Genomic DNA, 50386 nt, shown 5'->3' on the forward strand with positions numbered 1-50386 from the left:
ACCGCCGACTTCTCCACGGACTCCTGCTCGACAACGGACTCGGTCATCTCTGGCGTCTCCTTGATCATCAGATCCGCCGTTGATTAGACACTCCCACTACGAGGAGAAGTTCCCCACCGCAGGCCCCCTGCTGACGAAGAAGGCCAACCTCGACCTGGTGGCCGCCCACTGGGACGACCTGCTGCGGCTGGCCGGGTCGCTCAAGTACGGGCATGCCACCGCCTCCCTGATCGTCGGCAAACTCTCCGCGTCCTCCCGGCAGAACGCCCTGGCCGCCGCGCTCAAGGAGTACGGGGCCATTCGGCGAACGATCTACGCCGCGATTCTGTGGAATCTGATTTGTCAACGTCATGCCTGTTTGAGCAGTTCCATCGTCCACTCTCGCTGCTCGGTGGTGTCTGGGACGGCGAGCCCGCGAGCTCGTTCGATCTGGTGCCAGGAGGTGTCGGGATCGACGCCGTTGAGGATGAGGAGTGCGGCGGCAAGGAGGGATGAGCGTCCGATGCCGGCTCGGCAGTGGGTGACGACGTGTGCGCCTTCGTGTAGCTGTTCGGCGAGCCTGTGCAGGGTGGGCAGGATCGTGGTGAGGTCGGGGACGGTGCGGTCGGGGATGGGTATGTCGACGAACTGCAGCCCGGCTGTGACGGCTGTCCGGGGTTCGTCTACGAGGCCGAGCTCGTCGAGTTCGGGTGCGGTGAGCGCGCAGACCAGGATGTCGACGCCGCAGTTCTTCAGCGCGTTCATCTCGTCTTCGAGCCAGTCATTGCCACGGGGTCTGGCCATCGTGCTCAGTCGTCCCGGGCCGGGGAGGTCGATGGTGAAGAGGGTGGGTCGCATGTCAGCAGCACTTTCGTTCGGTGGCGTCAGGTGATGATCGGACGGTCAGTGGCAGGGGTCGGCCGGGTTCGGCGCGGAGCTCGTTCGGGGTCGGGCCGGCTGGGGTGGCCACCTCGGCGAGGCGCTCGATCAGGCGGTCGAGGGCGCTCTGGCCGTCGTCAACGGCAGCGCGTTCCTCTTCGGTGAGTGGAATGCTCACGAGCATGCGCTGCAAGTTGGCCTTGGCTTCGACGAGTTGGGATCTCGTCGATTCCTTGGGGGTGTAGAAGTCGCAGCGGGCGCAGGCCATCCGGTGCTGGCACTGTTCGAAGAACGAGTAGGAACACAGCCCGTGACCGAGATCGTAGTACTGCCATGGTTCACCGTTTGACGCGGCCCCGGAGGTGATGGCGTCGCGATCGAGAAGGACCTCGATGGTGCGGACGTTGCGGGCGAAGTAGCCGGCCTCGGTGTATGCCTTCGTGAGGGTGTTGGGGGTGATCTTGGCGTAGTGCTGGGTGGACTCCGGACTCCGGTGACCAAGCCAAGCTTGCAGCTCGAAGAGCGTCATCGGCTCCTTGGCGTTGTAGAGCTGGCTGGCGATCGTGGAGCGGGCCCGGTGGCTGGTGATGTTGCCCCGGACATCGGCGGTCGGGACGCCGGCCTTGCGGCAGAGCGAGGAGATGACCGCGGTGTTGATGTAGGTGTTCGCGAGGCGTTTGGCCCGGTGGGCGAACAGGAAGTCCACCTGCTCGCCGGTCTTGCGGTCCAACATCTTCGGCTGCTGTGGCCGGGCATGCTGCCATGCCTCGATCGCCTTGCCCAGCAGAGGATCGACGGGCTTGGTGAACGAGGTGCCGGTCTTGTGGGTGGGGACGTCCAGCAGGCAGACGGCGTCTCGCGCCAGCACCTCGTCGGAGTCGCCGGGAATGGGGAAGCCGCCGTGTTGCCAGCGGATGCAGCCCATGCGGAGGCGGGCTATCTCGTCGCTGCGCAGGCCGCTGAACAGCCAGGTCAGGGTGACGGCCCGGATGAGTTTGATCGGATAGCACAGCCCGTAGGTGTTGGTCGGGAAGTCCTCGTGATCGACGTTGAGTCCGGCCCACAGCAGCTTCGCCCATATGTCGTCGGCGATCACCCGGGGGTTGGGGCCGATCAGCGCCGCGACGCTCCTGGGGGTGGCCAGCGCGCGAACGGGGTCGAACCGGCGGGGAATCCACTCCCACTCCTGACAGTCCCGGAAGAACGTTCTGGTCGCCGTGAGATAACCGGCCTTCGTGCGAGCAGACAGCGGTTCGCCGCCGCGCTTGTCGAGTCCCGCCCGGCGCTGCACGTGCTCGCCGACGGTCATCCGGTCCAGCGCCGCGACCCAGGCTGCGCAGGTCTCGCGCGTCCACTGGGCGGGTTCGACGATCTCGGGGTGCTCGGCGGCCAGCCACCGGCCCGCCTTGGCCACGATGGACCGGAACCCGCCTCTGACCTTCGGCGTGAGCGTCGAGGTGTCGTGCCACCGCTCCACCATCGCAGCCCAGGGCTCGGGAACGCCTCCGAGACCGGGCATCACGGCGTGGATGGGCTTGGGCGGTGGGCTGGCGTGTCCGAGGGCGGCGATCGCCCGGTGAACACCATGGAGGCTTCCGCGCCGGGCCCCGGATGGGAGTGCAGGGCTCTCGCGAGCCCGTTGCAAAGCGTCGGTGGTCATGTCCTGCAGTAGCGGGCTGCGGTTGATGAGCATGATCTGGACCAGCACGGTGCGGAACTGGCCAAAGGCGCCGTTCGACGGGTGGTAGCCCCAGCCCTGGAGGGTGGCCGCCACCTGCGCGATCGTCTCCTCGACCGGTTCCTGGCCGAAGACCCGCCAGGCCAGCGAGCGGCGGATGAACCCTCCGATGCGGTGGAAGTCGGTGAAGTCGCCGAGCAGGTAGGCGAACGCGGCCACGTAGGGCCGGACCGTGCCGTCGATCCAGCCGGGCCAGGCGGCCTCGAACTCCTTGTGACCAGGGGCGATGAGGCGGACCCAGTCGTCTGCCGACCACGCCCAGAACGCCGTGCCGTCCTCCAGGCAGCGCCGCAGGATCAGGCCGATGGCGTCGGTGACCGCGCGGCGATGGGCGGGCGTGTCCGGGCACCACCGAAGCGCGGCTCGTGCATCGTCGAGCGGGCGGAGCAGTCGGGAGATCGCCCGCCACTCGACCCGGTCCGGGTCGTAGCCGCGGCGTCGGCGAACCTGCCAGCCCAGACTGGCCAGCGCCGTGCTCTCGCGTTCGCCGAGGTCGGGTCGACGGTCGTATCGGGTCAGGTCGATCGGCCATGGCCAGGAGGGGGCCGCGGCCGTCTCGGTAGCAGCCGCCGATATCGCCGTGGTCACAGCGCGACCGTCCCGGTCGCCTGCTCGCCCAGGCGGCCCAGCATCTGCACCCGCCAGCCGTGGATCTGTTCCATGCCGCGGTTGAGCTTGTCGGCCAGGTCCCGGCCTGAGAGGTGGATGTAGGTGAGGGTGGAGTCGGTGTGCCGGTGGCCGGCGAAGGTGGCGATGGCGTGCAGTTCCCAGCCCATCCGGGCCAGGTCGGTCAAGCACAGATGCCGCGTGGTGTGGGTGGAGAACCGCGGGACGTCGGCGGCCAGCGCGATCCGGCGGACCACCTTCGACCAGGTCCACAGGCTCAGCGGCTGGGCGTGGTTGCGCCGGGATTCCGACAGGAACAACGGCCCGCGAGCCCGGCTGACCGTCGCCCGGTGCGCGAGGTAGCCCTACAGCAGGACGCCGGTCGGTGCGGAGTACGGGACGACGCGCTCCAGCCGGTTCTTGGTCGTCTCAGCCCGAACCCGCAAGGTCCGGTGAGCCGGATCGAGGTCGTCGGTCCGCAGCGAGCACAGCTCCTCGCGACGCAGCGCGGCGTCGTAGGCGAGCGCGAGCATCACGCGGTTGCGGACCGGCTCCTAGGCGGCGACCGCGAGGATGTCCATCCACTGCTGCTCAGTGGGTATCCACGGCAGCTTCGTCAGCCTTGGCACGAGGCCACGCTCGTGCCCGCCGCGACGGCAGCCGGGCGTGTAGCGGCCCCGGCCGACCGGGTTGGAGTCGTGCTGCCCGTCCTCCATGAGGAAGTCGTAGAACAGCCGGACCGGCACAAGGCGCTGCTGAATAGTGGCGTTGGCCAGGCCCGAGCCCGAGTCGATCGAGACCACGTTCGCGCCCCGGCGGCTCGGCCGCGAGGTCAATTCCCGTACGTAGACGGCGATGTGCGCTCGGTTGGCGGTCAGCGGGTCGACGTTCGCCCGCTCGCACATCTCCAGGTACTCGGCCAGCCCCCGGGCGTAGGCGTCGATGGTCCGGGGCGCCCGTCCCAGGTCGCTCCACACCTGCAGCCACCCGGCCGCCTGCTCGTGTCAGCCGAGCACCGGCCACTTCTCCTCCAGCACCACCGTGCCCAACACATCTCCTCAGTCCGTGGTCGTACCGCAGGGAGATGATCTCCGCTGCGGTCAGATTCCACGTAACTGATAAGTATCTGTCCGATCCGGCCTACCGCCGCAAGATCGCCCGGCAGCTGAACAAGGGCGAGTCCCTGCACGCGCTGCGCCGCCAGCTGCACTACGCGCGCGAGGGCAAGGTCATCCGGCGCCGGCCTGAGCAGCAGAACGAGCAGGCGTGGTGCCTGACGGTGGTGACGAACGCGGTCGTGTGCTGGCACACCGAGTACATGGGCCTGGCTGTGGACGAACTGCGAGGTGCCGGCCGCGAAGTGGACGCCGAGGTGCTCTCCCACATCTCCCCGGCCCGCAGCTCGGCGGTCAACTTCTACGGCTCGATCACCGTCGACTACGACCGCGAACTCGCCCAGCTCGACGACCAGGGCCACCGGCCGCTTCGGACCGTGAACGTGGACGAGCCCGGAGCCGGGCTGTAGACGGCGGCCGGCCCCGGTGCCGTCCCACGGGGGAGGGCGGCACCGGGGCCGACGGTTCAATCACCCTAGCCGGATTGCTCACCGGTCCTGGGAGAGTTTGTACAGCTCGGCGAAGATTCCGCCCGCGTCCAGGAGCGCCTCGAACTAAGCCTTGATTGGTGCGGCCGACCTGGCGGCCTGCTCGATCTTCGCGCAGTAGGCTGCACGGGCTTCCTCGTCGATCTGCTGCTCGTTTTCGGCGCGCACCCCGGTCCGGCCGCCGAGGCCCTCGCGCAGGATATCGGCGTGCCCGGCATGCCGGATGGACTCGCCGAGGACATGGACCATGATGGCGAACAGGTTCGTGTTGGGATGAGGCTCCGGCCACCACGGCACGTGGCCGGGGGCGTCGAGGGGAAGCTCGTTGATCGTCGCGTCCGAGTGTTCCCACGTGCGCCGGTAGAACCCGATGATCTGATCGCGGGTCTCGTCCTCGGTCGCCCACTGATCGCTGCTGTCGGAGTCCTGCCACCGGGGCAGCGGTTCCGGGGAAGGGCGGTCGAAGACCTCGCCGAAGTACCTGGCCTCGACGGTGGCCACGTGTTTGACCAGGCCGAGGAGGTTGGTCCCGGTCGCTGTCAAAGGTCGGCGGGCGTCGTATTCGGACAAGCCGTCGAGTTTCCAGAGCAGCGCCTCGCGGTCCCGCCGCAGTCTCCCGTGCAGGTTGTCCTTCGCAAATTTATCGATCATGCGGCATGAACCTTCCATGGGCTGTTCGTGGTCTCAAGATCCCGTACGTGGTCCGCAACGGCGGGCAGAGCCGAGGCTTAGGACTCCTTACACAATGAGCTACCGGGAATGACTGTCTGTCAGAGAGACGTGGGGGTGGGGTGCGTGACGGCACGCGGCCGACCCGACCTGCGACGGTTACTGCGCAGGAGAACTACACGCATGCTGTTCGGTGCCGTTCTCTGATCCCGTTGAGTAGTTCGGGACGGGGACCGGGGATGTGGGCAGGTGCCAGGTGAGAATCCAGCCGGCGGTAAGCGCCGCCGCGCCGCCTGCCAGGGCGATTGCGCCGCCTGTTCCGATGCCTGCGGCCACCGAGCCGAAGCAGACCGGCCCGACGCCCTGAAGCGTCATGCTGCCGGAGCCGAGCAGACCGAAGGCCTGGCCCTGGCCATCCTGCGGCAGGGCGTCCAGGAACGGCCGTTGCAGGCCGAGACCGTAGGCGAATCCGAAGCCGCAGAGCAGCAGCAGACAGGACGAGACGCCCACTCCGGGCTCGGCAGCGAAGCCGACCAGCGGCAGTCCCATCAGCGCAATCAACGGGACTACCAGTCGCTCCCGGGTGGGCGGCCGTAGCAGTCGCCCCACCAGCAGGTCACCGACAAGCATGCCGACCGGCAGACAGCCCATCAGCACCGCGTACCAGCCGGGCGCGAAGTGGCGTCCTCCCGCGTAGGCGACGATCAGACCTTCCGCGCCCGCTACGAACGCGGGCGGTAGCCACTGGGCCAGCATCAGTCGTCGTACCGTGTGTCCGCGCAGCAGCAGGCCGGCACCGTGCAGGCTTGCCCGGACGGCCCCGCCATCGCCCCGAGCGCTGCCAGGTGTGCCGCCGAACTCTCCCGGCTGCAGCCGGGGTAGCCGGATGTGGATAGCGAGCGCGCAGCCGAGGTAGAGGGCTGCGCTTACCGCGAGCGCCCGGTGCGGGCCGAGTACCGCGACGACCGCACCTCCCAGTGCCAGACCGAACAATTGCGCGCCGGAGGCAGCGATGTTGTTCAGTGAACGGCCAAGTACATAGGCGTCGCCCTCCAGCGACTGCGCGACCAGCCGACTCGACGCGCCGTGAAACACCGGTGTGGCGAGGGCGACCAGCGCCACGACACCGAGGCTTGCTGCGACCGGCATCCGCACCAGGGCGAGCAGCAGGGCGGCGGCGCACGTCAAGGCGTAGCCGCCGGTGATGAGCGCGCGGGGCGGCAGTCGGTCGGCCAGTGAGCCCAGCAGCAGCGAGCCGAACAGCTGCGGGATGAAGCCGATGCCGAAGGCCAGTGCGCTCAGCAGCGCGGAGCCGGTGGCCGAGAAGACCAGCACCGAGAACGTGGTGATCCGCAGCGCGTCCGCAGTGATCGCGACGGTGCGGGTTGAGAAGAGCAGCCGGAATCGTGGCTCGGCCAGCACCTCCCGGTAGGTGGCACGGTGGTTGCCCTGCGCGGGTTCGGCGGTTGGAGTCATGACGCGCAGCCTCGCCGTGCGCCCACGCCACTCACCAATGATTCGTCGCTGGACGAATCGGAACAGACGTCCTTCGGTAGCATGGCGCGGTGCTCCGCTTCGAAGTCTCCGTCGAGGACCTGCTGCGCAGCCGCTTCGCACTGTCGCCCGCGATGGACCTGTGCTTCCTGCTACGCTCGCTCGCCGGCCAAGACAGGCCGCTGCCGCGAGCCTGGGCCACCCGGCTCCTGCCGGCCTTTGAACGGCTTCGCCGCGAGAGCGAACTGAACGCCGCCCTCGCCCTGCACACCCCGCAATCCGGACCGAACTTCGTCGCCCCGCCCCCGCGCGGCCTCAACCAGACCTGGGCAGACGACCTCGCCATTATCCGGGCCACACCGCTGGAAGCGGCCCGCCACGAAATCGCCACCAGCGCGACCGGCCCGTCCGCCCGTGATCCCCGCGTACGCGCAGTGCTGGACTCGACGGACGCCGTCTCCAGGATCGCCGAGGCGATGGACCAGGCGTGGCACGAGCTGCTCGCCACGGACTGGCCGCAACTGCGCGCGATCTGTGAGCGCGACGTCGTGCACCGGGTGGGTGTGATCGGCAAACACGGCTGGGTCACGACCATCGAGAGCCTGCACCCGAGCATCGCCTGGCAAGCCGGCGGTATCGAGATCGGCCACTTCCCCCAAGTCGGAACAGTTCGCCTCGCCGGCGACGGGCTACTGCTGATCCCTTCGGTCTTCGTCGCGAATATCGCCGCCCACCTGGAAGACCCCTGGCCCAGGACCTTGATCTATCGTGCCCGCGGCACCGCCGCCCTGTGGGGCGAACAGGAGAGCGTCCCCCGACCGGACGCGCTGACCGCTCTGGTCGGCCGGTCCCGAGCCCGGCTGCTGTTGGCGCTGGACGCCCCGGCCAGTACCAGCCACCTCGCCCGAAGCCTCGCCATGGCACCCGGCGCGGTGGGAGACCACCTCGCCATCCTGCGAGGCGCGGGGCTGCTCGTCCGCGCCCGGTCCGGACGGTCGGTGCTCTACCGGCGCACCCCGCTCGGCGAGGCGCTGGTCGCCGGTTCGGGCTGAGGGCTCAGATCAGCACTCGCCCCGGCGGTCCCGGCTCAGCACAAAGCCCGCCGCAAGTACGAGAACCGCGGCACCACGCTCGTACCGCCCGGACCATGATCAATCTCACCGATAGCCGCTGTACCGAGGCCGGCGCCGTCGCCGGCCTCTGGCGGCCGCGAGGGCGTAGGGCCGAACGGGGTGGTGGGAAGCGGGCAGGCTGGACACCCTCACCAGGGTTCAACCCTGCGACCGAGGATCGAAGCCTGCTCGCCTGTCGTTAAACGATCGTTTAACGACAGGCATGGCGAGCGTCCAATGAACCCGGACTTTTCGGAGCCTGCCGACGGCTCGGATCCAATCAGATCCGATGACTGCTGATGACAGGGTTTGCTGACAGCTAGGGTCGGATGCGACCACCACAACGGGGAGCGGCATGGCCAACCTGGTCTACAAGCGGGTGTCGACCGACCAGCAGTCGACCGACCGTCAGAACCTCGTCCTGGACGAGGCCGGGATCGACGAGCCGTTGATGTTCGAGGAGGAGGCCGGGACCTCCAGCCGCCTCCATCCGCTGGAGCGGCCGAAGTTCGGCGAGCTCCTCACGTACGCGCGGCCGGGCGACACCGTGCACATCTCCGAGATGTTCCGCCTCGTGCGCGGCACCGGGCACATCCTCGACGTGCTCGACGTCCTCCACCGCGACCGTCTCGCCCTGCGCATCCACGACGGAGCGTTCTCCGCCATGGACCTCACCGCCCGCCACCCGCGCACAGGCGAGCTGCTGTCCACCGTGAAGTTCATGGTGCAGACCCTCGCCGCCGCCGGCGAACTCCAGCGCGATCTCCAGCGCGAGCTGACCTACGACGGGCTGCGGGCCGCCGAGGCGAAGGGCAACAAGGGCGGGCGCCGGCCCGCCGTCCCGACCGACAAGACCGACGCCGTGCGCACCGCGTACCTGGAAGGCCGGTCCATCGCCGCCCTCGCTCGCGATCACGACGTCAGCCGCGGCGCCATCCGCACCGCCGTCGCGGACCTGCTGCCCGAGTACACGGCCGTCGACGCGGGCACCCCTGCGGAGCTGCTGGTGGTCCTCGACATGCCGGGCAAGGTCGCCGACTTCCTCCGCGCCGCCGATCTGGCGCCCGTCGAGCGCACCGCGCTCGACCAGGGCGTGACCGTACGGCGCGGCCAGGGCTACACGCTGTGCGTCAGCGCCACCCCCACGGTCCACCGCCAACTCCTCGCCCGCTGCCAGCCGCTCGACGGCGCCCCGGGGACCTCAGCCATCCCAGCACAGCGCAAGGCCCGGCGCGAGTACGCGAACCGCGTCAACGACCTCGGCGAGTGACCCGCCCCAGCTGCCGAGCCTCCTGAGCTGGGGCGCAGCCGCTTAGCGTTGTTTTCTCCGCGAGAACTACTGGGATCCCTGTAAGCCTCGGCGAGGGCGGCGGACCGCTGATCCCTCACCTCCTGGGCGGTGCCGAAGTGGACCGAGGCGGGGTGTGCAGGCCGATCCCGGAGTGCCGGTGCTCGTGGTTGTAGTAGCTGGTGAACGCGTCCAGCCCCTCCCTGGCGTGGGGCCAGGGAGTCGAGGCATTCGGGGTAGTCGGGTGCGTACTTGGTGGTGCGGAACTGGCTTTCGCTGAAAGTGTTGTCGTTGCTGACCCTGGGACGGGAATGGCTCCTGGTGACACCGAGGTCGATCAGCAGCTGGGAGACCTTCTTGCTGGTCATGGAGGTACCGCGGTCCGCGTGGACGGTATGGGGCACGATGCCGTTGCTTTCGACGGTCGGCTTCACGTCGTCGTTCTTGGCGCTGATGATGCGTCCGCCGCTGCAGACGGCGATGCCTTCCCAGCACTCGATGGGCTGGAGCCCGTCGGGGTCGCTCTTGGTGATCGGGTTGTTGTTGGCGTAGGCGTAGCCGTTGATCTGGAGCGGGTCCGCGAAGTCGACCACGGGGTCGCCGAGGATGCCGGCGCCGGTCGACTGGTCGCAGCGCGGGTCCCGACTCCGTGGAGCCGACCCGCTCACCACAGTCAGCCGGCCAGCCAGAACCCGAGCCGCCAGGGACTGACGCGCCGTCAGTAAAGTCAGCATTGGGTCAGCATCAGGTCTACCAAAGCTGCTTACGCACGACCACACCTTGGAATCCTGGGCGCGTGCGGCAAAAGTCTCCACCGCGACGAGGGACCGATTCCGCTTGCGCGTACGGGACCCAGCTGCCGCAGCCACGGAGCACACTGGACCCAACCCGCAACAATGGAGCTCAGCGCACCCTTCCCCGCGGTTTCAGCGCCACAGGCGGCAGTTGGGGAGCGGGCAGCCGACCCCCCTCATAGCCCTCCACTTCCCCGAACCGGGCACTAGTCATCCAGTCCGCACGAGCCTGTGCGATATCCTCATGAGACCGGCCGATGAAGTTCCACCACATGACGATCTCCTCCTCGAAGGGCTCGCCACCGAGGAGCATCAGGCCCGCGTCGGTGTCCGCGCGCAAGGGGAGTTCGGCGCGGCCGCAGCCGAGGTAGAGCATGGAACCGGGCAGCACGGGTACGCCGTCGACCTCGGCCTGGCCGGACATCGAGAGCACCGCGTACTCGAAGTCCGGATCGAGTGGCAAGCGAGTCTCGGCGCCGGCGGACAGGGCCAGGTCGGCGCCGACGATCGGGGTGTACGCGGTGCCGGGCGAAGTGGCGCCGTCGAGTTCGCCCAGGATCAGGGTGGCGGTGAGGCCGGGGGTGGTGACGATGGGCAGCTCGGTGTGGTGCTGGAAGTGCGGCTCGACATGGCGGTGGGCATCCGGCAGGGCGACCCAGAGCTGGGCGCCGTGCAGAAACCTCGCATGCGACTTCGGGCTCTCCTCGGAGTGACTGATGGCCCGGCCGGAGGTCATCAGTCCCAGCTCGCGCGGGCGGATCGTGCGGAGACTGCCGAGGCTGTCCCGGTGCAGGACCTCGCCGTCGTGCAGCCAGCTGACCGTCTGCAGGCCCATGTGAGGGTGGGGCGGTACTTGCATCCCTGGTTCGCCGGCGATGTCGTCGGGGCCGTAATGATCGACAAAGGCCCATGCACCGACCATCCGACGGCCCAGATTGGGCAGCAGTCTGCGGACCTCGGTGGACTCACCCAGCCGGACATGGCGCGGGGTGAGGAGTTCACGTACAGGCTCGGCGACGACGAAGCCCCGTCCTCCACAGACGGAGAGTGTGGCCTGGCGATCGAGATTGCTCATGGCGCTCAACCTATTCCCGTGCGGGCCCGGGGTGCCGGTACCCACGCCGATAATTTAGTGGAATATTCAACCAGCGTGCCATGTTCGGGTGACTGGAGCACGGCTGAGCATCTGGCCGGGCCAGTGGCTGGACAGGGCCGGGAGCGATCCCGGGACGGTCCGTGAACGAGGAGTTCAAGTGAGCGACACCTATTTCGAGTTCGGTACGCCCGCCGACCGCTGGGACCGTGCGCAGATGTTCTTCGAAGCGAAGGAGTACATGACTGCGGCCCGGATTCTGGAAGGTCTGGTCGAGGAGGCGCCGGAGCAGGTCTCCCCGCGTCTGCTGCTGGCCCGGGCCTACTACCACTCGGCTCGGCTCGGCAGGGCCGAGACGGAGCTGCGGGCGGTTCTGGAGCGCGACCCGGTGGAGCACTACGCGCGGCTGATGCTCGGCCGCACGCTTGAGCGCCAGGGGCGAAGCGCGGAGGCGACCGGTCATCTGCGGATGGCGGCTGCGTTCTCCGGGGACTTCGACGCGGACCGGGCAGGGCTCTAGCGGTCGCGTGGAGCGTTCGACAGGCGGTTCAGCCATTCCGTCAGGAGGGCACCCTCGGCCGCGCTGAGTGCCGGATCCGGCGACTGCCGCAGCAGTGCGTTCAGCCGGGCCGCGGTGGACGGCACGTGGGCCTCGGACACGGCGGCCCCCGTGTCGTCCGCGTCTGCGGAAGCGCCGGACACATCCGGGGTGAAGACCGCGGCATGCACGGCGTCGCGTACCCGCCGTGACACGTTCGCGTCGCCGAAGGTCGCGGGGCGGGCGACGAGCATCAGCGCCACGCCCACATTGGCCGACATCACCATCTGCGCGGCCAGTTCGGGGGTAAGGCGCAGCCTGCCCACAGCCGCGGCCCGCTCCAGGTCCCTGGTGAGGATCTGATGGGACTCGAGGGCCGCGGCCGGTGGCGTATGCATGGCCGGTGAATTCATCAGCCGGTACAGATTGGGGTTCTGCAGGGCGAACTCGACGTGGCTGTCCCAGCCGTTGCGCAGATCCTCGATGGGGTCTGCGCTCTCGCCACGCTGTCGCTTCGTCGCCAAGTATGTGTCGAAGCCGTGGTCCACCACCGCGGACAACAGGCCTTCCTTGTCGCCGAAATGGCGGTAGAGCGCCGGGGCGCCCACCTGCGCGGCCTCACACACGGCCCGGGTGGAGATGTCCCCGTTCGGGGATTCCGCGACCAGGCGCGCCGCCACTTCCAGGATTCGTGCTCGTGTGCTCATCGCACGGACGCTATCAAGTGCGCCCTGACGGGTGTCAGACGACGGCATGAGGGGTGAGCAGGTCGTCGAGGCCGATCCGGGTGAGGAACTCGGCACGGATACGGTCGGCGACGGCGCTGACCGCCTCACTGCCGTCGTCCGCCGGGTCGACATGGACGCGAAAGGGCCGCTTGCCGTGCTCGGTCTCGACAACGGCCACGATCGCGTCCGCCACCTGGGACACATCGGCATCGGCCGGCGCCAGGGCGGCCAGACGCTGGGACACCTGGTCCATCAGGCCCTCGTAGTGCTCCTCGTAGTCTGCGACGATCGTTTCGTCGGAGGGGTGCCCGCCGGTGACGAAATGGTTGGTCCCCGTGGTGAAGGAGCCGGGCACGACGATACTGGTCTCGATGTTGAAGCGGGCGAGCTCGGCCGCGTACGAGACGGCGAGAGCGTCCATGGCGGCCTTGGCGGCGAAGTAGGGGGCGAGGCAGGGCGGGGTGCCGCCCTTGGTGGAGGTGGAGCCGATCCACAGGACCAGGCCGTTCTCCTGGGCCCGCAGGTGCGGCAGGGCCGCGCGGTTGACGCGTTGGGTGCCGAGAACATTGGTGTCGTAGACCGCTGCCAGTTCCTCGGGGGTGAATGCCTCCGTGGGGCCGGTGACCATGTGCCCTGCATTGTGGATGATCACATCGAGACGGCCGGCTTCGGACAGGACCGTGGCGACGGCGGCGTCGGCGGACTCCTGGGAAAGCACATCGAGTTCGACGGTGCGCAGGTCCACGCCGTGCTCGGCGGCGTACCGCGCCGCGTCGGCGACCCGGTCGGCATTGCGTGTGGTGGTGTTGCGCATGGCCGCGTAGACGGTGTGCCCGGCATCGGCCAGGGCGCGTGCGGCCAGCGCTCCGAAGCCGGAGCCCGCACCTGTGATCACGATGGTCCTGCTCATGGCTGTCCTCCTGGGGCGTGGATCAACTGTCGAACGGGGCAGGCGGGGCAGTGCTCTGGCGGCCGCTCAGACGATGCCGCCGTTGGCGCGCAGCACCTGGCCGTTGACCCAGCGGGCCGGGCCGGCGAGGAAGGAGATCACCTCGGCGATGTCCTGCGGGGTGCCCAGCCGCTCCAGCGGTGCCTGGCCGGCCAGCCTCGCGATGGTCTGCTCGTCCTTGCCGTCCAGGAACAGGGCGGTGGCGGTCGGCCCGGGGGCCACTGCGTTGACCGTGATGTCCCGCCCGCGCAGCTCCCGGGCCAGGATCAGGGTCATGGCCTCGACGGCGCCCTTGGTGGCGGCATAGGCGCTGTAGCCGGGCATGGCAAGCGACAGCACGGAGCTGGAGAAGTTGATGACCGCCCCGCCCTTGCGCAGTCGGCGGGCCGCCTGCTGGTCGACGACGAACGTCCCGCGGATGTTGGTGCGGTGCATCCGGTCCAGTGCGTCCAGATCGGTGTCGACCAACGGCGCCAGTGTCATGACACCGGCCGCGTGCACTACCACGTCGACTCCGCCGAAGGTCTCCTCGGCCGTGTCGAAGAGTGCCGAGACCGCGACCTCGTCGGCCACATCGGCACGGAAGGCGACGGCCTACCCGCCCGCCGCGGTGATCGCCGCCACCGCCGAGTCGGCCTCGGCCTGGTTGCCCGCGTAATTGATGACGACGGCGAATCCGTCGGAGGCCAGTCGCTCGGCGCTCTCGCGGCCAATGCCCCGGGATCCTCCGGTGACGATCGCTACCCGGCGTGTGGTGGTGTGCTGCTCGCTCATGACGGCGCTCCCTGTCTCAGGCGGGCCGGTGAATTCCGCACCCCGGCGTGAGCGACGCTAACACCAATACCGTAACGACGCTACCCATCTGCTAACAGTGCTACTCCCAGCGCTACCCCGCGCCCTGCAGGGCCTCTGCAGGACCCCACCGGGGTCCCCGCCCCGCTTCGCACGCTCCCGTCGGACAATCCGGATGCCTTCCGCCCGTCCCGCGTGATACTTCACTCGGTCATGACCGACCTTGAGACTCCCCGCCTCTTCCTTCGCCTGATGAGCGCCTCCGACGCCTTGCGGGTGATGGCGGGCAAGCCGGGAGACGGTGCCCGCTGGGCGCCCGGATACCCGTCCCCCGGCGAGATGGCCGCGGCCGAGCGCTTCCTCGATACATGCGCGACGACGGGTGATCCCAGCCCCTTCGGTTCGTACGAGATACGTCGCCGCGACGACGGAGAGGTGATCGGCGGACTGGGATTCCATGGCGCTCCGGACGAGAACGGACACGTCACGATCGGCTACGGCCTCGTCCCCTCGGCTCAGGGCATGGGTTACGCCTCCGAGGCGCTGCGCGCACTGCTCCAGTTCGCCCGCGACCAGGGCGTGAGCTGCGTGCACGGCGACACCGATCTGGACAACCTCGCGTCGCAGCACGTCATGACAGCCGTCGGTATGCACCTGGTGAAGGAGGACGCGCTGCTGAAGCACTACCGGATCGACTGGGATCAGCAGGCCGAGGATTGAGCCCCCGGTCGTCCGGCCCCTTGCGGGTACGTAGGCGCCGGCTCGGCTGCGCATTACGGGACGACAGAACCCGCCGGGAAGCTCCCGGCGGGTTCCGATGTCTTGTGGTTGCCAGTGGTGCGTCGGTCAGCCGGCCGCGGTGGCAGCCCGGTTCGCCGCACCGTTTCCGGTCCTGACGGAGTCGGTCCTCGGCACGAGAAGCCGTTCCGTCAGCCGGCCGAAGACAAGGCCGAAGGTGATCCAGAAAGTGGCCTGCACGGCGAGCGTGGCCAGACGGAACTCCCACAGCAGGCCGGCCGGGAAGTCCTTTCCGACCTCGTTGAACGAGGGCAGGAACGCGTAGGCGAACCCGATCACGACAACGTAGCCGGCGGATGCGGCGATCGTCGCGTTCCAGTTGCCCAGGCGTGGAGCCAGCCGCTTGCCGAAGATGACGGCAGCGACGGCCAGCAGCACGCTGAGGGCGACCATCAGGAAGAACAGGGCGGTGCGCCGGCCGATCGTGTCGGGGTTGCCGACGGCCGGCGGGTTGGCCGGGTACTTCAGGAACGGCACGATGTACACCGTCAGCAGGGCCGCACCCGCGATCAGGGCGGCCGTGGCCCGTGGGCCGAATCTGCCGATCCGGCCGAGGGCGTAACAGAAGACGAGGGCGGCGATGCCGCCGATCGCCACACCGAAGACGAGCACACCGGTGGCGAGGCCGGCGGTGGACTGCATGGTGCGGCTGACAAGTTCCTCGCCGCCGCCGTGGTCATGGCTGTGCGCCTCTTCGAGAGCGATGGCCGCGTCCACCCGGGACTCGCCGAGGAAGTAGGCGACGACCAGAGCGAGCGCGCCCGCGGCAAGGCCTGCCAGCATGCCGCGGACGAGCAGGGCTCTGACGGATATGGAGTTCATGAGGATTTCCCCTGGATCGGACGGTACGTCAGTGACAGGGGAAACCGAGGAGGTGGCGGCCGTCGTGGACCCACTCGTGGACACTTTCGCCGGAGATGACCGCGGTGGCGCCCTGCTCGGCGCCGACGAAGTACAGCAGTACGAGCATGAGGATGCCGAAGAAGACCGCCCAAGGGGCAATGGCCTTCAGGGAGATGGGGGTGATCGCCGGTACGGCGGTGGCGGGGGCAGCAGTCTGTGCCATGGCAGAACCTCCTGAGGGAACACGCGTCCCGTTCGTGGTGCCTGAGACGAAGGTGCTGGGTCTGACTTCCCGTACGGGTACGGGTTCACAGTGGCGCGACCGTGCCGGATTCTCACCGGACTTCCGTCACACTTCGTCATGCTCATCGGACGATACCGCCTGGGAGCAGGCTCGGCCATGGTGCCGTCGGCGGGACCGGAACGCCCGGATGCCATGGTGGGTGCACTTGCGGGGCCGGACTTCAGGGAGTTGACCCGGTCATGACGATAAAGGTGATGTTGATCTCACCGGCGCTCAACGCCGCGCTGCGCGAGGCCCGCTTCGACGGCAATGCGCCGCTCGACGCGGTCGGGGTCCGGCGGGCCAGGGCCGCAGCGGCAGCGGTGCCTGCGGCCGACCGGTATGTCTGCGGGCCGTCCGAACGGTGCGACCGGACCGCCGACGCGCTGGGGTTGCGCGCCGAGCACGAACTCGCGCTCCGTGGCTGGGACATGGGCCGGTGGAGCGGGCAGCGGCTGGAGGAGGTGAGCGGGAGCGAGCCGGAGGCGGTATCGGCCTGGATGACCGATCCTTCGGCGGCTCCGCACGGTGGCGAACCGTTGCTGGAGTTCTGCGCCAGGGTCGGCCGCTGGCTGGATGCCCTCCAACCCCTGTACGGCGACGAGGGCGGCCGTGTGCTGGGGGTCGTCGAGCCTGCGGTGGTGCGGGCGTTGATCGTACGGGCGCTCGCTCTCCCGACGGAGGCGTTCTGGCGGCTGGACGTCGCCCCGCTGACGCTGACCGGGCTCAGCGGCCGGTCCGGACGGTGGAACCTGCACTGTGGGCAGCCGCTGTCCCCCGCACCGGGGGACTGACGTCCTCCCGTGGCCCACGGTATGAACAACTGACGTGCCGGAACCGCCGGTCAGCGCCTACTGTGGTGGTGCAGCTGGTTCGCCCTGTCCGCCAGACAGGCGCGTCGCAAGAGGGAACCCGGTGGGAATCCGGGACTGCCCCGCAGCGGTGAGTGGGAACGACCGCCGTCATCAAGCACTGGACCCGATACGGGGTCCGGGAAGCGACGGCCAGTAGGTGTCTCGTACGCGAGAAGTGCCCGCGAGTCCGAAGACCTGCCACTGCCACTGCCCGTGCGCGTCGGACGCGCACGGTGATCTCGGTGACCTCGTGGGCGGGTCGGCGTACACATCGGGCAGGGCACGCGCGCCTCCACGGCGTTGCGGTTCCGCCCGGTCCGTCATCCCTTCGCGCCTTCGATCCGTCCCGGGGTCGTATCAGGACACACGCTCGCGAAGGAGAGTTCCGTGACCGGCAAGTCCGCAGCCGCGGCAGCCCGGGCCACCGTGTACGGCTGTCCCCGCCAAGGGAAAACCTCAGTCGGCGGTCTGCCGGGCAGGCGACTGGTCGCCGGGGTCGTCGACGGCCGCAACGTATGGATCAACGACTATCAGCAGTCCCTCACCACGCTCGGCACCCTGCTCGGCCTCGCGGGCCGGGTCGATGTGGCGGCCTCCTGCTCCCTGCCGCACGTCCCCCTCGACGCGACCGCCGAGCGCGACATCGACCCGCAGGTGGCCCGCCGGCTGGCCTTCGCCCGGCAGAAGTCTGCCGAGATCGCCACCCTGGCCCGGGGCCTCGCACGGGGTACGGACGCGATCGCCGCCGAACTCGCCGCGAACCGTGCCGATCTGGCCTCACGGGCCGGTTCTGCGATCACCCATGACTCGACGGTACGGGCACGGGCCGCTGCCGTCACGGAGTCCGACGGGCGCCGCGAGGTGTCGTATCCACAGCGGGCAGCGCCCCAACATGACTGTCTGCGGCTTCCGTTGCTGCCGACGACCACTATCGGCTCACTTCCCCAAACGGCCCAACTGCGCACCGCACGCGCCGATTTGCGGGCCGGACGCATCGACACCGCCACGTACGACAAGCGCATCGAGTCGGAGATCCAGGAGGTGCTGGCGTTCCAGGAGAAGGCGGGCGTCGATGTGCTGGTGCACGGCGAGCCCGAACGCAACGACATGGCGCAGTACTTCGCCGAGCAGCTCGTCGGGTACCTCGCGACTCAGCACGGCTGGGTCCAGTCGTACGGCACACGGTATGTCCGGCCGCCGATCCTGGCCGGGGACATCTCCCGGCCGGAGCCGATGACGGTGCGCTGGACGGCGTACGCACAGTCGCTCACCGCCCGTCCGGTCAAGGGCATGCTCACAGGTCCCGTCACCATGCTCGCCTGGTCCTTCGTCCGTGACGACCAGCCGCTCGGCGAGACCGCGCGCCAGGTCGCCCTCGCACTGCGGAACGAGGTGAACGACCTTGAGGCGGCCGGCAGTTCGTTCATCCAGGTGGACGAGCCCGCCCTGCGCGAGACGCTTCCGCTGCGGGCCGCCGATCGCGCCGGGTATCTGGCCTGGGCGACCGAGTCGTTCCGGCTGGCCACCAGTGGCGTACGTCCGGAGACTCAGATCCATACGCATATGTGCTACGCGGAGTTCGGGGACATCATCAGGGCCATCGACGACCTGGATGCCGATGTGATCAGCCTGGAGGCGGCCCGCTCCCCTATGCAGGTGGCCGACGAACTGGCATCGGCGGGCTATCCGCGGGAGGTCGGTCCCGGTGTGTACGACATCCACTCACCGCGGGTTCCGAGCGCCGGCGAGGCAGCGGCTCTGCTGCGCAAGGGGCACGAAGCGATTCCCGCCGAACGGCTGTGGGTCAATCCCGACTGCGGTCTGAAAACCCGGGGTTGGCCGGAAGTACGCGCCTCGCTGGAGAACCTGGTCTCGGCGGCCACCGAGGTGCGGGCGGCTCTGCCAGGTAGCGCCGGCTGACGGCGGCGCGGCCCGGTACGGGCGTCCGTCCCGGGCCGCACCACGTCGGCTTCGAACCGTCCACGATCCACGGCCCATCTTCGGCCGCCGGCCTGACCGCCCCCGTCGCTCCAGGGGCGCAGGCCCTGCCGGTGAGTCCTGGTCACAGCTTCCAACAGCGCCTGGGAACAGTCCTGTTGTTCGTTTCGCACGATGTTTCGGTGGTCCGGCGGATCAGTGACCGGGGTACTGGTGATGAAGGACGCGCAGGTGGTGGAGGAGGGCACGGCCGAGGAGGTGTCCGACGCGCCGCGGCATCCGTACACGAAGTCGCTGCTCGCGGCCGTCGTCACGGTCGGTACGGATGCCGCTCCGCCCGGGGAGCTGCTGGAGACGGGCGGGCCGGGCCCTACGCTTCCCGGTATGCCTCCAGCAGGCGCAGCCAGACCTCGCTGATCGTCGGATACGCGGGCACCGCGTGCCACAGCCGGTCGATGGGGACCTCGCCCGCGACCGCGATCGTCGCCGAGTGCAGCAGTTCGCCGATGCCCGGCCCGACGAACGTGACACCGAGCAGGATCTCCCGGTCGAGGTCGACAATCATGCGGGCGCGGCCTCGATAGCCGTCCGCGTACAGGCCGGAGCCCGCCACCGCGGCGAGGTCGTGGTCGACGGCGCGTACGCGGTGGCCGGCCTCCTCGGCCTCGGCGAGGGTGAGGCCGACCGATGCGGCCTCGGGGTCGGTGAAGACGACCTGGGGGACGGCCGAATGGTCGGCGGTGGCTGCGTGGGCGCCCCAGCGGTCGGTCTCCAGCAGCGGCACACCTGCGGCGCGGGCGGCGATCGCGGCGCCCGCGATGCGCGCCTGGTACTTGCCCTGGTGCGTGAGGAGCGCCCGGTGGTTGACGTCGCCGACCGCGTAGAGCCAGGTGGTGCCGTCGACGCGGCAGCTGTCGTCGACGGTGAGCCAGGAGCCGGGCTTCAGTCCCACCGTTTCCAGGCCGAGGTCGTCGGTGCGCGGGGCGCGGCCGGTGGCGAAAAGGATCTCGTCGGCCTCGACGCGCTCTCCGTTGTTCAACTCCACGGTGACCGGGCCGTCCGGGACCGCGCGCCGTACGGAGGTCGCCGAGACTCCGGTACGGATGTCGGCGCCCGCCTCCGTCAGTGCCTGGGCGACCAACTCGCCCGCGAAGGGTTCCATCTTCGGCAGGAGTCCCTTGCCGCGGATCAGCATCGTCACCCGGGCGCCGAGGGCCTGCCAGACGGTGGCCATCTCCGTACCGACCACGCCTCCGCCGACGATCACGAGGCGGCCGGGTACCTTTTTGGCGCTCGTCGCCTCCCGGCTGGTCCAGGGGCGGGCCCCGTCGATGCCGGGCAGGGCGGGGACGACGGCGCGGCTGCCGGTGCAGACGGCGACGGCCTGCCGGGCGGTGAGCCGGTGTTCCGTGCCGTCGGGGGCGGTGACTGAGACCGTTTTCTTGCCGGTGAGCCGACCCTGGCCACGGTAGATGTCCGCTCCGACGCCCTCCAGCCAGGCGGCCTGTCCGTCGTCCTTCCAGTGCGAGGCGTATTCGTCACGATGGGCGAGGACCGCTGCCGTGTCCAACGGTCCCTGCACGGCGTCGCTGAGGCCGGGGACCCGGCGGGCATCGGCACGGGCGACGACCGGGCGCAGCAGGGCCTTGCTGGGCATGCAGGCCCAGTACGAGCATTCGCCGCCGATGAGTTCCGCCTCGACGACCGCCGTGCTCAGCCCGGCGGCACGGGCCCGGTCGGCGACGTTCTCACCCACCGGACCTGCTCCGATCACCACGACGTCGTACTCGGTGTTCAGGGAAGCATCTGTCATGGGGACAGTCTGGTCGTGGGTGTGCGCGACGGCCACATGGGCAGGCGGAATAGCGCAAGTACAGGCACGGTTGTGTCGGGCAGGTCCGAACGGGCACAGAAAGAGGTAACAGAGCATGAGCACCGTTGAGCTCACCAAGGAAAACTTCGATGAGGTGGTCAGTGACAACGACTTCGTCCTGATCGACTTCTGGGCTTCCTGGTGCGGCCCGTGCCGGCAGTTCGCGCCGGTCTACGATGCGGCGTCCGAGCGCCACGGCGACCTGGTCTTCGCCAAGGTCGACACGGAGGCGCAGCAGGAGCTGGCCGCGGCCTTCGAGATCCGTTCCATCCCCACGCTGATGATCGTCCGGGACAATGTGGCGGTGTTCGCCCAGCCCGGCGCGCTGCCGGAGGCAGCGCTGGAGGACGTCATCGGGCAGGCCAGGAAGCTGGACATGGACGAGGTCCGCAAGTCCATGGAGGACCAGCAGAAGGAACAGAAGTAGGCTCCGCGCGCATGAGCAGGGTGAGGGGCCCGACCACAGCGGTCGGGCCTCTTTCCGCGGCCTTCGGCGGCCTTCCGCGGCCGGAAACGGACGGCCCGGCCTCAGCTGTCGGCATTGCCCTCGGCGTTCTTCTCCTTGATCCGGACCGAGAGGCCGTAGTCCAGCTCGGCTCCGTCGACCAGCAGGGCCTCTACCGTGCGCGTCGCCGGGTCGATGTCCGCCACGATGCCTTCGCCCGAATACCGGGGGTAGCCCGATGCCCCCGTCTCACCGGTCGCCGCCACGACCGCCGAACGGATGGCGCCGCCGGGCTCGGCGGCGTCGGTGGTGTCCTCGGCGAATCCGGGTACCAGCAGGATCTCGTAACTCTGCGGATGGCTCATGGTCATGACGCTAGGCAAGCGGCGCGCGGTGCGCACGTTGCCGCGCTGCTGCACCGTGCGGAGTCGGCGGCTCAGCTGGACTCGCGATGGACCGCCCGGACCCGCAGCAGGTCGTGGTGCTCGGGGGCGCCGCCGGGGTGCTGCACCAGCCGGTCGACGAGCTCCGCCAGCGGCTGTGGCGTGGCCAGCTCCATCCGCACGCTGCTGAGCCGGGGCCGCAGCAGTCTGCCGAGCATCAGGTCGTCGGCGCCGACCACGGCCGTCTCGCCGGGCACCTCGATGCCCGCGTCCTGAAGGGCCCGCATCAGGAGCATCGCGTATTCGTCGTTGTACGCGAACACGGCATCGAGGCCCATGGTGCGCCAGCGGGCGGCCAGCCGGGCGGCCGCTTTCTCCTCGTACCGCAACGGCAGCGGTTCGATACGGGCCCCATGGCTCAGTGCGGCCTGCCGGGCTCCGGCCAGCCGGGGTTCGGCGAACAGGCCGAGGCCGCTTTCTTCGGGCAGGACGACGCCGATGCGGCGCCGGCCGCGCTCCAGCAGATGCCGGGTCGCACAGCTGCCGACCTCCCGCTGGTCCATGACCAGCGCATGGGCACCGGTCACCGGACGGGGCCCGAGGGTGATCACGGCCTTGGCTCCGGATCGCCTGAGCACGGATATGCCCTGCGGGGTGAGGGCGATCGTGCCGGGTGCGATGACGGCGACGGGACGGAGTTCGGCCCAGGCGCGTGGCGCGGCGTCGGCGTCCAGACCGGTGCTGCCGTACTGGACCACGGTGTAGTCGAGGTGGCGCAGCCCGGATTCCAGTTGGTGGAAGAAGCGGTGGTGGAGCGGGCCGGCCGGGAAGTTCATGGTGGGGAGCAGCACCATGCGGGTGTGTCCGGCACGCAGGCTCCGGGCCGCCGCGTGCGGTACGTAGCCAAGTTCGGTGGCCGCTTCCCTGACGCGGCGGCGGGTGGGTTCGCTGATCCGCACGGACGCGTTGTTGTTCAGTACGTACGACACGGTGGCCCGGGAGACTCCGGCGAGCCGTGCCACATCGGCACTGGTCGGGACGGGGCCTTCGGTGGGCTGGTTCGGTAACTGGCTCATGGCGTCGGGCAGTCTTCCAGACCTGTGCGGCGTGGGTACGCTCCGGGGCATGGATGATTCCTCGATGGTGGGACTGATCGGCCGGGTGACCGGGACGGTGGGGCCGGGGCTGGTCGGCGAGGTGATCGTACGGATCCGGGGCGGGGCCGAGCACTTCCTCGCGCATCCGGCCTCCGCGAAGGAACGCATCGAGCCCGGCACGGTGGTGACGGTGATCGAGTATCTGCCGCCACGGACGGTGTATGTGGCTTGCGCATACGGTAGTTGAGGCCCCGGCGGGAGGGTCTTCACACCTTTCGTCGTCAAGAATGCGGCAAGGTTGCGCAAGCGTCTTCTCCGCCGCCGCGAGCAGGAGAAGACTCCCCCTGTTCAGCGGTGCCGACGGAGCACTGCGATAAGGGGGCGCATGCCGATGGTCATCGGCGTCACGGCGGGTCTCGTACTCGCCGCCATCATTGTGTTGATCGGCCTGTTCAAGCTGATGTGGCGAGTGGCCGAGCCGAACGAAGCACTCGTCATCTCCGGTTCCAAGCACAAGACCGAGGGTCTCGGGCAGGGCATGGGATTTAGGATCGTCACTGGTCACGGAACGCTTGTCCTGCCCGGGGTCCAGGCGGTGCGGAAGATGTCCCTGGACCTCAACGAGACCGAGCTGTCGGTCGATTGCGTCACGCATCAGGGGATTCCGCTGCGGGTGCGGGGCGTTGTCATCTTCAAGGTGGGCGACGACTTCGTATCGATCGCCAATGCGGCCCGCCGCTTCCTCGACCAGCAGAAGATGATGTCGGAGCGGGTGCACAACGTGTTCGCCGGTCATCTGCGTTCCATCGTGGGCGGGTTGACGGTCGAGGACATGATCCGGGACCGGGAGAAGCTCACCGGGCAGACCCGGGCGGCGTGCGGGACCGAGATGGAGAAGCTCGGGCTGATCGTCGACTCGCTCCAGATCCATGAGATCGAGGACCCGACGGGCTACATCAAGAACCTGGCGATGCCGCATGCGGCGGCGGTGCAGCGGGATGCCCGGATAGCGCAGGCCGAGGCCAACCGGCGGGCCACCGAGGCGGAACAGCAGGCCGCCGCCCGGATGTCGGAGGCGACCCGCGACAGCGAGATCCTGCAGGCCGGGTATCAGGCCGAGCGCGACAAGGCCGCGGCCAGCTCCCGGCAGGCAGGTCCGCTGGCCGACGCGGCGGCGCGGCAGGAGGTCGTGGTCCAGGAGACCAGGGTCGCCGAACTGGAGGCCCAGCGGCGCGAGCAGCAGCTGCAGGCCGATGTGCGCAAGCCCGCGGACGCCCAGGCGTACGAGAAGCGCACCCTGGCCGAGGGCGAGCGCGACGCCCGGATCTCGGCGGCCGAGGCGAAGGCGCGGGAGACAGAGCTCGCCGCGGTCGCGGAGGCCAACCGGGTCAAGACGGCGGCGCTCGCGGAGGCCGAGGCGACGAAGGCGCGCGGCGCCGCCGCCGCGACGGCGACCAGGGCGACGGGTGAGGCGGAGGCCGCCGCGGCCCAGGCCAAGGGGCTGGCACTGGCCGAGGCGACCCGTGCCAAGGGCCTCGCAGAGGCGGAGGCGATCAAGGCCAGGGCCGCGGCCCTGGCGGAGAACCAGGAGGCGGTGGTGGCCCAGCAACTGGCCGAGAAGTGGCCGGAGATCGTCGAGGCGGGCGCGGGCGCCTTCAGCAGTGTGGACCACATGGTGCTGCTGAACGGGGCCGACGGCATGTCGGACATGTTTGCGAAGGCGCTGACGATGGGTGGCACGGGCCTTGGACTGGCCCGGCAGCTGCTGTCCACGATGAGTCAGGACAGCCCGGCGGAACCGGCGTCCAAGGTCAACGGGGTCACGCCGGCCGCTGCGCCCTCGCCGCGTAAGCAGCACATTGCGGTGACGGGTGATCAGGAGGGCGGCACGCCTTCCTGACCGGTCCGGTCGGCCGTGGCCGGCGCACGCCCCTCAGCCCGGGGCAAGCACCGGCCACAGCTCCGGGTCGTCGAAGTCGAGTGTGCGGCCTGCTGCCCGTTCACCGGCCCCGCCCCGTGGAACGGCCGTGCAGGTCCTACGGTGTGGGGATGACCATCCAGCACCGTGACGACAGCACCGACAGCCCGGCCGCCTTCCCCGGCCGCACCGGCCCGACCGCCACATCCGAGGCCGACCCGCGCGACGTGGGCCCGGTCCGCACCTCGTACGCCCCCGACCGGGACGGCGACCCCGACCCCGGCGAGATCGTCTGGACGTTTGTGCCGTTCGAGGAGAACGACGGGCGCGGCAAGGACCGTCCGGTTCTGGTGGTGGCCCGCGAGGCGGCGGGCACGCTGCTCGCCGTGCAGCTCTCCAGCAAGCAGCACGACCGGGACCGCGAGTGGGTGGCGCTCGGGGCCGGACCGTGGGACAGCTCGGGCCGCCCGTCCTGGGTCGATCTGGACCGGGTACTGCGGGTGCACGAGGACGGGATGCGGCGTGAGGCGTGCGCTCTGGACCGGGACCGGTTCGATTCTGTCGTCGGCCGGCTGCGGGAGCGCTACGACTGGAACTGACCGCCGAACATCCGGGCGAAGGCGGACCTGGTTGCGGATGCGGGGCTGCGGTCGAGGATGCCGAAGACGATCTGCTCGAAGTGCCCGGCGAACCTGCCGTCGTCCAGCAGCAGTGCCCGGAACGCACCGGCCACCTGCGCCGGATCGTTGCGGAACACACCGCAGCCCCAGGCTCCCAGCACCAGCCTGCGGTACCCGCGCACCGCCGCGACCTCCAGCACCCGCTCGGCCCGGGACGCGAGCGCGGCGGGGATGCGGTGCGCGTCCTCGGGGGTGCGGCTGCGGATGACTCCGGCGTTGGGTGCCGGGGAGGTGAGGAAGCCCGCGGTGTACGGGGTGTCGAGCAGCCGTCCCCGGTCGTCGCGGAACACCGGTACGCCCGGTGAGTGAATCACCCGGTCGGTGTAGAAGGCGCTGCGTTCTGCGCGGTGGTGGGCGTAGTAGTCGGGGGCGCGCAGCAGCGTGGCGTACAGGGCGGAGCCGCGGCACAGGGCTTCCTCCTGGGCCTGTGCGCCGTTGAGATAGCCGCCTCCGGGATTGCGGGCGGAGGCGTAGTTCAGGACAGCGATCTTGCCGGGCCCTTCGCCGGCCATCCGGCGCGCCGCCTGCAGACTGCTCTCGTCGGTGACCTCGACGACCGGTATGCGGTCGAAGTCGAGTGCCGCGACCGGTACCGGCTCGGGGCCGTACAGCCTGGTACCCGACAGTGCGGTGGTCAGCGCACGCTCGATGCTCACCTCACGCCCTTCCTGCGTGCGGTAGCGGCCGGCCTCGACAATGGCTTCGGTCTCTCGCGCGATGCCGCGCAGCCGTGCGCTCATCGGTACTCCCCCGTGTGGTGCATACGAGGCATGCTCTGCGCTCCAGCGGCATGGATGCAACCGTATTTCCGACGCACAGGGGCACTCTTGTGCGATCTCCCCATAGGGGTTTGGCTGGTGCGGACGAACCGAGCAGAAGGAGGCCCCGGCATGTCATCCGACACACTCGGAGACCATGGTCCGCCCGGCCAGGCCCCGCCCCTCGGCGAGGGCGAGGCGGAGGATTTACTGCGTTGCATCTGTTTCAAGACCGGACCGCCCCGAACGGTCGGCGTTGAACTCGAATGGCTCATTCACCACCGGGATCAGCCCCGCGTCCGTGTCCCCCACCACCGTCTCGACGCGGCCGCCGACATCCTCCGGGCCCTGCCCCTGAGTGCGGCGCTCACCTTCGAACCCGGCGGCCAGCTGGAGCTCAGCTCGCGCCCCGCCGGCTCCCTGATGGCGTGCATCGACGCCACCGCCGCCGATCTCAACGCGGTACGTGACGCCCTGGACCGGGTGGATCTCGCGCCGGTGGGTCTCGGCGTCGATCCGTGGCATCCACCGCGCCGTCTGCTGCACGAGCCCCGCTACGACGCCATGGAGATCTCGTTCGACCGGTCGGGACCGGCCGGCCGCGCCATGATGTGCACCACCGCGTCCGTCCAGGTATGTCTTGACGCAGGAGAGGAGGAACCGGGTCCGCTCGGCTACGGGCGGCGCTGGCAGCTGTCCCATCTGCTGGGCGCGGTGCTGGTGGCGGTGTTCGCCAACTCGCCGTTCCAGTTCGGCCGCCCGACACCGTGGCGGTCCACCCGGCAATCGCTCTGGGCCGACCTCGATCCGTGGCGGTCCCTGGCACCGCCCGGCTGTCTGCCGCCGCGCGACGCGTGGGCCACGCATGTCCTGGACACCCCGGTGATGTGCATCCGGGACGACGAGGGGCCATGGGCGGTGCCGGACGGTCTGACCTTCCGCAACTGGATCCGCACCGGCACTCCGAGACCACCGGTGCGCGCCGACCTCGACTACCACATCAGCACCCTCTTTCCGCCCGTGCGCCCACGCGGACATCTTGAGCTGCGCATGATCGACGCGCAGCACGGCGCGGACGGGTGGCTGGTGCCGCTCGCCGTCACCACTGCCCTGTTCGACGACCCGGAGGCCGCCGAGACCGTGTACCGCACCGTCAAACCACTGGCCGAGACGGCCGGGCCACGGCCCGCGCCGCGCAATCCGCTCTGGGTGGGCGCCGCCCGCGACGGCCTGACCGATCCCGAACTGCGGTCGGCGGCCGTCACCTGCTTCGAACTCGCGCTGGAGGCGCTGCCCCGGATGGGAGCGACCACGGCCGTGCAGGAGGCGGTGGCGGACTTCAACGACCGCTTCGTCGCCCGGGGCCGATGTCCGGCCGACGATCTTCCCGAACTGCTCGCGCCGGGTTCAGCGGGTGATTCGGGCCATCACTTCGAGGGGCCCCGCTCATGACCGACTCCCCCACGCCCGCCGCTTCCGGTCCGCACAGCACGGCCGGTCCGGACGAGGCGGACACCGAGGCGCTCCGGCAGCGCGCCCTCGCTGCGCTGCTCGCCGCCCGCGAACGCACCACACTTCTCACCGACAGTGTGGACGACCATGAACTGACCGCCCAGCACTCGCCGTTGATGTCCCCCCTGGTATGGGACCTCGCGCACATCGGCAATCAGGAGGAGCTGTGGCTGCTGCGCGGGGTGGCCGGGCGGGAGGCGATGCGCCCGGAGATCGACGGGCTGTACGACGCCTTCGAGCATCCCCGGGCGACCCGCCCCTCTCTGCCGCTGCTGGCGCCCGCCGAGGCCCGTACCTACACCGCGGAGGTACGTGGTCGCGCGCTGGACGTACTCGACGGCACAGCACTGCACGGTGACCGCCCGCTGGTACGGGCCGGGTTCGCCTTCGGCATGATCGCCCAGCATGAACAGCAGCACGACGAAACGATGCTGATCACCCATCAGCTGAGGTCGGGACCTGCCGTTCTGACCGCGCCGGTTCCGCCGCCCGCACCCGCCGAAGCGGCGGGTCTCCCGGCCGAAGTACTGGTCCCGGGCGGCCCGTTCACCATGGGTACGTCCACCGAGCCATGGGCTCTCGACAACGAACGCCCCGCCCATGTGCGCGACGTGCCGGACTTCTTCATCGACACGGCCCCGGTCACCTGCGGCGCGTACCAGGGATTCATCGAGGACGGCGGCTACACCGAGCGGCGCTGGTGGGCCCCCGAGGGCTGGGCCATGGTCCGCGAGCACGAACTGACCGCTCCGCTGTTCTGGCACCGGGACGCCGGCCAGTGGCTTCGCCGCCGCTTCGGAGTGACCGAGACGGTCCCCGAGACCGAGCCGGTGCTCCATGTCAGCTGGTACGAGGCGGACGCATACGCCCGCTGGGCCGGGCGCCGGCTGCCCTCGGAAGCGGAATGGGAGAAGGCGGCACGCCACGACCCGGCGTCGGGCCGTTCGCTGCGCTATCCGTGGGGCGACGAGGACCCGACTCCCGAGCGGGCCAACCTGGGTCAGCGCCATCTGCGGCCGGCACCTGCGGGGGCGTACGCCGCGGGCAAGTCGCCGCTCGGCGTGCGGCAGCTGATCGGTGACGTATGGGAGTGGACGTCGAGCGACTTCCTCCCCTATCCCGGCTTCGCGGCGTTCCCGTACCGCGAGTACTCCGAGGTGTTCTTCGGACCGGCACACAAAGTGCTGCGCGGCGGCTCGTTCGCCGTGGACCCGGTGGCGTGCCGGGGGACGTTCCGCAACTGGGACCTGCCGGTGCGGCGCCAGATCTTCTCCGGATTCCGTACCGCGAGGGATCTCTGATGTGCCGTCATATCGCATATCTGGGACCGTCGGTGGCTCTCGGCGAGGTGCTGACACGACCGCCCCACAGCCTTGTGCACCAGTCCTGGGCCCCGAGACACCAGCGGCATGGGACCGTCAACGCCGACGGTTTCGGCGTCGGCTGGTACGCGGACGGCGATCCGGTGCCCGGACGCTACCGGCGCCGGGGCCCGGTCTGGGGCGACCAGACGTTCGCCGATCTGGCCAGAGTTGTGCGTAGTCCGGCGCTGCTCGCCGCGGTACGCGACGCCACCGAGGCGGGCGCCGACGGCGAGGCGGCGGCCGCACCGTTCGCCGCCGGGCAGCTGCTGTTCAGCCACAACGGCGCGGTGAAGGGCTGGCCTCAGTCCCTGGCACCACTCGCCGCCGCGCTGCCCCCGGCCGAACTGCTGACCCTCACCGCCCGCTGCGACTCGGCCCTGATCTGGGCACTCGTACGACACCGCCTCGCCGACGGCGACGAACTGCCGCAGGCCGTCGCCGACACCGTGCTCGACGTGGCAGCCGCGGCGCCGGAATCGCGGCTGAATCTGCTGCTCACCGATGGCACCACAATCGTGGCGACGGCCTGGGGAGACACCCTGTGGTATCTCGCCGAGCCCCGCCTGCGCACGGTCGTGGCCTCGGAGCCGTACGACGACGATCCGCACTGGCGCACGGTCCCCGACCGGACGCTGCTGACGGCGACCCGAGCCGAAGTTCTGCTGACCCCGCTCAAGGAGCGCGCTGAGTGAGTCCCTTTCTGCTGACCCGCACCCTGCCCGCGGACGCGACGGACGCGGCGCTGCGCGCCGATGTGCTGCACGGCCTGACCCGGCACCCGAAGACACTGCCGCCCAAGTGGTTCTACGACGCGCACGGCAGTGAACTGTTCGAGGAGATCACCCGGCTTCCCGAGTACTACCCGACCCGCGCCGAGCGCGAGATCCTGATCGACCGCGCCGAGGAGATCGCCGCGGCGTCCGGGGCGCAGACCCTGATCGAACTGGGATCGGGGTCGTCGGAGAAGACCCGGCACCTGCTGGACGCGCTGCCCGCGCTGCACAGTTATGTGCCGGTCGATGTGAGCGAGAGCGCGCTGCACGGCGCCGCCGAGGCCCTGCTCGCGCAGCGGCCCGACCTCTCCGTGCACGCCCTGATCGCCGACTTCACGGGCGGTCTCGCACTGCCCGGCACCCCGGGGCCGCGGCTGATCGCGTTCCTGGGCGGCACGATCGGCAATCTGCTGCCTGACGAGCGGTCGGTGTTCCTGAAGTCGGTCCGGTCGCTGCTCTCCCCCGGCGACGCGCTGCTGCTCGGCACGGATCTGGTGAAGGACGAGAAGGTACTGGTCGCCGCTTACGACGATGCGGCCGGGGTGACGGCAAAGTTCAACAAGAACGTCCTCAGGGTCATGAACCGGGAGCTGGGCGCGGACTTCGACCCGGCCGACTTCGATCACGTGGCGCTCTGGGACCCGGAGCGGGAGTGGATCGAGATGCGACTGCGGGCCCGCGAGGCACTCACGGTGAAGGTCCCGGACCTGGATCTGGTGGTGGCCTTCGAGGCCGGCGAGGAGGTGCGTACGGAGGTGTCGGCCAAGTTCCGAAAGGAGGGCATCCGGGCCGAACTCGCCGCGGCCGGTCTGAGCATGGATCAGTGGTGGACGGACTCCGGGAACCGGTTCGCGCTGTCGTTGGCGACGGCGGTCTGAGCAAGACGGGCCAGGGTGCGGCGGTCCGGGCAGTCGCCCGGCGGAATCTGCGGCAGGACGCGGATCTCCGCGGTCAGCCCGGCCGCCGTCACCACCCGCCACAGTGAGGCGATGAGTGGATCGTCGCCGACGAACGCGGCCGCACCGGCCGGGGCCGTGTGCTCCGCCGGAGCGGCGCGCTCGTGGCCGGGCGACCGGCCGCCCGCACCGGCCGCCCGTGCGGCGACGGCGGGCCCCGTCCGGCCGGCGGCGACAGTGCTGCGCGGCGGAGCGGTGCGGTAGGTGATGCGTACCGGTTGAATGGTGGCGTTCGCGTCGATCGCGGCCTGGAACACGGCGGGCCCGAACCGCCCGCCGCCGCGCCCGCACCAGGTGGTGCCCTCCGGGAAGGCGACCACCCGTGAACCGCCGCGCAGTGCCGCCGCGATGTCGCGCACGGTCCTGGGCAGTGCGCGAAACCGTTCACGTTCCACGAAGAGCGTGCCGCCGACGTCGGCGAGCCGGCCGAGCAGCGGCCAGTTCCGTATCTCTCTCTTGGCCAGCATCCGGCCGGGGAACACGGCCGCGACGAGCGGGATGTCCAGCCACGAGATGTGGTTCGCGACGACGAGCGTGCCCGGTGCGCCTGCCCCGGGTGTGCCGATGACCCGCACACGTATCCCGAAGGCCCGCACGACCCCGTACGCCCAGAGCCGGATCAACCGCTCCCGCCGTACCGCGCCGACCAGCAGCACGAACGGGGCACCCAGCACCCCGGCCAGGATGAACGCGCACCCGGCGAGCAGCAGGACCACGGCCGCCGCGCGGCCCCGCGTGCGTCCGTCGTGACCTGCGCAGGTGAGCGGGGTGCAGGGTGAGGTGGGCAGCCACGGGTTCATCGCAGTGGGGCGAGTGCGAGGAAGTGGCGCAGATAGCGCGGGTCGGTGCGGCGCAGCGACAGCAGTACGTACAGGTCGGCGACGTTGAAGTCGGGGTCGTACGCGGGCGCCCCGCAGACCCAGGCGCCCAGTCGCAGATAGCCGCGGAGAAGGGGAGGGAGCGTGGAGAGTCCGGTGGGCACGTCTCCCCTTCCTGCGGATCCGGCGGTGGGCTGCCAGAGGCGGTGGGGGGTGACCCAGTGATCCTCGGGTGCCAGGTGCTTGGTCCGTACGGTTTCCCAGGCCCCGGCCGCGGCGACGCCACCGTCGGCGAGGGGTATCGAGCAGCAGCCGGCCAGCCAGTTGTGCCCGGTGCGTTCCATGTAGCGGGCGAGTCCGGCCCAGATCAGCGCGATGACGGCGCCGTCCCGGTGGGCCGGGTGGACGCAGGACCGGCCGACCTCGACCAGGTCTTCGCGGATCGGTCCGAGCCGCCCGAGGTCGAACTCGCTCTCCGCGTAGAGGCGCCCGGCGATCCGTGCCCGGTCGGGCGGCAGCAGGCGGTAGGTGGCGACGACGTCGCCGGTGGTCTCCTCCCGTACCAGCAGATGGTCGCAGTGGGCATCGAACGCGTCACTGTCCAGACCGGGTTCGGCTCCTTCCAGCCTGGCGCCGAGCTCACCGGCGAAGACCTGATGGCGCAGGCGCTGGGCCGCACGTACGTCTTCCTGGTCGACGGCGAGGGACACCCGGTAGCGCGACCGGGCGGGAGGGGCGGGCTGAGCGGGAACAACGGGGGCGGCGGGGAGAGAGGCGACGGGCAGCGCGTTCATGACGGTCTCCGGGGACGGATCGGCAAGGGCGGCCGCCGGGCCTTCGCACTGCTGCGAAGCCCGGCCCCTTACTTCTTCCGTGACCGGCTGGATTCGACATGACCGCATGGGGGAGCCAGGATGTGCGAAGGCTGAATCCCGGGTGTGTCCGAGCGGATCGGTACTGGGTGTGTCAGCCGCCCGCGAGCTGGTCGGTGATCTTCTCCGAGGCCGCCTTCGCCTCATCCTGCGGGTCGCCGCCCTGGAGGACAGCCGTCATGTACGGCTTGATCGGGTTGACGGCCTCGACATTCGCCCACTGCGGCGAGTTGGGCGTCGCACGCCCCTTCGTGGCGCCCCGGGCCATCGCCGCGGTGCCCTCCTGTCCCAGGATGACACGCGCGAGACCGGGCTTGTTGGGCACGTAGCTCATGGTCCTGGCGAGCTCCTCCTGCCACTTCCGGCCCGCCAGCGCCTTGACCACATCGATACCCGCGGTGCGCTGACTCGCCTTCTCCGGAACGATCAGATCGGACCCACCGGTGAACACGGAGCCGGGAGCCTTCGCGGACTTGCCCGGGATCGGGAAGTAGCCCAGCTTTCCCTTGAGTTCGGGGTTCAGCTGCTCGATCTGCGCGGCGGCGCCGGGTACCGAAATGATCTGCGCGACATCGCCCTTGGCGAAGACCTTGGCCTGCGGAGGCCTTTCCTCGTCCGCGTCCTTGGGGCCGTCACCGAGCGCCTGGAGTTCCTTGTAGAAGCTCATGCCCCTGATTGCGCCGGGGCTGTCCAGGGCGCCTTCCCAGTCGCCACCCCTCTCCTCGGCCAGTTCGCCGCCCTCGTCCCAGATGAATCCGGCGAGGACATACCAGTTCTGGCCCGCGAGATAGATGCCCTGATTGCCGTTCCGGTTCAGCTGTGCGCTGTCCGCGATCCATTCGTCCCGGGTCTTCGGCGGGGTCTTGATACCGGCCTGCTCGAAGAGGTCCTTGTGGTAGATCACCACTCGATTGGCCGCGTACCAGGGGATGCCGTACTGGACGCCGTCGATGCTGCCCGGGTCGGCGAGGCCGGGCAGCCAGTCCTCGCTGCCGAGGTCGCGCGCGGACTCCAGGGTCAGGTCGCGCAGCCCGCCGCTCTCCGCGTACTGGGGGACCTGGGTGTTTCCGACCTCGATGACGTCCGGGGTGTCCTTGCCATTGAGCGCATCGGTGACCTTCGGGCCGATACCGCTCCAGCTCTGGATCTTGAACTCGAGCTCGACGGAGGGGTGTTCGTCCTCGTACGCCTTCGTGAAGCGCTCCAGGAAATCGGCGGAGACGCTGTCCTTCATCAGCCAGATCGTGACCTTTTTACCGCTGGACGCCTCCGAGCCCGGGACAAAGCCGCATCCGCCCAGCGCAAAGGTGGAAACGAGCGCAACGGCTCCGACGAGTATGCGGTTCTTCACCAGATTCACCTTCTGCGAAACGGCACGACGAAATCCAGAACCCGGTGTGGGGGAATGCGGGCGGCGCTCGCACCGGCGTGGCTGGATTTTGGTATGGACCATTGCTCTGGTCAAGCCCCGTTCATCACACATTCCGCACACCGACCCCTCGCGCACCCGGGCCGGGTGGGGCACCGTGGTAGGGACGAGAGGAGACATAAGATGTCGAATCACACCTATCGGGTCACGGAAATCGTGGGAACCTCTCACGAAGGCGTCGACGACGCCATCCGCAGAGGCATCGCAAGAGCTTCGGAAACGTTGCACAATCTCGACTGGTTCGAGATCACGCAGGTTCGCGGAGAGATCACCGATGGCCGGATCGAGCACTACCAGGTGGGCCTGAAAGTGGGCTTCCGGCTCGACGAGACGAGCTGATCCGGCGCGACCGGCTCACGGCCGCGTCCGGCCGGTTCCGCCACGCCGGATTCACGTACGGCCCTCACGCTCCTGCGCATCCTTGAGCGCGGGCGACACCTTCGCCCAACGGGCCCGCACCACGGCGAAGCCGGCCTGCTCCGCCACATCGCAGACGAGTTCGTCGTCATCGACCAGCATCCGCACCTCATGCTCCCGGCCCAGCCGCTTCAGGATCTCCAGCTTGGTGTGCCGGGCCGGCCTGCGGTCGTCGTTGCGGCGCATGTACAACCGCCCCTCGGGCAGTCCCTGTTCCGTCAGCCACGCCACGGTGTCCCGGCGGCAGCGCTCGGGCCGCCCGGTGAGATACCTGACCTCGCATTCCTCGGCACTAGTACCGTCGCACGCGGTGCGCTCCGTCGACCTCTCGCCCGAACAGACCGGGCAGCCCCTGAAGCCCGTGGCGTCGCACTGCGGACACTTCTCGTCACCCCATCCCCGACATTCCGGACAAGCGGTGCGGGGTTTGCGGCACTTCACACAGGTGGCCCGCCTGGCAACGGGCTTCTCCCGCCCCGTGCGCAGGACGCAGCGTACGGGCGGGGCCGTCCGGCACTCAAGAGTGCGTCGTTGGGCGAGGACCGCCCCGAGGTCTCCGTTACACACCCCCCGCGCCCACACGCGCGCGGATGTGTGATCATGCCCTTACGTTCCACGCAGATCGCAAAAGGTTGTACAGGATGCGCATGGAATCAAAAGCGTTCGTAAAGCTATATTCAGGTTTGTGGCATCCAACGTTAACCATGTGAAGCGAATACTCCTGCGTTCAGGGAAGAGCCCCTACGACGTCGTCCCCGTCGAGCGAGCTCTCCATGACGACGTGTTCGCCACCAACTCAGGCAACCTGATCTTCAGCGACGCCGCTCACAAGATCCTGGAGACGCCACGTTCGGAGGTGATGTCGAACGGCATCGCCACCAGGGTCGCCGATGCCGACCGGATCAACAGCGAGTACGACGTCTTCGTCATCCCGCTCGCCAACGCTTTCCGGCCTTCCTTCGAGCGCCAGCTGGAGCGCCTGACGCAGCTGATCTCGAAACTGAAGATCCCGGTCGTCGTCCCGGGTGTGGGTGCCCAGACCGGAGTCGATTACTCCGCGGACCGGCTGCGGCCCATGCAGCCGACGGTCCACGCGTTCGTCTCCGCCGTGCTCGACCACAGCGCCTCCATCGGCGTGCGCGGGGAGTTCACCGAGCGGTATCTGCGGGACATGGGTTTCCGTGACGTGGAGGTCATCGGCTGTCCCTCGATGTTCCTCAACGGCAGCAGGCTCGACATCGGGAAGAGCGGCCGGGCACTGGGGCCCGAGTCGCGGATCGCCATCAACGGATCCCATGACGCCGTGCGGAAGCACAAGCTCGGGCAGATCATCAACCGTACCCACGCGCGCTACCCCCACCTTCGGTTCATCGGCCAGAACCTCTCCGACGCACGTCAGCTGCACTGGCGCGACCTGTCCCATCAGAACGCCTCGCTGACCGACATCCCCACCCACCCCGACCACCCCATGTATGGGGAGGACAAGGTCCGGGTCTACATCGACCCGGTCACCTGGATGGACGACCTGCGGGGTTTCGACTTCTCCTTCGGCTCCCGGATCCACGGCAACATCGCGGCGCTGCTGGCCGGAACGCCCGCCACCGTGCTCTGCGGCGACTCCCGGACGCTGGAGCTGTGCCGCTACTTCGACATCCCGCACCGGATGCTCACCGAGGTCCCCTTCGACCTCGACCCCGCCGACCTCTACGCCGAGGCGGACTTCGGGCCGCTGATGCGCGGTCACCAGGAGCGGTTCGACCGGTTCACGAACTTCCTCGACAAGAACGGCCTGGAGAACACCTTCACCCACGGCGACGGCGGTGCGGCCTTCGAGGCACGGATGAGCACTCTGGCCTTCCCTCCGGGTATCCGCCCCTGGGTCGGAGCCGACGCCTCCACGATGGGCGCGCGACTCAACTGGCTCCAGTCCCAGCTGACGGACCTCACCGCCCAGAACACCCAGCTCAGGCGGAAGCTCGCGAAGAGCACCGCGCTGCCCGTGCAGCGCTCCACGTACCAGCGGGCCCGCAGTGTCGTGGGAAGGCCCATAAAGCGCGCCCTGCGTCCGTCGCGCTAGGAACTGTCCGAACCTGATCCGAGGCCGGTCCGGCAGGACCGGCCTCCGGTCGTCCGGGGCCCGGGAGATGGTCCGGCAGCCCTGCGCCGACCGGTCCCGTACTACCGGCCTCGCCACGTCTGAGCTGCTTTCGACGCCTAGAATCGGAGTGTTTGTCCCCAGGCCGCCGGCCCTGCCCCGATCCGTACGGAGTCCCCGCGCACATGTCCACCCCCCATGATCCGTACGTCCGGGTGCGCGGCGCCCGTGAACACAATCTCCAGGACGTCTCGGTCGACATCCCGCGCGACACACTCACCGTGTTCACCGGCGTCTCGGGCTCCGGGAAGTCCTCCCTCGCGTTCGGGACGATCTACGCCGAGGCGCAGCGCCGCTACTTCGAGTCCGTCGCCCCGTACGCCCGCCGGCTGATCCATCAGGTCGGTGCGCCCGCGGTCGGCGAGGTCACCGGGCTGCCGCCCGCCGTCTCGCTGGAGCAGCGCCGCTCGGCACCCGGTGCCCGTTCGTCCGTCGGGACGGTCACCACGCTCTCGAACTCCCTGCGCATGCTGTTCTCGCGCGCCGGGGACTACCCCGCCGGTGCCGAACGGCTGGACTCCGACGCCTTCTCACCGAACACCGCCGCCGGTGCGTGTCCTGAGTGCCACGGTCTCGGCCGTATCCACCGCACCACCGAGGAGCTGCTCGTACCCGACCCCTCGCTGTCGATCCGGGACGGTGCGATCGCCGCCTGGCCGGGGGCCTGGCAGGGCAAGAACCTGCGCGATGTGCTGGACGCGCTGGGCTACGGCATCGACCGACCGTGGCGCGAGCTCGAGGCCGGGGACCGGGAGTGGATCCTGTTCACCGATGAGCAGCCGGTGGTGACGGTCCATCCGGTGCGTGACGCGGGGCGTATCCAACGCCCTTACCAGGGCACGTACATGAGTGCCCGCCGTTATGTGATGCACACCTTCGCGGACTCCAAGAGCCGCACTCTGCGGGCGAAGGCCGAGCGCTTCCTGACCAGTGCCCCCTGCCCGGTCTGCGGCGGCAGCCGGCTGCGTCCGGAGGCGATGGCCGTCACCTTCGCCGGCCGTTCGATCGCCGAACTCGCCGGGCTTGCGCTCACCTCGCTCGCCGAGGTGCTGCGCGAGGCGGGCGGCGATGACACGGCGCGGGTGCTGACGGCAGATCTGCTCGCCCGGATCGAGACGGTCACCGAGCTCGGACTCGGCTATCTCAGCCTCGACCGTACGGCTCCGACACTGTCCTCCGGCGAGCTGCAACGGCTGCGGCTCGCCACCCAGTTGCGCTCCGGTCTGTTCGGTGTCGTCTATGTGCTGGACGAGCCGTCGGCGGGTCTGCACCCGGCAGACACCGAGTCGCTGCTGGGGGTGCTCGGCCGGCTGAAGGCGGCCGGGAACTCGGTCTTCGTCGTGGAGCATCAGATGGATGTGGTGCGCCGGGCGGACTGGCTGGTCGATGTGGGACCGCTGGCCGGTGAGCACGGGGGCCGGGTGCTGCACAGCGGTCCCCCGGCCGGACTTGCGGAGGTGGTGGAGTCGGCGACCCGGCGCTTCCTCTTCGACGACGGACCCGCTCCGGTACGGGAGGTGCGTACGCCGTCGGGGTGGCTGAAGCTGAACGGGGTCGACCGCCACAATGTGCGGGGGGTGGACGCGGAGTTTCCGCTCGGGGTGTTCACGGCCGTCACCGGCGTCTCGGGGTCGGGGAAGTCGACCCTGGTCGGTCAGGTGCTGGCCGGTGTCCTCGCCGACCGGCAGGCCTCCGCCATCGCCGACCTCCCCACCGAGCGTCCCACGCCCGGGTGCGCGTCGGTGGAGGGACTGGAGGCGGTGGACCGTCTGGTGCAGGTCGACCAGAGGCCGATCGGCCGTACCCCCCGGTCCAATCTGGCCACGTACACCGGGCTCTTCGACGTCGTACGGAAGCTGTTCACCGAGACGGACACGGCGCGCGAGCGCGGCTACAAGGCCGGACGGTTCTCGTTCAACGTGGCGGGCGGGCGGTGCGAGACCTGCCAGGGCGAGGGGTTCGTCTCCGTTGAACTGCTCTTCCTGCCCAGTACGTACGCGCCCTGCCCCGACTGTCACGGTGCGCGGTACAATCCTCAGACCCTGGAGGTCACCCTGCGCGGTCTCGACATCGCGCAGGTGCTGGACCTGACGGTGGAGTCGGCGGCCGGCTTCTTCGCCGGTACGCCCGCTGCCGAGCGCAGTCTGCGGACACTGCTCGACGTCGGGCTCGGTTATCTGCGGCTCGGTCAGCCCGCCACGGAGCTGTCGGGCGGTGAGGCCCAGCGGATCAAGCTCGCCGCCGAGCTCCAGCGCACCCGCCGGGGCCACACCATGTATCTGCTCGACGAGCCGACGACCGGGCTGCACCCTGCCGATGTAGAGGTGCTGATGCGGCAGTTGCACGGACTGGTCGACGCGGGCAACACGGTTGTGGTCGTGGAGCACGACATGGCGGTGGTGGCGGGCGCCGACCAGGTGATCGACCTCGGTCCCGGCGGCGGCGACCGGGGCGGCCGGATCGTTGCGGCGGGACCGCCCGCCGCGGTCGCGCGCGCGGAGGGCAGCCGCACGGCGGCGTACCTCAGGGCGTCCCTCCGCCTCGCCTGAGGATTCCATCGATTTCAACTGCCCCGTTTCCACCGAGAGTTGCCGCATCAGGCAAGCAATGGGAAATGAAAAGGCAAAGAACATTGACCACAGGCTGGTCCAGACCAATCATGGGCATGCCTCACGGCCGCTCCATGCCGTGCGGCATGTGACCCCCGGCCGGGATTCACAGGAACGGGCCGCGCCCCCGACGGGGCGCGGCCCAGCCGTGCGATCCGCGCCGGTCCGGTGACGGACGACTACTCGGTGGCCGTCGCACCCGGTTCGGCCACGGTCGCCCCCGGTGGCTCCACCGCTGCGACCGTGAACACCGGCCGTGGTCTCAGCGGTGCACCTTCCGGGTCGCCCTCAGCCACTCCTTGTTCATGGCCGAGATCGACGGCAGCGGAATGCCCTTCGGGCAGGCCGTGGCGCACTCCCCGGTGAGTGTGCAGCCGCCGAAGCCCTCGCTGTCCATCTGTCCGACCATGTCGAGCACCCGGGTCTCACGTTCCGGGGCGCCCTGCGGCAGGACATTGAGATGGTTGATCTTCGCCGACGTGAAGAGCATCGCAGAGCCGTTGGGGCAGGCCGCGACGCAGGCGCCGCAGCCGATGCACTCGGCGTGTTCGAAGGCGAAGTCGGCGTCCGGCTTGGGCACCGGTGTGGCGTGTGCCTCGGGGGCGGTGCCGGTCGGGGCGGAGATGTAGCCTCCCGCCTGGATGATCCGGTCGAAGGCCGAGCGGTCCACCACCAGGTCCTTGACGACCGGGAAGGCGGAGGCGCGCCACGGTTCGATGTCGATCGTGTCGCCGTCCTGGAAGGACCGCATGTGGAGCTGGCAGGTGGTGGTGCGCTCGGGGCCGTGGGCATCGCCGTTGATGACAAGGCTGCAGGCGCCGCAGATGCCTTCGCGGCAGTCGTGGTCGAAGGCGACGGGGTCGTCGCCGGCGAGGATGAGTTCCTCGTTGAGGGTGTCGAGCATTTCCAGGAACGACATGTCCTGCGAGATGCCGTCCACCTCGTAGGTGGACATGGCGCCGGGGGCGTCGGCGTTCTTCTGGCGCCAGACGCGCAGGGTGAGCTTCATGCGTAGCTCCGCTGAGTGGGGTGGACGTACTCGAAGACGAGGTCTTCCTTGTGCAGGACGGGTGCCTCGTCGGTGCCGGAGAACTCCCAGGCGGCGGCGTAGGAGAACTCCTCGTCACGGCGGGCGGCTTCGCCGTCCGGGGTCTGTGACTCCTCGCGGAAGTGGCCTCCGCAGGACTCGGCGCGATGCAGGGCGTCGAGGCACATGAGCTCGGCAAGCTCCAGATAGTCGACGACGCGGTTGGCCTTCTCCAGCGACTGGTTGAACTCGTCGCCGGTGCCGGGAACCTTGATGCGGCGCCAGAACTCGTCGCGGATCTGCGGGATCCGGTCGAGGGCCTTGCGCAGCCCCTCCTCGGTGCGGGCCATGCCGCAGTACTCCCACATGAGTTCACCGATCTCACGGTGGAAGGAGTCGGGGGTGCGGTCGCCGTCGACGGAGAGCAGCAGGTTCAGCCGGTCCTCGGTGTCCGCGACGACCTCTTCGACGGCCGGGTGCGAGGCGTCGACCTCGTCGTGGTGCGGGTTGCGAGCCAGGTAGTCGTTGATGGTCGACGGCAGGACGAAGTAGCCGTCGGCGAGGCCCTGCATCAGCGCCGAGGCGCCGAGCCGGTTGGCGCCGTGGTCGGAGAAGTTGGCTTCGCCGATGGCGAAGAGGCCGGGGATGGTGGTCTGGAGGTCGTAGTCGACCCAGAGTCCGCCCATCGTGTAGTGCACGGCCGGGTAGATCCGCATCGGGGTCTCGTACGGGTTCTCCGCGGTGATCCGCGCGTACATGTCGAAGAGGTTGCCGTACTTCTCCTCGACCCTGGCCCTGCCCATCCGCTGGATGGCTTCGGCGAAGTCCAGGTAGACGCCCTGTCCGCCGGGTCCGACACCGCGGCCCTCGTCGCAGACGTTCTTCGCGGCGCGCGAGGCGATGTCACGCGGCACGAGGTTGCCGAAGGCCGGGTAGATGCGCTCCAGGTAGTAGTCGCGCTCGTCCTCGGGGATCTCGTTCGCGGGGCGGTTGTCGCCCTTGGCCTTCGGCACCCAGATCCGGCCGTCGTTGCGCAGCGACTCGCTCATCAGCGTCAGCTTGGACTGGTGGTCGCCGGTGCGCGGGATGCAGGTGGGATGGATCTGGGTGAAGCACGGGTTGGCGAAGTACGCGCCGCGGCGGTGGGCGCGCCAGATGGCGGTGGCGTTGGAGTTCATGGCGTTCGTCGACAGGTAGAAGACGTTGCCGTAGCCGCCGCTGGCCAGCACGACCGCGTCGGCGAAGTAGGTGTCGATCTTCCCGGTGACCAGGTCACGGGCGACGATGCCGCGGGCCTTGCCGTCGACGATGATCAGGTCGAGCATCTCGGTGCGGGCGTGCAGTTCGACGTTCCCGGCGGCGATCTGCCGGGACAGTGCCTGGTAGGCGCCGAGGAGGAGCTGCTGCCCGGTCTGGCCGCGGGCGTAGAAGGTGCGGGAGACCTGGACGCCGCCGAAGGAGCGGTTGTCGAGGAGGCCGCCGTACTCGCGGGCGAAGGGGACACCCTGGGCGACGCACTGGTCGATGATCTCCACGGAGATCTGGGCGAGCCGGTGGACATTGGACTCGCGGGCGCGGAAGTCGCCGCCCTTGACCGTGTCGTAGAAGAGCCGGTGGATCGAGTCGCCGTCGTTGCGGTAGTTCTTCGCGGCGTTGATGCCGCCCTGGGCGGCGACGGAGTGGGCGCGGCGGGGCGAGTCCTGGAAGCAGAACTGGACGACGTGGTAGCCCTGTTCGGCCAGCGTCGCCCCGGCCGAGCCGCCGGCGAGGCCGGTGCCGACGACGATGACGGTGTGCTTGCGGCGGTTGGCCGGGTTGACCAGCTTCGCCTGGAAACGGCGGGTGTCCCAGCGTTCGGCGACGGGGCCTTCGGGGGCCTTGGTGTCGACGACGGGCGCGCCCGTCTCGTAGTGCGAGTAGTCGGTCATGTCAGCTCACGACTCCGGTCATGACGGCGACGGGTACGGAGATGAAGCCCACCGTCAGCACCGCTGCGAGAACGTTGGCGATGGTCTTGAGGGCACGGTCACGGGTCGCGTTGCCCACGCCGAGGGTCTGGGCGGCGCTCCAGAAGCCGTGCTGGACGTGGAGTCCGAGGGCGAGCATGGCGACGATGTAGATGGTGTTGCCGTACCAGGTGGAGAAGGTGTCGATGACGTTCTGGTACGGGTGCCCGGACTGGAATCCGCCGGAGTGCACGGTGCCCGTCGTCAGGTCGAGGATGTGCCAGACGATGAACAGGGCGAGGATGATCCCGCCCCAGCGCATGGTCCGCGTGGCATAGCTCGCCCGGGGCTTCTTGTGGACGTACTTGCTGGGCCGTGCCTTGATGTCGCGGCGGCTCAGCTGGTACGCGGAGGTGGCGTGCAGCACCACGGCGGCGACGAGTACGACGCGGACGATCCACAGGGCCCACTCGTAGTGCAGGAAGGGCTCGCCCATGGTCCGCAGCCAGTGCGCGTAATGGTTGAACTCGCCGGACCCGAAGAAGATCTTCAGGTTGCCGATCATATGGACAACCAAGTAGAGGAGCATGATCAGGCCACTCACGGCCATGATCGTCTTCTTGCCGACGGACGAGTCCCAGAGCGTACGCGTCATGGACGGCCGTCGGTCCGTCCGTGTTGCCAATGCCATGGACACGACGCTAGGGCCGAAAGGCCCCATCAGTCCAAGACATGGAACAGCTCATCTTCATAGGCATGGACTATCGTGACCGCTAGGCTGAGTGTATGCAATTCCAGCAGCTGACGTACTTCGTGGCCGTGGCCGAGACCCGTCACTTCACCCGTGCCGCTGAGGAGGTGCATGTTTCGCAGCCCTCGCTCTCCCAGCAGATCAGAGCGCTGGAGAACGAGCTGGGGGCGGAGCTGTTCAGCCGGGCCCGCGGCAACATCACCCTCACCGATGCGGGCGAGGCCCTGCTGCCGCTCGCCCGGCGCATCCTCGCGGACGCCGACACCGCACGCCACGAGGTGCAGGAGCTGGCTCAGCTGCGCCGGGGCCGGGTCCGGCTCGGCGCCACGCCCAGCCTCTGCACGGGCCTGCTCCCCGACGTTCTGCGCGCCTTCCACGACCGGCATCCGGGAATCCAACTGCTGCTTGAGGAGGGCGGCTCGCTCGACCTCGTACGGGAGCTGGCGCGCGGAGCACTCGATCTGGCCCTGATCGTGCTGCCGCTGCCCGCGACGTCCCCCGCGCTCACCACGGTCGAGCTGCTCCAGGAGGATCTGGTCGTGGTGTCGTCGGCACAGGCGCCGCGGCCCGGCCGGGGCGGGAGCGTGAGGATCGCCGACCTGCAGGGGGAATCCCTGGTGATGTTCCGGCACGGCTACGACCTGCGCGAACTGACGGTCGCCGCCTGCCGCGCGGAGGGCTTCGAGCCGTCGTTCACGGTGGAGGGCGGGGAGATGGACGCGGTGCTCGGCTTCGTCCGGGCGGGACTCGGGATCGCGGTGGTGCCCAGCATGGTCGCCGTCCGCGCCGGCCACGACCTGCGGACCACACCGCTGGCCCGCCCGGGCCTGCGGCGCACGATCGCGCTCGCGCACCGCAGCGATGTGGCACCACCGCGCGCGGCGCGCGAGCTGCAGAAGGTGGTACTCGCTGCCGGACGGGCCTGAGTCGGCCCCGGGCCGCCGGTTACGCGGCCTACCGGCCGCGCTTCGTTCCCGATCGCCGGACAGGCTTGATCTTCGCGATTGAGGACGAGACGTCGACCGGACGGCCTGGGTGCCTTCGCTCCCCGCCCCCTCACACCGCGTCGGCCAGCAGCAGTGAGTGGATCCGGTCGGGCGCACCGGGGCGGGCGTAGTACCACCCCTGGGCCGTGTCGCACCCCAGCTCCCGCAGCTGCTCCGCCTGGGCCCCGGTCTCCACGCCCTCCACCGTGACCGCGAGGTCCAGGCTGTGCGCCAGCGAGACGATTCCCTCGACGATCTTCAGATCGACCGGATCCGCCGGATGCTGCTGCATGCCCTGCGTGAAGGAACGGTCCAGCTTGAGAACGCTCACCGGAAGCCTGCGCAGGTTCGCCAGGTTCGAGTACCCGGTGCCGAAGTCGTCGAGTGCTATGTCGACGCCCATTTCCGCCAGTTGCCGCAGCGGCTTCAGCAGATCGTCGTCCGCGCCGATGAGCGCGGACTCGGTGACCTCCAGGCACAGGGCCCCGGGTTCGAGCCCCGACCGCTCCAGCACGTCGACCGTCTCGGCGACCAGCCGCGGATGGTGCAACTGGGTCGGCGAGAGGTTGACGTTTATCCGCAGCGGACCGCCGTCGCTGTGCCGCTCCTGCCAGAAGTGGGCCTGCCGCACGGATTCCTCCAGCACCCAGCGGCCGAGCGGCACGATCAGCCCGGTGTGCTCGGCGAGCGGGATGAACCGGTCCGGACCGAGCACCCCGTGCTGCGGGTGGCACCAGCGCACCAGTGCCTCCGCGCCGTGCACCGTGCCGTCGCCGAGGTGTACGAGGGGCTGGTACTCGATGAAGAACTCACCGCGCTCCAGGGCGGCGGGCAGCGCGGTGGTCAGCCCGTGCCGGGTGATGGCACGGGCATCCGCCTCGGCGTCGGCGAGCTCGAAGCGGTTGCCGCCCGACGACTTGGCCCGGTACATCGTGATGTCGGCGCTGCGCAGTACCTCGGCGGCGCTGCGTTCACCGGCCGGCCCTTCGACGACCCCGATGGAGCCGCGTACGGTCAGCTCACGGCCCTCCAGCAGGATCGGGGTTCCGAGCACGCCGAGGATGCGGCAGGCCAGCTCGTCGACCTCCGTCCGGGTGTCGGGGCCGGTGGTCAGGGCCACGAACTCGTCGCCGCCGAGCCGAGCCACCATCTCGCCGGGCGCGGTCGCACAGCTCTGCAGCCGGTCGGCCACCTCGACCAGCAGCCGGTCCCCCGACGCGTGGCCGAGGCTGTCGTTGATCGCCTTGAAGCCGTCGAGGTCCAGGTAGCACAGGCCGAAGCGGCTGCCGTCGTCGGCGGACAGCGCCTTCTCCAGCCGTTCGAAGAACAGCGTCCGGTTGGGCAGGCCGGTGAGCGCGTCATGCGTGGCCTCGTACCGCAGCCGCAGGTTGAGCAGCCGACGCTCCGTGGTGTCCTCCATCAGCGCCAGCTGATACTCCGGCCTGCCCTCGGAGTCGCGCAGCAGGGACACCGTCAGATTGGTCCACAGCACGGTGCCGTCGTTGCGGTAGTACGCCTTTTCGACCCGGTAGTGCTCGCGTTCGCCACGTACCAACTCGTTGTAATACTTCCATACCTGGGGCGAGTCCTCGGGATGGACCCACTCGTTGACCTTGTGGCTGCGCACATGGTGTTCGAGCCCGCCGAACATCCGGGTGAGCGTGTCGTTGACCTCCAGTACATTGCCGTCCAGGTCGGCGATCCCGATGCCGATGGCCGCGTCCTTGAAGACGGCGCGGAAGCGTGCCTCGGTGGCGTGCAGAGCCTGCTCGGCGTCCGAGCGGGCGGTGAGCGCCGAGCGGGCGATGGCCTCCTGTTCGGCGAGGGTCCGCTCGCGCAGCGCCTGGGTGAAGCCGCCGGCGAGGGCGTGCTGTATCCGGGCGCAGCGGGCTCTGCTGTCCTCGGTCGACAGCGCCGTCGCGCCATTGCTTCCGCAGTAGAGCACGAGGTAGGAGTCGATGACGCCGAGCGTGCTGCTGAGTGCGTCCGGGTCCGTGCAGTGCGCGGCCACGAGGGCGACGCCCACCTCGCTCGCGGGCGTCGCGTCGAAGGGCCGCGCGTGCAGGATGTCGCTGAGCCCGCGGGCCAGCGGCACCAGATGCTGTTCGAACTCCGTGCGCGTCATGGAGGTGGCCGTCGCCGGGAAGGTGGCCCGGCTCCAGATCGTGGCGAATCTCCGGAGCCGGTCCTCGGGCCCGTCGGGCTCCGTGTCGGGCGCTCCGGACGACTGGGCGGGAATGCTCACGCCTTGCGTCCCACCCCTGCGAAGCCCGAGAAGGCAAATGGGTCCTCGTGCTCCACCGCATGGGGGGTGTCGGGGCGCCAGTTCGGCATGGACACGAGTCCCGGCTCGACCATCTCGTATCCCTCGAAGAAGCGGGCGACCTCTTCACGCGACCGCATGACCAGGGGGTTGCGGATGTTGTTGTAGACGCCGACCGCGCCGCCCGCCTCCTCCTGGGTGAGCGGAATCCCCTCGTACGAGGCGTGGGTGATGACGACGAGGCTGCCGGGGGCGAGTTGCTCGCGCAGTTCGGCGACCGCGGTGTGCGGGTCGTCCGAGTCCTCGATGAAGTGGAGTACGGCAACGAGCAGCAGAGCCACCGGTCGGTCCGGGTCTAGCAGTTCGGAGATCGCCGGGCTTTTCACGATCTCCTGCGGGCGGCGCAGGTCCGCGGCGGCGATCACCGCCCGGTCGTTTCCTTCGAGTACGGCCCGGCTGTGCGCGACCGCAACGGGGTCGTGATCGACATACGCCACCCGGGCCTCGGGGTCGGCCGCCTGTGCGACTTCGTGCACATTCCCGAAAGTCGGTATTCCGGAACCGATGTCCAGAAACTGGGTGATGCCCTGGCTCACCGCATAACGCACGGCCCTGCGCATAAACGCACGATTCGCCTGCATGATCTTGGGGAGTCCCGGCATGAACTCCATGGCCTTGCGAGCCGCTTCCCGGTCCACCTCGAAATTGTGCGATCCGCCCAGATAGAAGTCGTACATGCGAGACACGCTCGGCACCGAAATGTCTATGCCTTGCGGTGCCCAGGCGGGACGCTCCATCGATGTCTCCAACAAGTCGCCACGGCGATCCGGCCATGTTCATGGTCAGTGTTGACCAGAGGCTACTGATCGACCGCCAGGAGAGCGAGCAGAAACGGAAATTAGCCGTCCGTTATTGGTCACACGCCAGTGGCATGTGCAACCGGTCCGTCGCTGCGTGTGACATTCGGCGACGGACCGGCCCCGGAGGTGCGCTGTCGGGCCACTTGGGGGCGCCCACCAGTTTGGCGTCGGGAGACACCGCGTATCATGTGCCCCCGACGCCCTGGCCGTTGGTGTCTCCGGGCCTCACATCGCCGGAGAAGGTATGGACCGGCCAGCAGTCGATGGTTTGTTGCGTGATTCCGTCGGGCCGATTGAAGGTGACAAAACCCTTGGCCGTGACGCCCTTGACGTCTTTCTTTGCCAATGGGACAACTACCGGCCACTTCGAGAGACAGGCACCCGTGCAGGCCGACTTCATCGGCCATGCGACGTCCTTCTTGAACCGATAGACCGTCATGCCGCGCTTGTCCACGACGACGTCCCCGAGTTTCGGATCCTTGCGGACCGAAAGCCCCGCGAGTTCGGCCGGTTCGGCGCCGGCCGGGCTGTCGGCGTTCACCGCGGCCTTCTTGCCGTCCGGTGCGGACGCGAACCAGGTGCCGCTCACACCCTGCCCATTGGCGTCGCCGGGCGCGGTGTCCTTGGCATAGCGGTACATCGGCCGGCCCGCAGTGGTGAGCTGCCGGGTGCCGTCGGAGCGGGTGACCTTGCCGATCAGTGCGGGATCGGTGCCGGCCGCTGCCGTGCCCGCGGGCACCACCGGCCAGATCTTGGCGCACTCTCCTTCGCAATTCGACTTGGGCGGACTCGCGGTGTCCCAGTCGAAGCGGTAGAGCGTGAAACCCTCACTGTCCGTGAGGACTTTGCCGAGCTTCTTGCTGTTCCACACCCCGAGCCGGCCGGCCTCTCGCCCGTACTGCCCTGCTCCGCGCCGTCGGAGCCGTAGCCGCTGCCGGAGCCGTAGCCGCTGTCCGATCCGTAGCCGCTTCCCGTCTCCTTTCCGGCCGGGTCGGCGTTGCCCACGTTCTGCCCGTCGGGGGTCTCGGCTCCCTTTCCCTGACCGCACGCCGTCGTCAGCGCCAACAGGGCCGCCGTCACGGCGAGCGAGGCGTTCCCTCAGGTGCTCATGTCAACTCCCGTTCATGCGAACTGAGTTGTGACGCGTTTTCGCGTCGTCCATGGCCCTGGGTACGGGCGGCGGTCCCCTCTTTGTTCAACGCGTTCACAGAATTTCCCTGAGCCGCAAACACCCGGTGGTCCATGTCCCCACCATCAGGGGAATCCGGTCCGCCCCCGGCGTGCCCTGCGACCGGCCGGAACATGCTCCCCGTCGTGTACGGATCACTCATAGGACGGCTCACGGCAGCCGTCGCGCTTCTCTGGCTGCTGTCCGCCCCGGCACCCGCAGTGGCGGACAGCTGCGCGTACGCCTCCATCGGGGAGGGCGGCGGGAGTTCGGCGGTCGCCGTGTCGGGCCACGGTCACTGTCACGCGGGCCCGGCGCCCAAGCCGACTCCACCGCCCGCACCTCCACCCCCGCCTCCTCCACCACCACCACCACCTCCACCCCCGCCTCCTCCACCACCACCACCACCTACACCACCACCTCCACCTCCACCTCCAGCTACACCTCCGCCTACACCTCCACCTCCACCTCCGCCTCCACCGCCCCCCGCACCACCACGACCGGAACCGGAGCCCGTGGCACCGCCTCCTTCACCCTCGCCCTCCGTACGCCCCACGCATCCCGCGCCCCGGCCCGTGGCGCTCCCCGCCTACCGCAAGCCGCCGCGCAAGGTCCCGCGGCGCGGCACCTCCCTGGTCACCCTCACCCTGCTGATCACGGCCCCCGCGGTGTTCGCCGTCGCCGTGCTGCGTCCCCGCTCCCGATGACCTCCGGAGGAACCCATGTCGGAATGGCTTGTTCTCACCCTCGCGATGGTCGCGGCGAGCGCCGTCGTGCTGACCATCGCCATACTCAACAACCGCCGGATCAAAGACGATGACGACCCGTCCGAGACCCCTGACGTCATCGAGTACATGACGATGATGATCGGCGTGGTATACGCGATCGTGCTGGGCCTCGCCATCGCGGGTGTCTGGGAGGGCCGCAGCGCCGCCCAGGAGTACGTACGCCAGGAGGCCCAGGCGCTGCACGAGGTGAACGTCCGCTCCGCCGTCTACCCGGCCGAGGTGCGTACGCGCATCCGCACCGATGTCGACGCCTACGTCCGCCACGTCGTCCACGACGAGTGGCGGTCGATGACCGAGCACGGCTCTCTCACCGACGAGGGGACCCGGCTCCTCGGCAAGGTGCGCACCGATGTCACCGACTACCGGCCGGGGAACGATCACGAGGGGCAGGCATATCAGCCACTGGTCGATCAGGTCGCCGCAGCCGACGACGCACGCAGCGGACGCGGACAGAGTGCCGGTGCGACCATGCCTGGCGTGGTCTGGTTCGGCCTGATCACCGGGGCGCTGGTGACCGTCGGGCTGATCTTCACGCTGCAGATCCGCAGAACCTTCCGCGAACTGCTGCTGGCCGGCCTCTTCAGCGTCCTGATCGCCTTTCTCCTCTTCCTGATCTGGGACTTCGACTCGCCATTCGGCCGGGGCATCTCGGCCACCGCGGCGCCGTTCCTCGATCTGCTCCCCGGCGCGGCGGGCGGATAGCGGTCCGCCGGAATACCGGCGGTGCGCCGCTCGGGGGAAACAGGTGCCCCGGGCGGCGCACTCCGATCGCGAACAAAATGCGCAACTTCTAGCGTTTGGCGCGTCGAGGCGCATTTCTGACGCTATGTGGAAATCCGTTCCGCAACTGCTCCTCGGGGACCCGGAGGATTCACCCATGCGCGCAATAGGTGCCGCACCCGTCGCCCTGCTCGGCGCCGCCGCTCTCGCCCTGACCGCTCCGGCTGCAACCGCATGCGCCGCGACGTCGGGAGGCGCGTCCTCCGCGACCGGATACACCGTCACTCCGTCGGTGATCGCGCCGGGGAGCCAGGTCATCCTGGCCGCCCGGGGGTGCTCTACAACCGCCACAGCCGGCTCCGGAGTGTTCGACACGGTCACCATTCCCAGGGGCGCGGCCGTCGCGGCCACGGTGGACCGGGACGCAAAACCTGGCGCCGCCTACGAGGTGACGTTCATCTGCAACACGTCACCCGGCTCCACGGCGAAGGCCGGACTCACGGTCAGCGCGGCCTCCGACGCACCCGCCACGAGTACCGCGGCCTCGCCGGCCGGTGTGCAGGGCGGACTCGGCGGCGGCATCGACAGGATGAACGCCGCGGAGATCGCCGCCGGAACGGCGCTGGCGGTGGTCACGGCCACTGGCACCATCTATGTCGTACGTGAGCGCAAGGGGAGCCGCCCGCACTGAGAGCAGGGCAGTGCGGCCCGATACGCCCGTCGCCCCGAGTCCTCTTGCAGGACTCGGGGCGACGGGCGGGGCTGGGGAACAACACCCCCTCTCCCTTTCCCTAGCCCCTCCCTGCCGCCCCACCTGTCCCGTTTCCAGAGTTTCGAAAA

General features: G+C 69.3%; 44 protein-coding genes, 7 pseudogenes and 2 riboswitches. Of the genes and pseudogenes, 24 read left to right on the forward strand and 27 right to left on the reverse strand.

What is annotated here, in order from left to right; translation table 11 throughout:
• Positions 1 to 79: 79 nt before the first annotated feature.
• A pseudogene (locus ACZ7IB_RS27320) lies at positions 80 to 307 on the forward strand (Tn3 family transposase); the annotation flags it as partial.
• 41 nt (positions 308 to 348) lie between these two features.
• Here the strand turns inward: ACZ7IB_RS27320 and ACZ7IB_RS27325 are convergent.
• From ACZ7IB_RS27325 to ACZ7IB_RS27340, 4 genes and pseudogenes are all read right to left on the reverse strand, one after another.
• Entirely contained in the window at positions 349 to 837 is a 489-nt protein-coding gene (locus ACZ7IB_RS27325; protein ID WP_470916464.1) for a protein-tyrosine phosphatase family protein, read from the reverse strand.
• A gap of 1 nt (position 838) precedes the next feature.
• The gene (locus ACZ7IB_RS27330) at positions 839 to 3184 is read right to left on the reverse strand and encodes a tyrosine-type recombinase/integrase (protein WP_470916465.1); all 2346 of its coding nucleotides are present in this window, start codon (positions 3182 to 3184) and stop codon (positions 839 to 841) included.
• A pseudogene (locus ACZ7IB_RS27335) lies at positions 3181 to 3741 on the reverse strand (tyrosine-type recombinase/integrase); the annotation flags it as partial. The pseudogene ACZ7IB_RS27335 and the gene ACZ7IB_RS27330, both read right to left, overlap by 4 nt.
• Positions 3742 to 3756: 15 nt before the next feature.
• Complete coding sequence (locus ACZ7IB_RS27340; protein ID WP_470916466.1) at positions 3757 to 4179, reverse strand: hypothetical protein; 423 nt, start codon at positions 4177 to 4179, stop codon at positions 3757 to 3759.
• Positions 4180 to 4286: 107 nt separating this feature from the next.
• On the opposite strand from ACZ7IB_RS27340, the gene ACZ7IB_RS27345 reads away from it, so the two are divergent.
• Positions 4287 to 4727: a Tn3 family transposase gene (locus ACZ7IB_RS27345; protein WP_470916467.1), complete on the forward strand. Its 441-nt coding sequence runs from the start codon at positions 4287 to 4289 to the stop codon at positions 4725 to 4727.
• A 144-nt stretch (positions 4728 to 4871) separates the two neighbouring features.
• On the opposite strand, the gene ACZ7IB_RS27350 is transcribed toward ACZ7IB_RS27345, so the two are convergent.
• Both ACZ7IB_RS27350 and ACZ7IB_RS27355 read right to left on the reverse strand, forming a co-directional pair.
• The gene (locus ACZ7IB_RS27350) at positions 4872 to 5456 is read right to left on the reverse strand and encodes a DinB family protein (protein ID WP_470916468.1); all 585 of its coding nucleotides are present in this window, start codon (positions 5454 to 5456) and stop codon (positions 4872 to 4874) included.
• 177 nt (positions 5457 to 5633) lie between these two features.
• Positions 5634 to 6950: an MFS transporter gene (locus ACZ7IB_RS27355; protein ID WP_470916469.1), complete on the reverse strand. Its 1317-nt coding sequence runs from the start codon at positions 6948 to 6950 to the stop codon at positions 5634 to 5636.
• 89 nt (positions 6951 to 7039) lie between these two features.
• Between ACZ7IB_RS27355 and ACZ7IB_RS27360 the strand changes: the two genes are divergently transcribed.
• Together ACZ7IB_RS27360 and ACZ7IB_RS27365 are read left to right on the forward strand one after the other, a co-directional pair.
• The gene (locus tag ACZ7IB_RS27360; RefSeq protein WP_470916470.1) at positions 7040 to 8020 is read left to right on the forward strand and encodes an ArsR/SmtB family transcription factor; all 981 of its coding nucleotides are present in this window, start codon (positions 7040 to 7042) and stop codon (positions 8018 to 8020) included.
• 415 nt (positions 8021 to 8435) lie between these two features.
• Positions 8436 to 9350, forward strand: a complete 915-nt coding sequence (locus ACZ7IB_RS27365) for a recombinase family protein (RefSeq protein ID WP_470916471.1) — start codon at positions 8436 to 8438, stop codon at positions 9348 to 9350.
• Between the two features lie 83 nt (positions 9351 to 9433).
• Here the strand turns inward: ACZ7IB_RS27365 and ACZ7IB_RS27370 are convergent.
• Together ACZ7IB_RS27370 and ACZ7IB_RS27375 are read right to left on the reverse strand one after the other, a co-directional pair.
• A pseudogene (locus tag ACZ7IB_RS27370) lies at positions 9434 to 9772 on the reverse strand (transposase); the annotation flags it as partial.
• Positions 9773 to 10271: 499 nt separating this feature from the next.
• Positions 10272 to 11237, reverse strand: a complete 966-nt coding sequence (locus tag ACZ7IB_RS27375) for a pirin family protein (RefSeq protein WP_470916472.1) — start codon at positions 11235 to 11237, stop codon at positions 10272 to 10274.
• Between the two features lie 178 nt (positions 11238 to 11415).
• On the opposite strand from ACZ7IB_RS27375, the gene ACZ7IB_RS27380 reads away from it, so the two are divergent.
• Positions 11416 to 11775: a tetratricopeptide repeat protein gene (locus tag ACZ7IB_RS27380; protein WP_401999830.1), complete on the forward strand. Its 360-nt coding sequence runs from the start codon at positions 11416 to 11418 to the stop codon at positions 11773 to 11775.
• Here the strand turns inward: ACZ7IB_RS27380 and ACZ7IB_RS27385 are convergent.
• From ACZ7IB_RS27385 to ACZ7IB_RS27395, 3 genes and pseudogenes are all read right to left on the reverse strand, one after another.
• A complete protein-coding gene (locus ACZ7IB_RS27385) occupies positions 11772 to 12500 on the reverse strand; it encodes a TetR/AcrR family transcriptional regulator (protein WP_470916473.1) in 729 nt (242 codons plus the stop codon). The genes ACZ7IB_RS27380 and ACZ7IB_RS27385 overlap by 4 nt on opposite strands.
• A 34-nt stretch (positions 12501 to 12534) precedes the next feature.
• Positions 12535 to 13431: an SDR family NAD(P)-dependent oxidoreductase gene (locus tag ACZ7IB_RS27390; protein ID WP_470916474.1), complete on the reverse strand. Its 897-nt coding sequence runs from the start codon at positions 13429 to 13431 to the stop codon at positions 12535 to 12537.
• 66 nt (positions 13432 to 13497) lie between these two features.
• Positions 13498 to 14244: pseudogene (locus ACZ7IB_RS27395) on the reverse strand (SDR family oxidoreductase).
• A 231-nt stretch (positions 14245 to 14475) separates the two neighbouring features.
• Between ACZ7IB_RS27395 and ACZ7IB_RS27400 the strand changes: the two are divergent.
• On the forward strand, positions 14476 to 14982 hold the full coding sequence (locus tag ACZ7IB_RS27400; protein WP_470916475.1) for a GNAT family N-acetyltransferase: 507 nt from the start codon (positions 14476 to 14478) through the stop codon (positions 14980 to 14982).
• A gap of 126 nt (positions 14983 to 15108) precedes the next feature.
• On the opposite strand, the gene ACZ7IB_RS27405 is transcribed toward ACZ7IB_RS27400, so the two are convergent.
• Together ACZ7IB_RS27405 and ACZ7IB_RS27410 are read right to left on the reverse strand one after the other, a co-directional pair.
• Positions 15109 to 15882 (reverse strand): CbtA family protein, encoded by a 774-nt coding sequence (locus ACZ7IB_RS27405; RefSeq protein WP_470916476.1) that lies wholly within the window; start codon positions 15880 to 15882, stop codon positions 15109 to 15111.
• A 28-nt stretch (positions 15883 to 15910) separates the two neighbouring features.
• Complete coding sequence (locus tag ACZ7IB_RS27410) at positions 15911 to 16126, reverse strand: CbtB domain-containing protein (protein ID WP_470916477.1); 216 nt, start codon at positions 16124 to 16126, stop codon at positions 15911 to 15913.
• A gap of 45 nt (positions 16127 to 16171) precedes the next feature.
• Positions 16172 to 16264, reverse strand: a riboswitch (adenosylcobalamin (AdoCbl) riboswitch).
• Positions 16265 to 16386: 122 nt separating this feature from the next.
• Between ACZ7IB_RS27410 and ACZ7IB_RS27415 the strand changes: the two genes are divergently transcribed.
• The 3 genes and pseudogenes from ACZ7IB_RS27415 to ACZ7IB_RS27425 all read left to right on the forward strand — a co-directional run bounded on the left by ACZ7IB_RS27415 (position 16387) and on the right by ACZ7IB_RS27425 (position 19395).
• Positions 16387 to 16980, forward strand: coding sequence for a histidine phosphatase family protein (locus tag ACZ7IB_RS27415; RefSeq protein ID WP_470916478.1), 594 nt, complete (start codon positions 16387 to 16389; stop codon positions 16978 to 16980).
• Positions 16981 to 17038: 58 nt separating this feature from the next.
• Positions 17039 to 17257: riboswitch (cobalamin riboswitch) on the forward strand.
• 239 nt (positions 17258 to 17496) lie between these two features.
• Positions 17497 to 18960 (forward strand): annotated as a pseudogene (metE, locus tag ACZ7IB_RS27420) (5-methyltetrahydropteroyltriglutamate--homocysteine S-methyltransferase); the annotation flags it as partial.
• A 216-nt stretch (positions 18961 to 19176) separates the two neighbouring features.
• The gene (locus tag ACZ7IB_RS27425) at positions 19177 to 19395 is read left to right on the forward strand and encodes an ABC transporter ATP-binding protein (RefSeq protein ID WP_470916479.1); all 219 of its coding nucleotides are present in this window, start codon (positions 19177 to 19179) and stop codon (positions 19393 to 19395) included.
• Here the strand turns inward: ACZ7IB_RS27425 and ACZ7IB_RS27430 are convergent.
• Positions 19349 to 20791: a dihydrolipoyl dehydrogenase family protein gene (locus tag ACZ7IB_RS27430; RefSeq protein WP_470916480.1), complete on the reverse strand. Its 1443-nt coding sequence runs from the start codon at positions 20789 to 20791 to the stop codon at positions 19349 to 19351. The genes ACZ7IB_RS27425 and ACZ7IB_RS27430 overlap by 47 nt on opposite strands.
• A gap of 115 nt (positions 20792 to 20906) precedes the next feature.
• Between ACZ7IB_RS27430 and trxA the strand changes: the two genes are divergently transcribed.
• Entirely contained in the window at positions 20907 to 21278 is a 372-nt protein-coding gene (gene trxA / locus ACZ7IB_RS27435; protein ID WP_470916481.1) for a thioredoxin, read from the forward strand.
• Positions 21279 to 21379: 101 nt separating this feature from the next.
• On the opposite strand, the gene ACZ7IB_RS27440 is transcribed toward trxA, so the two are convergent.
• Entirely contained in the window at positions 21380 to 21661 is a 282-nt protein-coding gene (locus ACZ7IB_RS27440) for a hypothetical protein (protein WP_470916482.1), read from the reverse strand.
• Between the two features lie 71 nt (positions 21662 to 21732).
• Complete coding sequence (locus ACZ7IB_RS27445; RefSeq protein ID WP_470916483.1) at positions 21733 to 22755, reverse strand: LacI family DNA-binding transcriptional regulator; 1023 nt, start codon at positions 22753 to 22755, stop codon at positions 21733 to 21735.
• A gap of 49 nt (positions 22756 to 22804) precedes the next feature.
• On the opposite strand from ACZ7IB_RS27445, the gene ACZ7IB_RS27450 reads away from it, so the two are divergent.
• The 3 genes from ACZ7IB_RS27450 to ACZ7IB_RS27460 all read left to right on the forward strand — a co-directional run bounded on the left by ACZ7IB_RS27450 (position 22805) and on the right by ACZ7IB_RS27460 (position 25293).
• Complete coding sequence (locus ACZ7IB_RS27450) at positions 22805 to 23023, forward strand: hypothetical protein (protein WP_470916484.1); 219 nt, start codon at positions 22805 to 22807, stop codon at positions 23021 to 23023.
• A 138-nt stretch (positions 23024 to 23161) separates the two neighbouring features.
• On the forward strand, positions 23162 to 24676 hold the full coding sequence (locus tag ACZ7IB_RS27455; protein WP_470916485.1) for a flotillin family protein: 1515 nt from the start codon (positions 23162 to 23164) through the stop codon (positions 24674 to 24676).
• A gap of 149 nt (positions 24677 to 24825) precedes the next feature.
• Positions 24826 to 25293, forward strand: coding sequence for a type II toxin-antitoxin system PemK/MazF family toxin (locus ACZ7IB_RS27460; RefSeq protein WP_470916486.1), 468 nt, complete (start codon positions 24826 to 24828; stop codon positions 25291 to 25293).
• Here ACZ7IB_RS27460 and ACZ7IB_RS27465 read toward each other — a convergent pair.
• A complete protein-coding gene (locus tag ACZ7IB_RS27465) occupies positions 25278 to 26114 on the reverse strand; it encodes a TIGR02452 family protein (RefSeq protein WP_470916487.1) in 837 nt (278 codons plus the stop codon). The genes ACZ7IB_RS27460 and ACZ7IB_RS27465 overlap by 16 nt on opposite strands.
• Positions 26115 to 26264: 150 nt before the next feature.
• Here ACZ7IB_RS27465 and egtA point away from each other — a divergent pair, with 150 nt between their 5' ends.
• From egtA to egtD, 4 genes are read left to right on the forward strand one after another with little or no spacing between them, the layout of a single operon-like run.
• Positions 26265 to 27584 (forward strand): ergothioneine biosynthesis glutamate--cysteine ligase EgtA, encoded by a 1320-nt coding sequence (gene egtA, locus ACZ7IB_RS27470; RefSeq protein WP_470916488.1) that lies wholly within the window; start codon positions 26265 to 26267, stop codon positions 27582 to 27584.
• Positions 27581 to 28945 (forward strand): ergothioneine biosynthesis protein EgtB, encoded by a 1365-nt coding sequence (egtB, locus tag ACZ7IB_RS27475; RefSeq protein ID WP_470916489.1) that lies wholly within the window; start codon positions 27581 to 27583, stop codon positions 28943 to 28945. Before egtA ends, egtB begins: the two co-directional genes overlap by 4 nt.
• On the forward strand, positions 28945 to 29700 hold the full coding sequence (gene egtC / locus ACZ7IB_RS27480; RefSeq protein ID WP_470916490.1) for an ergothioneine biosynthesis protein EgtC: 756 nt from the start codon (positions 28945 to 28947) through the stop codon (positions 29698 to 29700). The genes egtB and egtC overlap by 1 nt, the downstream gene beginning before the upstream one ends.
• On the forward strand, positions 29697 to 30659 hold the full coding sequence (gene egtD, locus ACZ7IB_RS27485) for an L-histidine N(alpha)-methyltransferase (RefSeq protein WP_470916491.1): 963 nt from the start codon (positions 29697 to 29699) through the stop codon (positions 30657 to 30659). The genes egtC and egtD overlap by 4 nt, the downstream gene beginning before the upstream one ends.
• On the opposite strand, the gene ACZ7IB_RS27490 is transcribed toward egtD, so the two are convergent.
• The 3 genes from ACZ7IB_RS27490 to ACZ7IB_RS27500 all read right to left on the reverse strand — a co-directional run bounded on the left by ACZ7IB_RS27490 (position 30602) and on the right by ACZ7IB_RS27500 (position 33778).
• Positions 30602 to 31537: a lysophospholipid acyltransferase family protein gene (locus ACZ7IB_RS27490; RefSeq protein ID WP_470916492.1), complete on the reverse strand. Its 936-nt coding sequence runs from the start codon at positions 31535 to 31537 to the stop codon at positions 30602 to 30604. The two genes, egtD and ACZ7IB_RS27490, sit on opposite strands and share 58 nt — an antisense overlap.
• Positions 31534 to 32349: a GNAT family N-acetyltransferase gene (locus tag ACZ7IB_RS27495; RefSeq protein WP_470916493.1), complete on the reverse strand. Its 816-nt coding sequence runs from the start codon at positions 32347 to 32349 to the stop codon at positions 31534 to 31536. The genes ACZ7IB_RS27490 and ACZ7IB_RS27495 overlap by 4 nt, the downstream gene beginning before the upstream one ends.
• Before the next feature lie 172 nt (positions 32350 to 32521).
• Positions 32522 to 33778 (reverse strand): extracellular solute-binding protein, encoded by a 1257-nt coding sequence (locus ACZ7IB_RS27500; protein WP_470916494.1) that lies wholly within the window; start codon positions 33776 to 33778, stop codon positions 32522 to 32524.
• Between the two features lie 201 nt (positions 33779 to 33979).
• On the opposite strand from ACZ7IB_RS27500, the gene ACZ7IB_RS27505 reads away from it, so the two are divergent.
• A complete protein-coding gene (locus ACZ7IB_RS27505) occupies positions 33980 to 34195 on the forward strand; it encodes a dodecin (RefSeq protein WP_266355349.1) in 216 nt (71 codons plus the stop codon).
• 51 nt (positions 34196 to 34246) lie between these two features.
• Here ACZ7IB_RS27505 and ACZ7IB_RS27510 read toward each other — a convergent pair.
• A pseudogene (locus ACZ7IB_RS27510) lies at positions 34247 to 34567 on the reverse strand (phosphatase domain-containing protein); the annotation flags it as partial.
• 391 nt (positions 34568 to 34958) lie between these two features.
• Between ACZ7IB_RS27510 and ACZ7IB_RS27515 the strand changes: the two are divergent.
• Together ACZ7IB_RS27515 and ACZ7IB_RS27520 are read left to right on the forward strand one after the other, a co-directional pair.
• Positions 34959 to 36350, forward strand: coding sequence for a polysaccharide pyruvyl transferase family protein (locus tag ACZ7IB_RS27515; protein WP_470916495.1), 1392 nt, complete (start codon positions 34959 to 34961; stop codon positions 36348 to 36350).
• 203 nt (positions 36351 to 36553) lie between these two features.
• A complete protein-coding gene (locus tag ACZ7IB_RS27520; protein WP_470916496.1) occupies positions 36554 to 38977 on the forward strand; it encodes an excinuclease ABC subunit UvrA in 2424 nt (807 codons plus the stop codon).
• 322 nt (positions 38978 to 39299) lie between these two features.
• On the opposite strand, the gene ACZ7IB_RS27525 is transcribed toward ACZ7IB_RS27520, so the two are convergent.
• From ACZ7IB_RS27525 to ACZ7IB_RS27535, 3 genes are read right to left on the reverse strand one after another with little or no spacing between them, the layout of a single operon-like run.
• Positions 39300 to 40046, reverse strand: coding sequence for a succinate dehydrogenase/fumarate reductase iron-sulfur subunit (locus ACZ7IB_RS27525; protein WP_266355361.1), 747 nt, complete (start codon positions 40044 to 40046; stop codon positions 39300 to 39302).
• Positions 40043 to 41992, reverse strand: a complete 1950-nt coding sequence (locus ACZ7IB_RS27530) for a fumarate reductase/succinate dehydrogenase flavoprotein subunit (RefSeq protein ID WP_470916497.1) — start codon at positions 41990 to 41992, stop codon at positions 40043 to 40045. Before ACZ7IB_RS27530 ends, ACZ7IB_RS27525 begins: the two co-directional genes overlap by 4 nt.
• 1 nt (position 41993) lies before the next feature.
• Positions 41994 to 42701, reverse strand: a complete 708-nt coding sequence (locus ACZ7IB_RS27535; RefSeq protein WP_470916498.1) for a succinate dehydrogenase — start codon at positions 42699 to 42701, stop codon at positions 41994 to 41996.
• 95 nt (positions 42702 to 42796) lie between these two features.
• Here ACZ7IB_RS27535 and ACZ7IB_RS27540 point away from each other — a divergent pair, with 95 nt between their 5' ends.
• Entirely contained in the window at positions 42797 to 43687 is an 891-nt protein-coding gene (locus ACZ7IB_RS27540) for a LysR family transcriptional regulator (protein WP_470916499.1), read from the forward strand.
• Between the two features lie 130 nt (positions 43688 to 43817).
• Here ACZ7IB_RS27540 and ACZ7IB_RS27545 read toward each other — a convergent pair whose 3' ends face one another.
• The 3 genes and pseudogenes from ACZ7IB_RS27545 to ACZ7IB_RS27555 all read right to left on the reverse strand — a co-directional run bounded on the left by ACZ7IB_RS27545 (position 43818) and on the right by ACZ7IB_RS27555 (position 47950).
• Positions 43818 to 45992 carry a putative bifunctional diguanylate cyclase/phosphodiesterase gene (locus tag ACZ7IB_RS27545; protein ID WP_470916500.1) on the reverse strand — a complete coding sequence of 725 codons (2175 nt, stop codon included), beginning with the start codon at positions 45990 to 45992 and terminating at the stop codon, positions 43818 to 43820.
• Positions 45989 to 46807, reverse strand: a complete 819-nt coding sequence (locus ACZ7IB_RS27550) for an SAM-dependent methyltransferase (protein ID WP_470916501.1) — start codon at positions 46805 to 46807, stop codon at positions 45989 to 45991. The genes ACZ7IB_RS27545 and ACZ7IB_RS27550 overlap by 4 nt, the downstream gene beginning before the upstream one ends.
• 247 nt (positions 46808 to 47054) lie before the next feature.
• Positions 47055 to 47950, reverse strand: a pseudogene (locus ACZ7IB_RS27555) (SCO0930 family lipoprotein).
• A gap of 603 nt (positions 47951 to 48553) precedes the next feature.
• On the opposite strand from ACZ7IB_RS27555, the gene ACZ7IB_RS27560 reads away from it, so the two are divergent.
• From ACZ7IB_RS27560 to ACZ7IB_RS27570, 3 genes are all read left to right on the forward strand, one after another.
• Positions 48554 to 48745, forward strand: a complete 192-nt coding sequence (locus ACZ7IB_RS27560; RefSeq protein WP_470916502.1) for a hypothetical protein — start codon at positions 48554 to 48556, stop codon at positions 48743 to 48745.
• Positions 48746 to 48760: 15 nt separating this feature from the next.
• Positions 48761 to 49528 carry a bestrophin-like domain gene (locus tag ACZ7IB_RS27565; RefSeq protein WP_470916503.1) on the forward strand — a complete coding sequence of 256 codons (768 nt, stop codon included), beginning with the start codon at positions 48761 to 48763 and terminating at the stop codon, positions 49526 to 49528.
• A 175-nt stretch (positions 49529 to 49703) separates the two neighbouring features.
• The gene (locus ACZ7IB_RS27570; RefSeq protein ID WP_470916504.1) at positions 49704 to 50237 is read left to right on the forward strand and encodes a hypothetical protein; all 534 of its coding nucleotides are present in this window, start codon (positions 49704 to 49706) and stop codon (positions 50235 to 50237) included.
• Positions 50238 to 50386 lie beyond the last annotated feature (149 nt).

It is taken from the genome of Streptomyces sp. NPDC037301 (assembly GCF_055602785.1).

Bases quoted from the DNA above. Each gene is read 5' to 3' on its own strand.
- egtB (WP_470916489.1), top strand. From the start codon at position 27,581: ATGACCGACTCCCCCACGCCCGCCGCTTCCGGTCCGCACAGCACGGCC.
- ACZ7IB_RS27540 (WP_470916499.1), top strand. From the start codon at position 42,797: ATGCAATTCCAGCAGCTGACGTACTTCGTGGCCGTGGCCGAGACCCGT.
- ACZ7IB_RS27445 (WP_470916483.1), bottom strand. From the start codon at position 22,755: ATGAGCCAGTTACCGAACCAGCCCACCGAAGGCCCCGTCCCGACCAGT.
- ACZ7IB_RS27465 (WP_470916487.1), bottom strand. From the start codon at position 26,114: ATGAGCGCACGGCTGCGCGGCATCGCGCGAGAGACCGAAGCCATTGTC.
- ACZ7IB_RS27355 (WP_470916469.1), bottom strand. From the start codon at position 6,950: ATGACTCCAACCGCCGAACCCGCGCAGGGCAACCACCGTGCCACCTAC.
- ACZ7IB_RS27440 (WP_470916482.1), bottom strand. From the start codon at position 21,661: ATGAGCCATCCGCAGAGTTACGAGATCCTGCTGGTACCCGGATTCGCC.
- ACZ7IB_RS27520 (WP_470916496.1), top strand. From the start codon at position 36,554: ATGTCCACCCCCCATGATCCGTACGTCCGGGTGCGCGGCGCCCGTGAA.
- ACZ7IB_RS27350 (WP_470916468.1), bottom strand. From the start codon at position 5,456: ATGATCGATAAATTTGCGAAGGACAACCTGCACGGGAGACTGCGGCGG.
- ACZ7IB_RS27365 (WP_470916471.1), top strand. From the start codon at position 8,436: ATGGCCAACCTGGTCTACAAGCGGGTGTCGACCGACCAGCAGTCGACC.
- ACZ7IB_RS27385 (WP_470916473.1), bottom strand. From the start codon at position 12,500: ATGAGCACACGAGCACGAATCCTGGAAGTGGCGGCGCGCCTGGTCGCG.
- ACZ7IB_RS27405 (WP_470916476.1), bottom strand. From the start codon at position 15,882: ATGAACTCCATATCCGTCAGAGCCCTGCTCGTCCGCGGCATGCTGGCA.
- ACZ7IB_RS27550 (WP_470916501.1), bottom strand. From the start codon at position 46,807: ATGGAGCGTCCCGCCTGGGCACCGCAAGGCATAGACATTTCGGTGCCG.
- ACZ7IB_RS27460 (WP_470916486.1), top strand. From the start codon at position 24,826: ATGACCATCCAGCACCGTGACGACAGCACCGACAGCCCGGCCGCCTTC.
- ACZ7IB_RS27415 (WP_470916478.1), top strand. From the start codon at position 16,387: ATGACGATAAAGGTGATGTTGATCTCACCGGCGCTCAACGCCGCGCTG.
- ACZ7IB_RS27535 (WP_470916498.1), bottom strand. From the start codon at position 42,701: ATGGCATTGGCAACACGGACGGACCGACGGCCGTCCATGACGCGTACG.
- ACZ7IB_RS27525 (WP_266355361.1), bottom strand. From the start codon at position 40,046: ATGAAGCTCACCCTGCGCGTCTGGCGCCAGAAGAACGCCGACGCCCCC.
- ACZ7IB_RS27490 (WP_470916492.1), bottom strand. From the start codon at position 31,537: ATGAACCCGTGGCTGCCCACCTCACCCTGCACCCCGCTCACCTGCGCA.
- trxA (WP_470916481.1), top strand. From the start codon at position 20,907: ATGAGCACCGTTGAGCTCACCAAGGAAAACTTCGATGAGGTGGTCAGT.
- ACZ7IB_RS27565 (WP_470916503.1), top strand. From the start codon at position 48,761: ATGTCGGAATGGCTTGTTCTCACCCTCGCGATGGTCGCGGCGAGCGCC.
- ACZ7IB_RS27570 (WP_470916504.1), top strand. From the start codon at position 49,704: ATGCGCGCAATAGGTGCCGCACCCGTCGCCCTGCTCGGCGCCGCCGCT.
- ACZ7IB_RS27325 (WP_470916464.1), bottom strand. From the start codon at position 837: ATGCGACCCACCCTCTTCACCATCGACCTCCCCGGCCCGGGACGACTG.
- ACZ7IB_RS27400 (WP_470916475.1), top strand. From the start codon at position 14,476: ATGACCGACCTTGAGACTCCCCGCCTCTTCCTTCGCCTGATGAGCGCC.
- ACZ7IB_RS27455 (WP_470916485.1), top strand. From the start codon at position 23,162: ATGCCGATGGTCATCGGCGTCACGGCGGGTCTCGTACTCGCCGCCATC.
- ACZ7IB_RS27345 (WP_470916467.1), top strand. From the start codon at position 4,287: ATGATCTCCGCTGCGGTCAGATTCCACGTAACTGATAAGTATCTGTCC.
- ACZ7IB_RS27390 (WP_470916474.1), bottom strand. From the start codon at position 13,431: ATGAGCAGGACCATCGTGATCACAGGTGCGGGCTCCGGCTTCGGAGCG.
- ACZ7IB_RS27410 (WP_470916477.1), bottom strand. From the start codon at position 16,126: ATGGCACAGACTGCTGCCCCCGCCACCGCCGTACCGGCGATCACCCCC.
- ACZ7IB_RS27505 (WP_266355349.1), top strand. From the start codon at position 33,980: ATGTCGAATCACACCTATCGGGTCACGGAAATCGTGGGAACCTCTCAC.
- ACZ7IB_RS27430 (WP_470916480.1), bottom strand. From the start codon at position 20,791: ATGACAGATGCTTCCCTGAACACCGAGTACGACGTCGTGGTGATCGGA.
- egtC (WP_470916490.1), top strand. From the start codon at position 28,945: ATGTGCCGTCATATCGCATATCTGGGACCGTCGGTGGCTCTCGGCGAG.
- egtA (WP_470916488.1), top strand. From the start codon at position 26,265: ATGTCATCCGACACACTCGGAGACCATGGTCCGCCCGGCCAGGCCCCG.
- ACZ7IB_RS27450 (WP_470916484.1), top strand. From the start codon at position 22,805: ATGGATGATTCCTCGATGGTGGGACTGATCGGCCGGGTGACCGGGACG.
- ACZ7IB_RS27530 (WP_470916497.1), bottom strand. From the start codon at position 41,992: ATGACCGACTACTCGCACTACGAGACGGGCGCGCCCGTCGTCGACACC.
- ACZ7IB_RS27375 (WP_470916472.1), bottom strand. From the start codon at position 11,237: ATGAGCAATCTCGATCGCCAGGCCACACTCTCCGTCTGTGGAGGACGG.
- ACZ7IB_RS27495 (WP_470916493.1), bottom strand. From the start codon at position 32,349: ATGAACGCGCTGCCCGTCGCCTCTCTCCCCGCCGCCCCCGTTGTTCCC.